The sequence below is a fragment of the Paraburkholderia phytofirmans genome (assembly GCF_046028095.1).
GTDB lineage: Bacteria > Pseudomonadota > Gammaproteobacteria > Burkholderiales > Burkholderiaceae > Paraburkholderia > Paraburkholderia phytofirmans_A.
The window spans coordinates 1-55,291 of record NZ_JAQQDJ010000016.1 but is presented as its reverse complement, the minus strand read 5'-3'; the positions used below and the strand labels follow the sequence as shown (position 1 = coordinate 55,291).

Here is a 55,291-nt window from a genome sequence, read left to right as displayed (position 1 = left end):
TCCGGCGGGCAACGCCCCCGATGACGCGGCTTCTCAGCGCGTCGCTCCCGCAACACCGATCCCACCTCACCATGACCAGCCCTGCAACCCTCACCTGGCCCGAAGCCGACGGCCCCCGCTCAGCGCGTTGGCGCTCCGAAGCAGCCGTGCCGCCGCCCAAGCGTGTCATCGTTGCGGACGACCGCACCACCGCCGATTCCGCCTACCGACTGGCGTGCGAAGGGACGGCGCTCCTGTGGAACGGCGACTTCCAGAACGCTCGCCAGCTGCTGCAAGCGGTGACGCGCCGACTGGAGCGCAAGCCGCGCAAGCAGGGCGAAACGCCGCTCGACGCATTCAATCTGCATCGGCAGGCGCAGTCGCAACGCGCGCGCACGCTCGGCATGATCCTGATTCCGCTCGACGCCGCCTACGCTATTCCGCTGCGCCGCGCGCCCGATGTCCAGCAAGCCTGCATTGAAACCTACGGACCGTCGACCGACGAACCGTCCGTCGTGTCGCTGCGAGAACTGCTCGGCATGATCGGCGCGCACGAGTGGCGCAAGAAGGGCGTCGAGATTCCCGCGCTAGGCGACCGGATTCATCCGCATTACGGCGTGTTCTCGCCGGTGCGCGGCGAATACGTGGATCTCGTCGCGCGCACGCCGCTGCCTTCGCTGAACAAGGCGTTCGATATCGGCACGGGTACGGGCGTGTTGGCGGCGCTGCTCGCGAAACGGGGCGTGAAGAAAATCGTCGCTACCGATCAGGATCCGCGTGCGCTCGCTTGCGCGCGCGAAAACCTCACGCGTCTGGGTTACGACCAGCAGGTCGACGTCGTGCAGGCCGATCTGTTTCCGGAGGGCCGCGCGCCGCTCGTGGTGTGCAATCCGCCGTGGGTGCCGGCAAGACCTGCGTCGCCGATCGAGTACGCGATCTACGATCCGGAAAGCCGCATGCTGCTAGGCTTCCTGAACGGGCTGGCGGAGCATCTGTCGCCGGGTGGCGAAGGCTGGCTGATCATGTCGGATTTCGCGGAGCATCTCGGTTTGCGCACGCGCGATTGGCTGCTGGCTGCTATCGACAAGGCGGGGCTGACGGTGGTGAGTCGCGAGGACATTCGTCCGCACCACCCCAAGTCGACCGATGAAACCGATGCGCTGCACACGGCGCGCATGGCCGAAGTGACGTCGCTGTGGCGTCTGAAGGCGCGGTAGGCGTGAGATAGGCGCGCGGGTCGGGTAGGGCCGCGTCGAGGAAGCCGGATCGCCGTTCCGCTGTGGGACGACCGATGGGGCTCCCTCTACCCGAAGAGGTGAGACGCATTGCGGCTCTTTCAACAATGAGAGCGGCAATGCGGCGCGTCAGGTCGATGCGCCGCCGACATACGCCGCCGCCCCGCGCCCTGCCGCGAGGCCGCTGGCAAAGCAGGCGGTGAGCAGGTAGCCGCCCGTCGGCGCTTCCCAGTCGAGCATTTCGCCCGCGCAGAAGATGCCGGGCAGGCGCTCGATCATCAGATGCTCGTCGAGCGCCTCGAAGGGAATGCCGCCGGCAGTGCTGATCGCTTCCGCGATCGGCCGGGTGCGCGTAAGCCGCACCGGCAGCGCCTTGATGGCGTGCGCGAGACCGTTGGCGTCGGCGAAGGCTTCTTTCGGCAAAATCTCGTGCAACAGAGCCAGCTTTACCCCGCCAATGCCGATTCGGCCGTGCAAGTGGCTGGACATCGAACGTGAGCCTCGCGGTCGCGTAACTTCGGCGACGACCCGCTCCAAAGCCAAGCCTGGCGCCAGATCGAGCGTGATCATTACGTCGCCGTCAACCAGAATCCGGTCTCGAATCGCCGCCGACAAGGCATAGATCAGACTGCCTTCGAGGCCCGTTTCGGTCAAAAGTATTTCACCTTGTCGATTGTGGACTTTATTGTCTACGTCGGTGAGCGAGATGGCCACCGGCTTGACCGGTTGACCCGCGAAACGCTCGCGCAGGTAGGGGCTCCAGTCCGCGTCGAAACCGCAGTTCGCTGGCAGTAGGGGCGTGATGGGCACAGCGCGCGAGGTCATCAGTGGGACCCATGCGGCGTCCGATCCGAGACGCGGCCAGCTTGCGCCGCCGAGCGCAAACACCACGGCGTCGAAGGTGAAGGCTTGCTCGCCGTCGGGCGTCGCGAAACGGAACGTATGCGCGGCGGCGTCGCCGGCTTCGGTGTCCCAGCCGCACCACTTGTGGCGCATGTGAAACCGCACGCCCGCTTCGCGCAGTCGATGCAGCCACGCGCGCAGCATCGGCGCGGCTTTCATATCCGTCGGGAAAACGCGCCCCGAACTGCCGACGAATGTCTCCACGCCCAACCCGTGCAACCACGCGCGCAAGGCGTCGGGATCGAAGGCCCGCACGAGCGGCGCGATCTGTTCGCGGCGCGCGCCGTAGCGGCCGAGAAACGGCTCGAGCGGCTCCGAGTGCGTGATGTTCATGCCGCCTTTGCCCGCCATCAAAAACTTGCGGCCGACTGACGGCATGGCGTCATAGACGTCGACCTGCCCGCCTTGCTGCGCGAGCGCCTCGGCGGCCATCAAGCCGGCGGGGCCGCCGCCGATCACGGCGACGCGGGCGGAGTGGAATGAGGATGACATGCGGGCCTGCGGAAGAGCGGAAGTGGCGGCGCGCCGATGGCTCAAATGATCTGGCGGCGCGGAGGGCGCTATTCTCACACCCTGGGCAGCGCAGGGCAAACGCGCGAGCGGGCCGGCGGGCGGAAAAAGGTTGGGTTCAGGCGGTCGCGCATTCGCCGGGGCTTGCATCCGCTACTGTGTTATCCGACGACGCGACCTATACTTTTCAGACACCTTCCATCGGACGCCGCGCGCGTCTTCCTCGCGTCAAACCAACTCGCCAACTTCCCGCCACCCGGCGCTATCCGCGCGATCGGAGCCGCCGTGTCACGGCCGGCGATGCGGTCCGCGCGTCTGCTGCCTGCGTGGATGTCTGAACGTCGTCTGAATCAAGGAGACTGCCATGTCCCGCAAATACATCGATTGCCGCGAGTTTCCGAGCGAAACGAACTGCACCGTCGCCCTGTCTGCTGACAGCGAGAGCGAATTGCTCGACGCCGCCGTGCAGCATGCGGTCACGGTGCATAAGCACACGGATTCGCCGGAATTGCGCTCGCAACTCAAGACGCTCTTCCACGACGGCACACCGCCGGTCGAGGCGCCGCGCGCGTGAGTTGCTGTCTTTTGGGGAGCTACAGAACGAGCGACCCGCGCGAACGGCGTCTTGCCGCCCGCGCGGGTCGCAGCATCGTCGAACGATGTCCTAGCCGGGGTACGCCTCGTCCACTTTCAACCCGGCGAGCTTGAAGATGACCCGCAGCGTTTGCGGCTTGATATCGCGCCGCGAAGCAAGCGTAGTCATGACGAAGTCGAGCACCTTGGCGTACTTGAGCATGGTCAGGCAAGTTTCCATGTCCACGCTGCCGTCGCGCATGACTTCGGCCAGACGGAGCATTTCCGTCGAGATATCGCGGGCCATTTCCAGTTCGAGTTGCTGCTTCTCGGACCAGGCCGGGGTGGCGATGAGTCTCGCCAGCATTTCCTGAAATTTCTGTTCGACGTTTCCGTTGGGTACCGTATCCATTGCCGCCTCTTCTATTTTCCGAGCGCGCGTCCGCCTGACGTCTCGGCGCGCTGCTGGTTACGTAACGTTCGGCCCGTGTTCCGGGACCGTCCTCCCCACATGCACTCGGTTCGCGTGGTGAAAGCCACGGCCGCAGCCCGTTGTTATAGGCGCGACCGCCAGCACCACTGGGCCTGGCGTCACGCAAGCTGCTTTTGCACCTTTCCGGAACCTTCCACGTCATGCTGTTCGAGCAGGAAGTGTTCCAGGTTTAAGTTCTTTCTGACTTGGTTTGCGCGGCTCTTTCAGTCGGCAAGCCGCACTTTGGGTAAACTGGCAGCAACTTTTCCCTTTTTCCGTCACCTGTCGCACGTTCGCGCTGCAATTATTGGCGGTTTCCCTCGATGTCCAGCAAAACGCACGAAATTCGCCCAAATCAATCCGTCGAGTTGTTGAAGGAGCTTCACATCCTTACGCGCGACGGCAAGATGAACCAGGACAGCCGCCGCAAGCTGAAACAGGTCTATCACCTGTTCCAGTTCATCGAGCCGCTGCTCAAAGACCTCAAGAACGAGCAGGGCGCCGTGACCCTCGTCGACCACGGCGCGGGCAAGTCCTATCTAGGTTTTATCCTGTATGACCTTTTCTTCAAGGAGTTTCAGGCAGATGCGGGCGGTGCGGCACATATATACGGCATTGAGACGCGTGAAGAGCTCGTCACGAAGTCGGAAGAGCTCGCTGGCCGGCTGGGATTTACGGGCATGTCGTTTCTGAATCTGTCGGTGGCCGAGTCGATCACGTCGGACCGCTTGCCGGCCCAGATCGACATCGTGACCGCGCTGCACGCCTGCAACACCGCGACCGACGACGCGCTGCGCTTCGCGCTCGAAAAGAAGGCGAAGTACATCGTGGTCGTGCCGTGCTGTCAGGCGGAGGTGGCGGGGGTGCTGCGGCAGAACAAGGGCAAATCTCTCGGCAACGCCCTCACGGAGATCTGGCGGCATCCGTTGCACACGCGGGAGTTCGGCAGCCAGATCACGAATGTACTGCGGTGTCTGCAGCTCGAAGCGCACGGATATCAGGTCAGCGTGACCGAGCTGGTGGGTTGGGAGCATTCCATGAAGAATGAACTCATCATCGCCCAGTACAAGGATCTGCCGAGGCGTCGGCCGGCCGAACGCTTGAACGAGGTGATGGAAACGCTCGGGATCGAAGAGCTGAAGGAGCGGTTTTTTGTTTCGGCCTGATCAGGCGAAGTCGCGCAGTAGCTCGTGGCGGGCGCGTGGCGCGAATTACCGCTTCATCAGCGCATTCCAGCCGGCTAGCCCGATTCGCCGCAGCGTTTCCTGATTCCGCTCGTAAATCTCTTCAGCGTCGGGAAAAGCCTGAACCGCGCGTTCGATGCTGTCCTCGCGCAGCAGATGCAAAATCGGATACGGCGCGCGATTCGTGTAGTTCTCGATATCGTCGGGTTCGCTGCCTTCGAACTGGTAAAAGGGATGGAAGCTCGCGATCTGAACGACGCCTTCGAGCCGAAGCTGCTTGAGCATACGCTCGGCGAAAAACAGGCAATCGTTGTAGTCGAGAAAATCGCCGAGCGCCTGCGGCACGATTAACAGCGTCGTATCCACGGCATCAGGGTCGGCGGCGACCAGCGTCTGAAGCTCGGTTTCCAGATCGGTCAGCACGCCTTCCATGTCCACGGCATCGCTGACGGCGTAGCGAATCTGCCCCTTCACGTGGACTGCCTTCGCGAACGGGCAGAGATTGAGGCCGATCACAGCCTCGGTCAGCCAGTGGCGAGTAGCGGCAACAACGGCATCGTGGGATTCGGCGGGCAACGACATGGCAGGCGGCGCGGGAGATAAAGCGCCATTTTAACGGGGCGGACCGGAGTCGATTCGCGCCTCGCTGAAACAGAACGTCAAAGCAAAAAATTCAATCAGCCGCGGCCGACCCCGCCGACGCCGACGCGCCGCACGCCGCGCCGATCAACAGCGCGGCGACTTTCGGAGCGGCCAGAACGGGCCCGCATCCGGGCCCATAAGTCTGGCTGGCCGCATACACGCCTTCGATCATCAGACCCAGCGCATTGGCGAGCGCCACCGGATCATCGGCGCCCGCCGCCGTTGCCAATTCCGTGAGCCGCGCCATCAGGCGCGCCTTGTTGCGAGACACGAACTGCCGCGCCGGATGCGCCGCCTCCGGAAACTCCACCGACACGTTCACGAAAGGGCAGCCGCGATAATCGTCGACAGACGCGCGCACCGCGAGGTCGTCGAAATATTGCTGAAGCTGCCTTGCCGGCTCGCCCGGATGCTTGGCGAAGCTGCGCTCCACATAGCTGAAGAACTGCTCGTCTTTGCGCTCCAGGTAAGCCATGACGAGCTCGTCTTTCGACGAAAACTGCCGGTACAAACTCATCTTGTTCACGCCGGCGCGCTCGACCACCGCGTCCACGCCGACGGCTCGCACGCCCTCGCGATAGAACAGCTCGTCCGCGGCACGCAGCAAGTGCTGCTGCGCCTGCGGGCCGGCGGTCTGCGCGCCGCGCGTGCGACGCGCAGCGGCCGGCTTTGGGATTTGACTGTCGGACATGGATGACCACCTGAACTCAATTAACGCCTTGACATGTTACCGAGCAGTAACTAATATCGCAACACCTATTGTGACTGATCTGTCACAAGTCCTTTACCGAACGCGTAACAATATTGGCGGCGTCGCCTGCGGAGCAGGCGTCGATTGGAGAACCGATGAACTGGGCAGCAAGACTGATTGGCGGACGTTTCCACTACGGCTGGTTGACGGTCGCGGTGGTGTTTCTGGTACTGCTGGCGGCGGCCGGCACACGCGCCACGCCGAGCGTGATGATGGTGCCGCTCGAGCATCAATTCGGCTGGAGCCGCGCAACGATTTCTCTCGCGATCTCCGTGAACATCGCGCTCTACGGTCTGATGGGACCGTTCGCGGCGGCGGCAATGCAACGTTTCGGTGTGCGCCCCACGCTGCTGGCCGCGCTGGGAACAATGGCGGCGGGCGTCGCGCTGTCGTCGCTGATGACGCACCCGTGGCAGATGGTGCTGATCTGGGGCGTGATGGTCGGCGGCTCGACGGGTGTCGCGGCGCTGTCGTTGTCGGCGACGGTGGTGACACGCTGGTTCACCACGCGGCGTGGCCTCGTCATGGGCATTCTCACGGCGAGTTCGGCGACCGGCCAACTCGTGTTCCTGCCGATGCTCGCGGCTATCGCCGAGCACCACGGCTGGCGGCAGGTGGTGTGGGTCGTCGCCATTGCGGCCGCAATCGTGATTCCGCTGGTTGCGTTTCTGCTGCCCGAGCGCCCGGCCGACATGCAGCTGCGCCCGTACGGCGAACCGCACGATTCGCCCATCAACAGCACCGTCACCAAACAGAATCCGCTGGCGATCGCCTTCGGCACACTCGCCATGGCGAGCAAGACGCGCGATTTCTGGCTGTTGTTCTTCAGCTTCTTTATCTGCGGCGCGAGTACCAACGGCTATGTCGGCACCCATCTGATCGCGATGTGCGGCGACTACGGCATGACAGAAGTGCAGGGCGCTTCGTTGCTCGCCGCGATGGGCATCTTCGATCTGTTCGGCACGACGCTCTCCGGTTGGTTGTCGGACCGCTTCAATAGCCGCGTGCTGCTGTTCTGGTACTACGGTCTGCGCGGTTTGTCGCTGATGTATCTGCCACACGCTTTCGGCATCGACTTCTTCGGGCTGCCGCTGTTCGCCGTGTTCTACGGCCTCGACTGGATCGCGACCGTACCGCCGACCGTGCGTCTGGCCACCGACGTCTACGGCAAGGAATCGGCGCCGGTGGTGTTCGGCTGGGTCGTTGCCGGCCATCAACTCGGCGCGGCGTTCGCGGCGCTCGGCGCGGGCATGCTGCGCGCGAGCCTCGGCACGTACACGGTGGCGTCGATGATTTCCGGCGGCTTGTGCCTCGTGGCGGCGGTGATCGTGTTGCGGATCAACCGGCCCGCCAAAGTGCCGGAACCGCAGGCGGCATAAAACCGTACGCAATCGACCGGCACGATGCCGGAAACTGCGCCGGTTTGAACCGCGCCCGGCGATTCGGGTATCGCGACAACGACGGCCCCGCAAGGGGCCGTTTTGCTATTGCAGCCGCCGTCAAACAAACTACTCGCATGTAGGCGCACGCGTGCCGAAGCCCGGTTATGCTATGTGACCCCCGGGCAGTTGCCCGTCGTTCATGAATTTCGACCGAGAGAAGCGCATGACCAACAAACCCGCCCCTACCGCAATTGCCATTCACGAGCTGATTGCAGGCCGCTGGAGCCCGCGCGCGTATTCGAGCGAGCCGGTGAGCCGCGAGCATCTGCATTCCGTGCTCGAAGCGGCACGCTGGGCGCCGTCTTCGTATAACGCGCAGCCTTGGCGTTTTCTCGTATTCGACCGCAGCGTCGATGAAGTCTCGTTCAAGCAGGCTTTCGCCACGCTGGTGCCGTTCAACCAGGGCTGGAATGCGCCGGCGCCGGTGCTGATCGCGGTGACCACGCACACGCTCACCAACAAGGGCGAGGTGAATCGCTGCGCACCGTACGATGCGGGCGCCGCAGCGATGGCGCTGGTGTTGCAGGCGCATGCGCTCGGACTTGCCGCGCATCAGATGAGCGGCTTCGATCCGAACGCGTTCCGCACCGCATTCAAGCTGCCGAACGACGTCGAAGTGATCGCGATGATTTCGCTCGGTCATTACGGCGACGTGGACAAACTGGATCCGGTGTTGCGTGAGCGCGAGAAGTCGGTGCGTCAGCGTTTGCCGCTGGCGGAAATCGCCTATGGCGGCGGCTGGAAGAAGGCGTTCTGAGCGGTTTTTCAGGTTATGTATTGAGTAAAACGAACGCGCGGTGCTGACCGCGCGTTTTTCATTCGACGCCGTCCGCGACGCTCGACAGCGGCGTCGCCACGCTCTCCAGCGACTTGCGCTCCGCGTCCACGCCCCAGATCCCCGCGATTACCGCTGCCGCCAGCATCAGACCCGAGCCGACCAGATAACCCGAAAAGACCTCGCTGCGCTGATGCGTGTCGATCAGCCGGCCGAAAAACGCCGGCCCGGCGATACCGCCGAGCGCCGTGCCGAACGCGTAGAAAACGGCGATGGCCAGTGCGCGAATTTCCAGCGGAAACGATTCGCTGACGGTCAGATAAGCCGAACTCGCGGCCGCCGATGCGAAGAAGAAAATCACCATCCATGCGATCGTCTGCGTCACGACGGTGAGCATCTCGTGCGCGAACAGGTAGCCGCTCAGCGTCAGCAGAATGCCGGAGATCGCGTATGTCGCCGCGATCATCTTGCGTCGCCCGATCACGTCGAAGAACCGGCCGAGCAGCAGCGGTCCGAGGAAATTGCCGAGCGCGAAGGGCAGCAGATACCAGCCGATGTTGTCGCCCGGGACGTGGTAGAAGTCGGTGAGCACCAGCGCGTAGGTGAAAAAGATCGCGTTGTAGAAAAACGCCTGTGCGGTCATCAGCGAGAGGCCGACCAGCGCGCGCCGTCGATGCACGTTAAAGAGCGTATGGAATACCTCGCGCAGTGGCGTATGTCCACGAGCGCGTAAGCGCAGGCGCGTGAGATCGTCGTCGGAGAGCGCGTGGCCTTCGTTGCGAAAGCGCGTTTCGATGCCTTCGACAATCGCCCGCGCGTCACGCTCGTCGCCGTGCGTGAGCAGCCACCGCGGGCTTTCGGGCACCCAGATGCGCATCGGCAGGATGCCCAGCGCGAGCACCGCGCCGATAAAGAAACAGGCGCGCCAGCCCCAGTCGGGCGGCAGCAGATGCGGATCGAGCAGCACCAGCGAGCCGGCCGCGCCGAGCCCCGCGCCGACCCAGAACGTGCCGTTGATGCCCAGATCGGTCCAGCCGCGCACGCGCGCCGGCGTGAATTCCTGGATCGTCGAATTGATTGCCGTGTATTCGCCGCCGATGCCGGCACCGGTCAGGAACCGAAATAGCAGAAAACTGGCCAGATTCCAAGACAGCGCGGTGGCCGCCGTCGCCGCCAGATACAGGGCGAGCGTGATGAAAAACAGCTTGCGGCGTCCGAGCCGGTCGGTCAGCCAGCCGAATCCCAACGCGCCGAGCACCGCCCCGGCGATGTAGGTGCTGCCGGCCAGACCGACGTCGGCGTTGGTAAAGTGCAACGATGGACTAGACTTCAACGCACTTGCCACCGCGCCCGCCAGCGTGACTTCCAGACCGTCGAGCAGCCACGTGACGCCAAGCGCCACCACGATCAGCGAGTGAAACCGGCCCCACGGCAGACGGTCCAGCCGCGAAGGCAGATCCGTTTCAACGACCGTGGCGTTTTTTTCGTGGACGGCGGCAGTAGGCGGCGCGCTCATTGCTTGAAGTCTCCTCAATTCCGAAAATTGGCGGCGTATCCTGTCAAAATGAGCAATATTCGTTCCGTCGAGCTGGGCTTTAGCATGATCGCGAGCGCACCCGAAACGTCAGTTGATGCTGATTGGGCTTTCGTGATACAAAGCCGCTCCCCCTTCTGTCCGCGCCAGCCGTGAGCGGCGATTCCTGCCATGAACTATTGCGCGATTGACTTCGGTACTTCCAATTCTGCTGTGGCCGTTCCCGTCGACGGTGCGCTCAAGCTCGCGCCGGTCGAGGGCGCCTACACGACGCTGCCCACCTCGGTCTTTTTCAATACCGACGAAAACACCCGCGAATTCGGGCGGGCGGCGCTCGCAGCTTATATCGACGGCTTCGACGGCCGTCTGATGCGTTCGATGAAGAGCATTCTCGGCTCGCCGCTCGCCGAGAACTCCACCGATCTCGGCGACGGCTCCGCGATCAAATACACGGACGTGATCGCGATTTTCGTCGATCACCTGAAGCGTTCGGCGGAAAAAAGCGCTGGCGGCCCGATTCAACGCGCGGTACTGGGCCGCCCGGTGTTTTTCGTCGACGACGACCCTCGTGCCGATCAGATGGCGCAGCAGCAGCTCGAAGCCGCCGCGCGCTCGGTCGGTCTGCGGGAAATCCACTTTCAGTATGAGCCGATCGCGGCCGCGTTCGACTACGAGTCGCATCTGACGGAAGAAGGCCTCGTGCTGGTGGCCGACATCGGCGGCGGTACCTCGGACTTTTCGCTGGTGCGCGTTGGGCCGGAGCGGATGAAGCGCGTCGAGCGCAAGGACGACGTGCTGGCGCATCACGGCGTGCACGTTGCCGGCACGGATTTCGACCGTCGCGTGGAACTGGCGACGATCCTGCGCGAAATGGGCTATCAGACGCTGGATCCGGAAGGCCGCGAGATTCCGAACCGGATCTATTTCGATCTGGCGACCTGGCATCTGATCAACACCGTCTACGCCCCGAAGCGCGTCAGCGAACTCGCGCTGATGCGGCACCTGTTCACCGAAGCCAAGCATCACGACCGCCTGATGCGAGTTGTGGAGCGCCGCTTGGGTCACGCGCTGGCAGCGCACGCGGAAGAAGCGAAGATCGGCGTGGCGGCGGGCGGCGAGACCGTGATCGATCTCGATGAAGTGGAAGACGACCTGCGTCTCGCGTTCGACGAGGCGCAATTGATCAAGGCCGGCCACGATGAAACGCTGCGCATCGTGCAGGCGGCGCGCGACACGGTGCAGGCGGCCGGCGTGGCGACACGCGACGTTAACGCGATTTACTTTACGGGCGGTTCAACCGGATTGGCGTTTCTATCGGGCGCATTGGCGGCGGCATTCCCGGATGCTAAAGCGGTATTCGGCGACCGTCTCGCGAGTGTCGCGACTGGACTCGGCATTCACGCGCGACGTCTATTCGGATAACCAAAATCATCAACCGCATACTGCGAAGATAATCACCATTCGCAATAGCGACGGATATAAAAAAACCCCGCCGAGGCGGGGTTTTTTTGCGTCCAGAAGGAAGCGTGTTGCTTACACCGGCTTGATGTTAGCAGCTTGCTTGCCCTTCGGGCCCGTCTTCACTTCAAACGTAACCTTTTGGTTTTCTTGCAGCGTCTTGAAGCCTTCCGTGCGGATTTCCGAGAAATGCGCGAACAGATCTTCGCCACCGCCGTCCGGCGTGATGAAGCCAAAGCCCTTTGCGTCATTGAACCACTTGACGGTACCGGTTTCCATATTACTTGTTCCTAAAGATGGTAAATAAGGCCGAAGCCCAGAGGGTGCATGAAAATCAAGGAAGGGGGTAATGGGACCAACCGGAGTACCGTTGATGGGCGAACTACGAAAGACCAATTCACTCGCCGCTTGAAATCCTGCCCGAACGTTATACGGCGATTTTGAGAGAAGGTCAACAGTCTCCCCACAACTTTACGAACTTTCGCCAACGTGGCGTAAAAGTTGCTTACAAAGCTTGCTATTCGTCCGATTTTTTTGCTAGGGAGAACCCTTGGTTTTGCTGCAGGGACTGGGTGCAACCGTTAAACTACGCGCCTCGCGTCGGTTGCACCTGTTTGGAATGGGCCGTCGCGTACGCATGCGCGTCACCCGTTTGCAGCGCCTCCAAGGCGATCTAACGCGGTGCCGACATGGTTCTGCTGCAAATTTGCATGGGCCGGAGTCAGTGCGAAAGCGCTCACTCCGGCCGACACAGGAGAAGACGTGAAAAGTTCTATACAACGGAACATCGGCCCGTTCGCGCTGATGCTGACGGGCTTAGGTTCCATCATCGGATCGGGCTGGCTGTTCGGCGCGTGGAAGGCTGCAAAAATTGCTGGTCCCGCTGCCGTTTGTGCATGGGTGATCGGCGCGGTCGTGATTCTCGCGATCGCATTGACCTACGCCGAACTCGGCGCGATGTTCCCGGAGTCCGGCGGCATGGTGCGTTATGCGCGCTATTCGCACGGCGCGCTCGTGGGTTTCATTAGCGCATGGGCCAACTGGATTGCCATCGTCTCGGTGATTCCGATCGAAGCTGAAGCGTCCATTCAATATATGAGTACGTGGCCCTATCCGTGGGCGCATGCGCTATTCGTGGATGGCTCATTAACCACGAACGGCTTATCACTGTCTGCGGCGCTCGTGATCATTTACTTCATGCTGAACTATTGGGGCGTGAAACTGTTTGCGCGTGCCAATTCGGCGATCACGATCTTCAAGTTCCTGATTCCCGGCGCGACGATCCTCGGTTTGATGTTCACGGGCTTCCATAAGGAAAACTTCGGTGAAGCGAGTACCTTTGCGCCGTACGGCTGGTCGGCGGTACTGACGGCGGTATCGACGAGCGGCATCGTGTTCGCGTTCAACGGTTTCCAGAGCCCAATCAATCTCGCGGGTGAAGCGCGCAATCCGGCCAAGAGCGTGCCGTTCGCGGTGATCGGCTCGATCCTGCTCGCGCTGGTGATCTACGTGCTGCTGCAGATTGCGTATATCGGCGCGGTGAATCCGAGCGACGTGATGAAGGGCTGGAGCCACTTCAACTTCGCTTCGCCGTTCGCCGAGCTCGCGATCGCGCTGAACCTGAACTGGCTGGCGATCCTGCTGTACGTCGACGCATTCGTCAGCCCGAGCGGCACCGGCACGACCTATATGGCGACCACCAGCCGCATGATCTACGCGATGGAGCGCAACAACACGATGCCGAAGATGTTCGGCAACGTTCACCCGTTCTACGGCGTGCCGCGTCAGGCGATGTGGTTCAACCTGCTGGTGTCGTTCATTTTCCTGTTCTTCTTCCGCGGCTGGAGTTCGCTCGCGGCGGTGATTTCGGTCGCAACCGTGATCTCGTACCTGACCGGCCCGATCAGCCTGATGGCCCTGCGCCGCGCGGCGACGGACCTCGAGCGTCCGCTGCATATTCCGGGCATGAAGATCATTGCGCCGTTTGCGTTCGTCTGCGCGTCGCTGATCCTGTACTGGGCGAAGTGGCCGCTGACCGGCGAAATCATTCTGCTGATGGTCGTCGCGCTGCCGGTGTACTTCTACTTCCAGGCGAAGTCGGGTTTTGCCGGCTGGGGCCGTGATCTGAAGGCGGCGTGGTGGCTGGTCGCTTATCTGCCGGTCATGGCGATTCTGTCGCTGATCGGCAGCAAGCAGTTCGGCGGTCACGACCTGATTCCTTATGGCTGGGACATGGTGGTGGTTATCGCGTTTTCGCTGGTGTTCTATTACTGGGGCGTGACGAGCGGTTATCGCTCGGAATATCTGGACGAGCGTAGCGAGCATGACGAAGTGCTCGAAGGCATGGGCGCTCATTAAGGTGCTGCGTTCGAGTCTGTAAAAAACCCTCGCCTGAGTTGCTCAGGCGAGGGTTTTTCTTTTCTGCGGTGCTTATGACACTGCGTCAGGCTGTGCCGAACACATAGTTCGTCATGGCGAGCGAGCGCTGGTAGGTTCCGAGCGACTGGATAGCCAGCGAATAGTCGTCATCTGCCGCGCCCAATGCGGCGAATACCGGCAGCAGATGCTCGTCGGTGGGATGCATCAGCACCGCGTGCGGCGCCTGGCGGCGATAGTCGAGCAGCGCGTCGATATCGTGCGCGGCGAGCTTTTCCTCGAACCAGTCGGTGAACTCGGCGACGCGTGGATCGGCGTCCTCAGGGCGCGCGGAGAAGTCAGCGGCGCGCAGGTTGTGCGTGATCTGGCCGGAGCCGATCACCATCACGCCGTCGTCTTGCAACGACCGCAGCGCCCGGCCGACGCGAAAGTGATGCGCCGCGTCCATGTGCGGCTGGATCGACAACTGAGCGACGGGCAAGTCGGCATCAGGAAACATGAGCAGCATCGGCACCCACGCCCCGTGGTCGAGTCCGTGCGGCTGGGCACCCGCGAGGATGCCGCTCTCGCCGAGCAACACGGCCGCGCGGCGCGCCACATCGGGCGCCCCCGGAGCCGGGTACTGAATCTCGTACAACTGACGCGGAAAGCCATAGAAATCGTGGATGGTTTCCGGCGCCGTGGACGTGCTCGCCACCGGCTGCGCCGTGCCCCAATGGGCCGACAGCATCAGTACGGCCTCCGGTCGTGGCAACTGGGCGCTCAGCACGCCGAATTCGGCGGACGGCAACGACGGGTCGATCGGCAGCGTGGGCGCGCCGTGGGACAGGAAAAGCGAGGGTAAGCGGTTCATGGCAGCAACGCGGCCGCGAGAGCGCGGCACAGAGATTGGGTTGCTACCAATATAGGGCTGCACCGCGATTTGATAAACGGGCTAAAACAGAATTGATTGTGTCGCGGATGTTGTGAATCCGTGCGTATGCACGGACATCGCCGCCCTAGCTGACGCGCTATTCCTGCGCGCCGCGCAGTCCAGGCCACGCCGGCGACAAAGCCGGTCCGAGCGCAAACAGATCCAGCACGCGCGCCACGGTGCGATCGACCATTTCGTCGATGGAAGCAGGTTGATTGTAGAAGGCGGGCAAGGGCGGGAAAATCACGCCGCCCATTTCAGTGACGGCCGTCATGTTGCGCAGATGCGCCAGATTGAACGGCGTCTCGCGCACGAGCAGCACGAGGCGGCGGCGCTCCTTGAGAGTGACGTCGGCGGCGCGCGTGATCAGATTGTCCGAGAAACCATGTGCGACGCTGGCGAGCGTCTTCATGGAGCAAGGCGCGACCACCATGCCGTCGGTGGCATACGAGCCGGAGGCGATGCTCGCACCGACGTCGCGCACCGAATGGACGACATCCGCGAGCGGATGCACGTCTTCTTTGCTCAACTGGAGTTCGTGCTGAATATTGAGCCAACCCGCGCTCGAAATCAGCAGATGGCTCTCGACGCCGCCCAACCGGCGCAGCGTTTCGAGTATCCGGATGCCGTAGATGGCACCCGTCGCGCCGGTGATCGCGACGATCAGCCGGCGTGGCGCCGCAGCGCGTGTTTCCATGGCTCGCGGCGCCTAAGGAGAGAAGCGTGTGAACCGAGGCCGCTCAGGCCGCGGCGAACAGCTGCTGCAGTTCGCCCGATTCGTACATTTCCATCATGATGTCCGAGCCGCCGACGAATTCGCCCTTCACGTACAGCTGCGGAATGGTCGGCCAGTTCGAGAACTGTTTGATGCCCTGGCGGACTTCGTCGTCTTCGAGCACGTTGACGGTCTTGATCTCACCGACGCCGCACGCCTTCAGAATCTGGATGGCGCGGCCCGAAAAGCCGCACATCGGGAACTGAGCGGTGCCCTTCATGAAGAGGACGACATTGTTCTCGTCGACGATTTGCTTGATGCGTTGTTGCGTATCCATGACTGACCTTGCGGTTCCGTTATGTGTAGGGAATAGGCTGAAATGATAGCGGATTTCGATACAGCCGGCCGGGCGCCGCTTTGTCCGTGCAGCGTTTGTGGATATTGGGCGATGCCCGTCAGCCGTCCAGACGCCCGCCGCTGATCCGTTCGATGCCCGCCAGATCCCGCTCCGAGCGCACTTGCGCGAATCCTTGTGCCGTCAATAACGCGCGCACGGCTTCGGCCTGATCGTAGCCGTGCTCGATCCACAATACGCCATCGGCGGCGAGCCGTGTTGGCGCACCGGCGATGATGGCGCGGATCGCGCTGAGCCCGTCGGCTTCGTCGGTGAGTGCGCTGCGCGGTTCGAAGCGCAGATCGCCTTCGTCCAGATGCGGGTCGCCGCTCGCGATATACGGCGGATTGCTGACGATCACGTCGAAGCGCAAGGTGGCGTCGAGCGAGTCGTACCAGTCGCTTTGTATCAACGCCATGGCGCCGCCGGGGCGTTTCGCGTCGAGCAGGCGTGTGGCGTTGCGCGTGGCGACCGCCAGTGCTTCGGCGGAACGGTCTAGCGCCCAGACTCGCGCATCCGGCCGCATCGACGCAATCGCGACGGCAATGGCGCCGGTGCCCGTGCCGAGATCCAGCACGCGAGGCCGCGAGAGGTTTTCCAGCGCTTTTAGCGCCGTATCGACGAGCAATTCGGTTTCAGGGCGCGGAATCAGCACGTGCGGCGTGACTTCGAAATCCAGCCCGAAAAATTCCCGGGCACCGACCAGTTGCGCCACCGGCTCGCCGGCTACGCGCCGTGCTTCCAGCGTCTGGTAACGCTCGACAAACTCGGCGTCGAGCGCTTCGTCGCTGCGCGTAATCAATTGCGTGGGCCGCCAGCCGAGCACATGCGTTAGCAGGATGCGCGCTTCCAGCGGCGGCAACGGCGAGGCGCGCAAAAGTGTGGTGGGCGTGGCGGGTGTGGCGGAGCTGGCCGAACTCATGCGCGCTTCAGTCCGCGTCGCCGAGCGAGGCCAGCAACTCGGCCTGATGCTCGCTGACGAGCGCCGCGATCAGCTCGTCGAGATCGCCGTCCATGATTGCGTCCAGACGGTAGAGCGTCAGGTTGATGCGGTGATCCGTCAGACGCCCTTGCGGGAAGTTGTACGTGCGAATCCGCTCCGAGCGGTCGCCCGAGCCGATCAGGCTCTTGCGCGTGGCGGCTTCCTTCGCCTGCTGCTCGTGCGATTGCTTGTCCTTGATGCGCGCGGCCAGCACCTTCAGCGCGCGGTCCTTGTTCTTGTGCTGCGACCGGTCGTCCTGACATTCGACGACGATCCCCGTCGGCAAGTGCGTGACGCGCACCGCGGAATCGGTCTTGTTGATGTGCTGCCCGCCCGCGCCCGACGCGCGGAACGTGTCGATCCGCAAGTCCGCCGGGTTGATCTCGACTTCGCCGATTTCGTCCGCTTCCGGCATGACCGCGACCGTGCAGGCCGACGTGTGGATGCGCCCTTGGGTTTCGGTCGCCGGCACGCGTTGCACGCGATGGCCGCCCGATTCGAACTTGAGCTTCGAATAAGCGGCTTCGCCCGCGATCCGCACGATCACTTCCTTGTAGCCGCCCAGATCCGACTCGCTCGCCGACATCATTTCCACTTGCCAGCGGTTGCGTTCGGCAAAGCGCAGGTACATGCGCAGCAGGTCGCCCGCGAACAGCGCGGACTCGTCGCCGCCCGTTCCGGCACGGATTTCGAGGAAGATGTTGCGGTCGTCGTTCGGATCTTTCGGCAGCAGCATTTTCTGCAACTCGGCGCCGAGCTTTTCCATGCGCTCGCGGGCGGCGCGAATTTCATCTTCGGCGAAGTCGCGCATCGACACATCCGCCAGCAACTCCTGCGCGGTGGTTGCGTCGTTCATGGCCTGGCGCCACAGCGCGTAGTGATCCACCACCGGCCCGAGCTCGGCGTGTTCCCGCGTGAGCTTGCGGTATTGGTCGAGATTCGAGGTGATGTCCTCGCGGCTCAACAGATCGTTCAGTTCGGCCAGCCGGGTAGTGAGCTGGTCGAGCTTGCGTTGCATGCTCGTTTTCATCGGACGGGTATCGGAGCGGGCTCCGGCAAGGACGGCGACTAGGGGAGTGGGCGGATGCCCTGGTCAGAAGCACGTCGCGGGCCACTTGCGGGTAGCCCGGACAGCGCGGCGGTGGCTGCGCCGCTAACGCTCCGTGGAACCGGAGTGTTTGTAGAAACCGCTCATGAGTTCGATGAGCGTGTCACGGTTCTCGCTGCTCGCGCGATTGAGCGCGTGCGTGGGACCGTGGATCAGTTTATTGGTGAGCGATTGCGACAGCGCTTCGAGCACGGCGGCCGGATCGTCACCGCGCGCGAGCATTTTCTGCGCGCGTTCGACTTCGGCACGGCGCAACACGTCGGCCTGCGTGTGCATATGGCGGATCACCGGCACGATGCTGCGCGCGTCCAGCCATTGCATGAAGTTCTGCACGCGCGTTTCGATGATCGCTTCGGCCTGCGCGACCGCTGCTTGCCGCGACGCATTGCCTTCGCGGACGATCGCGCCGAGGTCGTCGACGGTGTACAGGAACACGTCTTCGAGCTTGCCGACTTCGGGTTCGATATCGCGCGGCACGGCCAGATCGACCATGAAAATCGGCCGATGGCGGCGCGCTTTCACTGCCCGCTCGACCGCGCCCAAGCCGATGATCGGCAAGGTGGACGCCGTGCACGACACGATGATGTCGAACTCATGCATGCGCGAGGGCAGTTCCGACAACGGAATGGCCCGGCCGTTGAAGCGCTCGGCGAGACGCGTGCCGCGCTCGGCCGTGCGGTTCGCGACGACGAGTTCGCGCGGTTGCTGTGCCGCGAAGTGCGTGGCGCACAGCTCGATCATTTCGCCCGCGCCGATGAACAGCACGCGCTGGTTCGAGACCTTGTCGAAAATCCGCTGGGCGAGGCGCACGGCGGCGGCCGCCATGGAAACCGATTGCGCGCCGATTTCGGTCGTGCTGCGCACCTCCTTCGCCACCGCGAAGGTGCGCTGGAACAACTGGTTCAAATACGTGCCGAGCGCGCCGGCTTCGGATGCGGTACGCACTGCATCCTTCATTTGTCCGACGATTTGCGTCTCACCCAACACCATCGAATCCAGCCCGGACGCGACGCGGAACGCGTGGCGCACGGCTTCCGACTGCGGCAGCGCGTAGACGTGCGGCGCAAGTTGGTCGATGGGCAGGTTGTGGTACTTGGAAAGCCACTGGATCGCGGCTTCGCGCGCGGCCTGGTCGTCGGTCGCGCAGTAGAGTTCGGTGCGATTGCAGGTGGACAGGATCGCCGCTTCCGGCGCCGTGCGGGCCGAAGGGCCCAGCCAGACGCTCTTGAAGGTGTCCAATGCGGGCTTGATCTGTTCGAGCGGAAACGCCACGCGTTCGCGCAAGGCGACAGGCGCAGTGTGGTGATTGATTCCGATCGTTAGAAGCTGCATTTGGGGGAGCTATGGTTTAGCCCAATATTATAGCGTTTCCACGATTTTCACATTGTGCGCAGCTTATTCCGCGTTTACAACGGCTTCCGGCGGGATCGCGTCGAGTTGATAGCCGTAGCCGTAAAGCGGCGTCAGGCAATAGCCGTGCTCGGGATGAAGCTGCAATTTGCTGCGCACCCGTGACGCGTGCGTATCCACCGTGCGCGACCTTACGTCACGGCGGCGCGTCCAGACGTTTTCAAGAATATGCGCTCGCGACACCGGCCGTGAGAGATTACTGAACAGCAGCAAAGCAAGGCGGAATTCCTTGGGCGTGAGCGTGACCGTTTGCTTGCGGAATGTGACGGCAAACTGCGCCGCATCGAACGCATATTCGCCGATGATGTCGCGCCGCCGGTTGGGCGGCCGCCGCAAGCCGGCGCGGCGCAGCAGCGCATCCACGCGGGCCAGCATCTCGGGGCCGCGGACCGGTTTGGTCAGGCAGTCGTCGGCGCCGGCGTGTAGCGCGGCGACAATCTGGCTTTCGCGCGGCGCGGACATCAGCACGATCACCGGCAAGCCCGGCAGGATGGCGCGGGCGCGCGGGATGACGTCTTCGGCGGAATGGTCGCCGGCCCAGCTTTCGGTGATGAGAAGATCGAAGAATTCTTCATTGGCGCGCGTGAGAAACGGCACACTCGCGATGAAGTGCTGACACAGATGACCGCCGGCGAAGACCAGCCGGCCGATCAGTTCAGCATGCCGCAAGTCCGGCTCGATAAGGGCGATTCGCATGACGCGCTTTCAGCGTGGCAATGACCGGGGACCAGGCTTTTCCGTAAGACCGACAGCTTGCCTAACATCACCCCGACCCCTAAACTCAACCGCTATGCGGAAAGCGCCGTGCTGAACTTCTATAGTTAATGAGACAAAAATGCTAGCTGTGTTGGCCCCCTGCGCCCATGAGACGAATCCGAAACTGCGCGAGGCCAGCCGTTAATGGGGTGGCCCGGCCTTGTAGTGTTGGGGGCGGCGATTGGTCTCGCGGGCTGGTGGTTGCATCCGCTGCGGCGCGCGAGCCGCGCCCGGTGGTGGGTGGCGCTGCTGGCCGGCGTGCTGGGCGCGGCTGTCGCGCACATGGCCGGCAACGTGATTGGTCTCTTCCATGACGGTGATACGCTCGAATGGCCGGTGTGTACCGGCGTCGCGTTGATCGCCGTTGCCGTGACGGTCGGCTTGCTTTCCCGTCGATGAATATTTGCAGGTGACTCCGATGAATGCCCGACTCCCCGAAACTTCCTCCATTCCCGAACGGCTTGCCACCTTGCGCAGCGCAATGGCGCGCGAAGGCGTCGCCGCCTACCTGGTGCCGTCCGCCGACCCGCATCTATCCGAATACTTGCCCGGCCGCTGGCAAGGCCGGCAGTGGCTGTCCGGTTTCACCGGCTCGGCCGGCACGCTGGTCGTGACCGCGGACTTCGCCGGCGTGTGGACAGACAGCCGCTATTGGGAACAGGCCAACGCGCAACTGGCCGGCACCGGCGTTCAGCTGATGAAGATGACCGGCGGCCAGCAGACCGTGCCGCATTTCGAATGGCTCGCTCAGAACGTGCCGGCAGGCGCCACGGTCGGCGTGGATGGCGCCGTGCTCGGTGTGGCGGCGGCGCGGGCCTTGAGCCAGGCGCTCAACGCCCGCGGCGTGCAGTTGCGCACCGACGTCGATCTGTTCGACGCGATCTGGCCGCAGCGTCCGTCGCTGCCGGCGGCCGCCGTGTTCGAGCACGCCGCGCCGCATGCAAGCGTCGCCCGGTCGGACAAGCTGGCGCAGATTCGTCGCGCGATGGCGGACAAAGGCGCGCAATGGCACTTCATCTCCACGCTCGACGACCTCGCGTGGCTGCTGAATCTGCGCGGCGCCGACGTCAGCTATAACCCCGTGTTCGTAGCGCACGCGCTGATCGGCGTCGACCACGCGTCTCTGTTCGTCGCCGACGGCAAGGTGCCGCAGGCGCTGGCCGATGCGCTCGCGAAAGACCACATCAGCGTCGAGCCGTATGCCAAGGCCGCGGACGCGCTCGCCGCGCTGCCCGCTGGCAGCACGCTGCTGATCGACCCGCGCCGCATCACGTTCGGCTCGCTGCAATCGGTGCCGCCGACGGTCACGGTGGTCGAGGCCGTCAATCCGTCCACCTTCTTCAAATCGCGCAAGACCGAGGCGGAAGCCGAGCATGTGCGCGAGACGATGGAACAGGACGGCGCGGCGCTGGCGGAATTTTTCGCGTGGTTCGAAAGCGCGCTGGGCAACGAGACGATCACCGAACTCACCATCGACGAACGGCTGACGGCGGCTCGCGCGCGCCGTCCGGGTTTCGTGTCGCTGAGCTTTGCGACTATTGCCGGCTTCAACGCGAACGGCGCGATGCCGCACTACCGCGCCACCGCGGAATCGCATTCGGTGATCGAAGGCAACGGCCTGTTGCTGATCGATTCCGGCGCGCAGTATTTGAGCGGCACGACCGATATCACGCGCGTGGTGCCGATCGGCACGCCTAGCGATGAGCAGCGGCGCGACTTTACGATCGTGCTGAAAGGCACCATGGCGTTGTCGCGCGCGCAGTTCCCGCGCGGCATCCGTTCTCCGATGCTCGACGCGATCGCCCGCGCGCCGATCTGGGAAGCCGGCGCCGATTATGGCCACGGCACCGGTCACGGCGTGGGCTACTTCCTGAACGTGCACGAAGGTCCGCAGGTGATCTCGCACTACGCGCCGGCCGAGCCGTGGACGGCGATGGAAGAGGGCATGATCACCTCGGTCGAACCGGGCATTTACCGGCCGGGCAAATGGGGTGTGCGGATCGAGAACCTCGTGCTGAACGTGTCCGCCGGTCAGACCGAATTCGGCGATTTCCTCAAGTTCGAGACCTTGACGCTGTGCCCGATCGACACGCGTTGCCTCGACCTGTCGCTGCTGCGCGAGGACGAGCGCGCGTGGCTGAACGCGTATCACGAGACTGTGCGCACGCGTCTGTCGCCGCACGTGTCGGGCGACGCCAAGGCGTGGCTGGAGTTGCGCACGCAACCCATCTGATCGCGACCAGGAACGAGCTTACGGAGCGCGCATGGCCATCAAGGCAGTGGTGTTCGATTTCGGCGGCGTGCTGATCGACTGGAGTCCCGAGTATCTGTATCGGGAACTGATCCCTGACGAAACCGAGCGCCGCTGGTTTCTGACCCACGTCTGTTCGATGGACTGGGTGATCCGTCAGGATGGCGGCCAGCCGATTGTCGAGGCCACCGCCGAACTGGTAGCCAGGTTTCCCGATCATGAAACGTTGATCCGCGCGTTCTACGAGCGCTGGCACGAGATGGTGGCCGGCGTGCTGGAAGAGGGCGTGGCGATCATGGAGAAGCTCGAAGCGGCCGAGGTGCCGCTTTTCGGGCTGACCAACTGGTCGGCGGAAACTTTTCCCTATGCGTGGGAGCATTACCCGGTGCTGCGGCGCTTTCGCGACATTGTCGTGTCGGGGCGGGTGAAGATGGTGAAGCCCGATCCGGCGATTTTCGCGGCCATGCGCGAACGGATCGAGGCGCAATTGCCGGGCATCGAGCCCGCCGAACTCGTCTTCATCGACGACAACCTGAAGAATGCCGAGGCCGCGACGGCGCTCGGCTGGCACGGCGTGCATCACACCAGCGCCGCGCGAACCGAAGCGAAATTGCGCGAGCTGGGGCTGCCGGTTTAAGGCTGAGGCGTCTGCCCCGGCCTACTGTCCAAGCAGATTTTTCAACGCGTTACCCAAGCCTTTCACGGTTTGTCCCGCGCCCTTCGCCACGTCCTCGACGCTCACGCCGAGTGCCTTGGCAAAGCCGTTGCCGATGCGCTTCATCAGCCCTTCCTGCACCGAGAATTTCGGATCGCGCAAATTCCCGTCCAGTACGAAATGCAGCGTGATGTCGCCGTTGTGCGACTTGAGCGCGGCGACCGCGGCCTTGGTCGGAATCGACATGAAGGTGTCGAGCGGATTGCCGCTGTCGGCGAGTTGCAGATCGTGGATAGTTAGCGTGCCGGGTGCGTGCAACTGATAGTTGCTCACCGTCGAGTCGACAGTCAGATCGATCGTGCCGCCCGCCACTTGCGCCTTGGCGCCGGCTTTCTTGATCAGATACGGGTCGAGCATCACGATGTCGACGCCGCGCAGCTTGCTCGTGGTGTGCGAATCCTTGTTGGCGACCTTGATCCAGCCGCCGAACGACACTGTGCCCGTGTGCGCCGGGCCCTTGATCGAGCCGGTGACATTGACATTGGTCGGGTCGGTGAGTGCAGGCAGGCGCAGATTATCGACGGTCGCGTTGGCATTGCTGACCGTGACTTTGAACGCCGGCGGCCCGACCGTCATGTCGTAGAAATGGAAGTTGCCTTGCTCGAAGCTGATGTGGTCGATCTGCTTTTCGCGTGGAATGGATGCCGCCGTGCCGCTGGCTTCGGCGTCGGATTGATTCACCGTTTCCCGCAGATTCGGCATCAAGCGAATCGCGCCGTCCTTCGTGCGCAGCACCGCGATATCGAAGCCGCGCACCACCACGTTGCGAACATGCATGCGCCGCGCGATCAGATCGCGAATGTCGGGTGTGAGGGTGATTTCGTCCGCTCGAAGCGGATCGCCGGCCGGCCAGCCGGGCGGCGCTTTGAGACGAACGTTGGTGAGACGAACCGAAGTGAGGCCGACCTCGATGTTTTCGGCGCTGCCCAAGGGGCCGAGCGCCGCGATCACACGCTCCTTGACCTCGCGTTGCGCGAACTGGAACGCGCCGACTACGACGACGATCAGCACCAGCAGCACGCCGCCCACTGCGACGGCCCAGCGCTTGCCCTTCGACATCGCCATGCTTGCCTCCTCGTCACCGCGTCGGCGCGGTGTGGCAGTGATCGGCTTGCGCGCACGCCGGGTGGGCGCGCGCTCTTAGATGTGTTGTTTAAGGCGGGACACGAAACACACGCATCCCGCCGCGATGACGTTTATCACGCCGTGGCACGCAATGCGTGTGCCCTACCGCTCATACGGGCGAGGCCTAAGCCTGTTTGCGCCGCGAATTGACGCCGTGCGAGCGCCTGAAACACGGCCATCGAGGCGGCGCACGCGTCGATAAATCCCACGCGCAGGCCGCCCGATCCGAACTTATCGCGCGATCGGCTTGTAACGCAGACGCTTCGGACGCGCAGCTTCTTCACCCAGACGCGCGCGCTTGTCCGCTTCGTATTCCTGGTAATTGCCGTCGAAGAACGTGATTTGCGAATCGCCTTCGAACGCCAGGATGTGCGTGGCGATCCGGTCGAGGAACCAGCGATCGTGGGAAATCACCAGCACCGAGCCGGCGAACTCGAGCAACGCGTCTTCGAGCGCGCGCAGCGTTTCGACGTCAAGGTCGTTCGACGGTTCGTCCAGCAGCAGCACGTTGCCGCCCGCGATCAGCGTCTTGGCCAGATGCAGCCGGCCGCGCTCACCGCCCGACAGGTTGCCGACGATCTTCTGCTGATCGCCGCCCTTGAAGTTGAAGCGACCAATATAGGCACGCGACGGCGTCTCGTACTTGCCGACCGTCAGCACGTCGGCGCCGCCGGAGATTTCCTCGAACACGGTCTTCGAGCCGTCCAGCGCGTCGCGGCTTTGGTCCACGTACGCGAGCTTGACGGTCGGGCCTTGCACGATCTCGCCCGAATCCGGCTGTTCGCGGCCGGTCAGCATGCGGAACAGCGTCGACTTACCGGCGCCGTTCGGCCCGATGATGCCGACGATCGCGCCCGCCGGAATCTTGAAGCTGACGTCGTCGAGCAGCAGGCGGTCGCCATACGACTTGCTGACGTTCTTGAACTCGATCACTTCATTGCCCAGACGATCGCCGACCGGGATGAAGATTTCCGAGGTTTCGTTGCGCTTCTGGTAGTCCTGACTATTCAGTTCCTCGAAGCGGGCAATCCGCGCCTTTGACTTCGCCTGACGGCCCTTCGGGTTCTGGCGCACCCACTCCAGTTCCTTCTTGATCGCCTTCTGACGCGCCGACTCCGACGACTCTTCCTGCTTCAGGCGCTCTTCCTTCTGGTCGAGCCAGCTGCTGTAGTTGCCCTTCCACGGAATGCCGTGGCCGCGGTCGAGTTCGAGAATCCACTCGGCGGCGTTATCCAGGAAGTAGCGATCGTGGGTCACGGCGACGACGGTGCCCGGGAAGCGCGTGAGGAACTGCTCGAGCCAGTCGACCGATTCCGCGTCCAGGTGGTTGGTCGGCTCGTCGAGCAGCAGCATGTCCGGCTTTTCGAGCAACAGCTTGCACAGCGCGACGCGGCGCTTTTCGCCGCCCGACAGATGTTCGATCTTCGCGTCCCAAGCCGGCAGGCGCAGCGCGTCGGCGGCGATTTCGATCTGCTGCTCGGCGCTGCCGTCGGTGGTGGCGAGGATCGCTTCGTACTTCGCCTGTTCGGCGGCGAGCGCGTCGAAGTCGGCGTCAGGTTCGGCGTAGGCCGCGTAGATTTCGTCCAGTTTCTTTTGCGCGCCGAAGACATCGCCGAGACCTTCCTCGACCGCTTCACGCACCGTCTTGTTCGGATCGAGTTGCGGTTCCTGCGGCAGATAGCCGATGTTCAGGTTTGGCATCGGCGTGGCTTCGCCTTCGATGTCTTTGTCCACACCGGCCATGATGCGGATCAGTGTCGACTTGCCCGAGCCGTTCAGGCCGAGCAGGCCGATCTTCGCGCCGGGGAAAAACGACAGCGAGATGTCTTTCAGGATTTGACGCTTGGGCGGCACGATCTTGCCGACCCGGTTCATGGTGAAGACGTATTGGGCCATTTGCTTGCAATAGACGTTGACGACGCCGGCCGCGTGGGGGCGGGCGGTCGTGGGTGGATGGGTAATCGGTGTTATGGCCGGGCAGAGCACCCGGCGCCGGCCGGCGCGGCGTGAAGCGCGGCGTCGAACTTCGCGACGCCCCGCGCGCGGGCGGGTGGTTCAGGTGGCATTGTACTTCGGCGCAAGCGCTGGACGGCAGTGGCTGTCCGTTCGGCCAGGGCCCGTTCGGATGTTCAGAGCCAATCCGCCACGCCGCCATGTCGCGAACATGTGCCGGTGCGATGCCGGCTGAAACTGTAGGTGCCGTCGCGGCAGCGTGCGGTCGCGCCTTCGGGGGTCTTGCCGGATAACGAGCGGGCCGGCGCGTGCACGGCGTTGCCGTCGCGGTTGGTATAGCTATTGTGATTGCTGAGGTCTGCTTCGTCGGGCGTTGTGCCCGGCGCTACATAAGCGAACGCGGAGGATGCGCTGAACAGCAGCGCTGCGGCGACTGCCGCGCACGAACGCAGGGTCTTACGGATCGTGCCTGTCATTGTTTTTCTTGCGCTTGTTGTTCTGACTTCCAACGCGCTTTGCCGGGCTTCAATTCGCGCGCCGTCCGCTCGCCGGATCGAAGAAATGCAGTTGCCGCGCGGGCAGCGCCACTTGCAGCGCTTCACCCGCCGCGGGCCGATGCGCGTGCGGCAAGCGCACCGTCACGTCGTGCTTGCCCCAGCGGCCGTGCGCCAGGTTGTCCGCGCCGAGCAACTCGCAGGAATCGACGGTGAGCGTCGCGTGAGGCGCATCCGCCTGGCCGGGGCTCATGTGTTCCGGACGAATGCCGAGCGTCCATTCGCGTCCTTTGGCGACTTCGCGGCCGATTGCCAGCACGCCCGTCAGCGGCAACTTCGGCCCATTGCCCGCTACTTCGAAAAGCGCGCCGTCGTCGGACACGCGGCCTTCCAGCAGATTCATCCCCGGCGAACCGATGAAGCTCGCCACGAATACCGTGGCAGGCCGTTCATAGACTTCGGTCGGCGCACCGATCTGCTCGGCATGCCCCTTGTTCATCACGATCACACGCTGCGCCAATGTCATCGCTTCGATCTGATCGTGCGTCACGTACAGACTCGTCGTGGCCAGCCGCGCGTGCAGGCGCTGGATTTCGAGCCGCATCTGCACGCGCAGGCGCGCGTCGAGATTCGACAACGGTTCGTCGAACAGAAACACGGCCGGCTCGCGCACGATCGCGCGACCCATCGCGACGCGTTGTCGTTGGCCGCCGGACAGCTCGCGCGGCTTGCGTTGCAACAGCGCTTCGAGTTCGAGAATCTGCGCGGCGGCGTCCACGCGCTTCGCAATCTGCGCGCGGTCCACGCCCGCGATCTTCAGCGCATAGCCCATGTTCTCGGCGACGCTCATATGCGGATACAACGCGTAGTTCTGGAACACCATCGCGATGTTGCGATCTTTCGGTTCCAACTGGTTGACCACTTTGCCGGCGATCGAAATGCTGCCTTCCGAGATGCGTTCGAGTCCCGCCACCATCCGCAGCAAGGTCGATTTGCCGCAACCCGACGGGCCGACCATCACGACGAACTCGCCGTCGGCGACGTCCACGTCGATGCCGTGCAGCACGAACTGTTTGCCGTCGTAGGTTTTTTTAACGCCTTGCAGAGTCAGTGCAGCCATGCCGTTTTAGCCTTTCGTTGCTTGCCGCGGAGCGCGCGGTGTTGTCTATTTTTCGATGCCGGAAAAAGCTCGCTTACGTGGTGCGGCTCATTTCTCCGCGTCCACCAGTCCGCGCACGAACCAGCGCTGCATCGTCAGCACGACTGCGAGCGGCGGCAGCATCGCGAGCAGCGTCGCGGTCATCACCAGATGCCATTCGGTAGCGGTGTCGCCCGACGCGATCATGCTTTTGATGCCGACCACCGCCGTGGTCAGCGATTGCTGGCTCGTGATCAGAATCGGCCACAAGTATTGATTCCAGCCGTAAATGAATGTGATCACGAACAGAGCCGCCATGTTCGTCTTCGACAGCGGCAAGACGACGTCCCAGAAGAACCGCATCGCGCCGGCGCCGTCGATGCGCGCCGCTTCCATCAATTCGTCCGGCAGCGTCATGAAGAACTGGCGGAACAGGAACGTCGCGGTAGCCGACGCGATCAGCGGCAACGTCAAACCGCTATAGGTATTGCTCAGATGCATCGACGACACGACCTGCACGGTCGGAAAGATCCGCACTTCGACCGGCAGCATCAGCGTGATGAAGATCAGCCAGAACGCGAGGTTGCGAAACGGAAAACGGAAGAACACGATCGCGTAGGCGGAGATCATCGACACCGCGATTTTGCCGATCGAAATCACCAGCGCCATCACGAGGCTATTGAACAGCATGCGGCCGAACGGCGCCGCCGCGTTGCCGCTGCCTTGCGACCAGACGGTCGCGACGTTTTCAAGCAGATGCGTGCTCGGCACCAGTGACAGCGGCACGCTGAACACTTCGTGCTCGCTCATGGTCGCCGCGCAAAACGCGACGTACACCGGAAACACCACCAGCACGACGCCGAGAATCAGCACCGCGTGGCAGAAGAGGTCGAAACCGCGGCGGTTCTCGATCATGAGTATTGAACCCTGCGTTCGATGAAGCGGAATTGCACGACCGTCAACGCGACGACGATCACCATCAGGATCACCGACTGCGCGCCGGAACTGCCGATGTCGAGCCCCTGGAAACCTTCGGCGAAGATCTTGTAGATCAGCGTGCGGGTGGCTTGCGCGGGGCCGCCGCCGGTAGCCGCGTCGATCACCGGGAAGGTGTCGAAGAACGCGTAGGTGATGTTGATCACCAGCAGGAAGAAACTCGTCGGCGACAAAAGCGGAAGCGCGATGCCGAAAAAGCGCCGCACGGGACCCGCGCCGTCGATCGCCGCCGCTTCGATGAGCGAGCGCGGAATCGCCTGCAAGCCCGCGTAGAAGAACAGAAAGTTATAGCTGACCTGTTTCCAGACGGAGGCGAGCACCACGAGGAACATCGCCTGGCCCGCATTCAGCGCGTGATTCCACACAATGCCGTACTTGGCGAGCGTGTAGGTGACGAGGCCGATGCTCGGGTTGAACAGGAACGACCACAGCACCGCGGCGATCGCGGGCGCGACGGCGTACGGCCAGATCAGCAGCGTTTGATAGGTTTTGGCGCCGCGCGTCACGCGATCGGCGCAGACCGCGAGCAGCAACGAGATCACGAGTCCCGACACGGTGACCAGCGCGCAGAAGATCAGCGTCGTATAAAACGACGACAGATAGAGCGGATCGACGAAGAGCTGCTTGAAATTGGCGAGGCCGACAAACTCGCTCGACGTGCCGAACGCGTCCTGGCTTTGCGTGGATTGCCAGAGCGCCTCACCGGCCGGCCACAGGAAAAACAGCAGCGTGATCGCGAGTTGCGGCGCGACGAGCAGGTAGGGCAGCAGGCTGGTGCCGAAGCTGGAGCGCTTTTCCATCGATGATTTCCAAGGTTCTGCTGCAACTGCGGGTTCCGGCGCGGGCGCACCGGAACCCTGCTAGCTCATTCGCCCGCTTAGTTGCCGGCTTTCTCGAAGCGGCGCAGCAGTTCATCGCCACGGGAGACCGACGCGTCGAGCGCCTGTTGCGGTGTCTTCTTCTGTGCCCAGACCTGTTCGAGTTCTTCGTCGATGATCGTGCGGATCTGCGGCATGTTGCCCAGACGCAAGCCCTTGGTGTACGGCAGCGGCGGCTTGTTGAGCATCTGTTTGATGGCGGTGTCGCTGCCCGGATTCTTGTCGTAGAAGCCTTGCTGCTGCGTCAGTTGATAGGCGGCGGTGGTGACCGGCAGATAGCCGGTGTCCTGATGCCACTTGGCGGCAACCGGCGCCGACGACAGGTAGGAAAGGAACTTCGCCACGCCCTTATAGACGGCCGGATCCTTGCCCGACAGCACCCACAGGCTCGCGCCGCCGATGATCGCGTTCTGCGGCGCGCCCTTCACGTTGGCGTCGTACGGCATCATGCCGGTGCCGAAGTTGAACTTCGCGTACTTCTTGATCGTGGCGAGCGACCCCGACGAGTTGGTAATGATCCCGCAGTCGCCGCTATAGAACTTCGACACCGGTTCGTCCTTGCGGCCGACGTAGGTGAACGTGCCTTCCTTCTGCATGTTCTGCAGGAACTGGATATGCGCGACTTGCAGCGGCTTGTTGAATTCCAGTTGCGCGTCCGGGCCGTCGAAGCCGTTGTTCTTCGACGCGAACGGCGCGCCGTGCCACGCGCTGTAGTTCTCGAGTTGAATCCAGCTCTGCCAGCCCGACGAGTAGCCGCAGGCCATTCCCGATGCCTTCAGCTTCTGCGCGTCGGCCTGCAACTCGGCCCAGGTTTTCGGCGGCTGGTTCGGGTCGAGGCCGGCTTTCTTGAAGGCGTCTTTGTTGTAGTACAGCACCGGCGTCGAGCTGTTGAACGGCATCGAGATCAGCTCGCCCGTTTTGGCGTCGCTGTAATAGCTGGCGATGGTCGGCACGAAGGCCTTCTCATCGAGCGGCACGCCAGCTTGCTTGAACACTTCTGAAACGGGGATCACCGCCTTCTTCGCCTGCATCATCGTGGCGGTGCCGACTTCGTAGACCTGCAGGATGGCGGGCGCATTGCCGCTGCGATACGCGGCGATGCCGGCGGCAAGCGTCTGATCGTAGGTGCCTTTGAAGACCGGCACGATCTTGTAGTCGCTTTGCGATGCGTTGAACGCATTGGCGATGTCGTTCAGCCGTTCGCCCAGCGCGGCTTCCATGCCGTGCCAGAACTGGATCTCAGTGGCGGCGTGAGCCGCCTGGCTGAGGCCGACGCTCAACACGGCGGCAAGGGAAAGCGAACGGATTAGCGGCTTGAAACTCATCGATTTGTCTCCTTGGCGAAACGGGCGCAGATGCGAATCGCGCGATTCTATTTGTGTTCGATGACAGTCCGGCGACGGCGGCCGGGCGGCGTGCCCCATTTTCAACGGACGCCGAATGCCGCAATTTAACACTGGTGTCACAAAACGGAAACAACCGGCAGTGGAAGGCAGAAGATCTGCGTGAGGCTGGGGCGCGGCCTTCGTTGCTGCACGCGGCGGTTTGCGCGACGCGCATGACGCACGTGAGTTTGAGTCGCGCTGGTGGATTCGTGTACGTTACGTCACGGTGCGTTTGATCAGGATTGCAGATGCTGAGTTTTTCAATGCGGTTGGCAGCAGGTAGCTGGATGGCTGGCCTCGTTCTGGCCGGGTGTTCGCTCACGCCCGTAATGAATACCGATGCGGTTACGCAGGTGAATTCGTTGCCGGCGATCATCGCGCATCGCGGCGGCACGGGCGACGCACCGGAGAACACGCTCGAAGCGATCCGCCTGTCGGTCGAGCATCATGCCGACGCGATGTGGCTCACCGTGCAGTTGAGCAGGGACGGCGTGCCGGTCTTGTATCGCCCGGCCGATCTGTCGGCGTTGACCGACGCGAAAGGGCCGGTGTCCACTTATACCGCGGCTGAGCTCGCCCGCGTCAATGCCGGCTGGAATTTCCGCCGCGCAGAGGCGTATCCGTACCGCGATCATCCTGTGGGAATTCCGACGCTGCGCGAGGCGCTGCATGCCATGCCTGCGGCCATGCCGATCATCCTCGATATGAAAGCGCTGCCCGCCGGCCCGCAGACGCAAGCCGTCGTGCGCGTGCTCGATGAAGAAAACGCGTGGCAGCGTGTGTCGATCTATTCGACCGAAGCCGATTATCAACAGAGCTTTGCCGCATATCCACAAGCGCGGCTGTTCGAATCGCGCGATGCAACGCGTGGGCGTCTCGTGCGAGTCCTGCTGAATCAGGGCTGCGTGGACGCGCCGGCCGAACGCACCATGAGCGCGTTCGAGTTGCATCGCGCGCTGACGGTGGTGGAGAAGTTCACGCTGGGGGAGGGGCGCTCGGACGTGCAGGCTACGCTGTGGACGCCGGCAACGGTCGCTTGTTTCAAGCAGAAGCCGGAGGTGCGGATCGTCGCGATTGCGGTGAACGAGGCGGACGACTACCGTATGGCGGCGTGCCTCGGCATCGATGCGGTGCTCGCGGATTCACCGTCGAAAATGGCGGCCATCAGGGACGGTATCGCGTTGCCGTTGCGTTGCGCGCGTTCCAAGGCAAGTAGTGGCCAATAAAAAAGCCCGCTTCGAAAAGCGGGCTCTCTTGATGTCACTTGCTGCGGTTGGCGGCGCTCAGATCTGCACCCGTCGCCGCACGCTGAAGCCGGAGTTCAGACGTTGAACAGGAAGTTCATCACGTCGCCATCATGCACGACGTATTCCTTGCCTTCCGCGCGCATCTTGCCGGCTTCCTTCGCGCCTTGTTCACCCTTGTAGGTGATGTAGTCGTTGTACGCGATCGTCTGCGCGCGAATGAAGCCGCGTTCGAAGTCCGTGTGAATCGCGCCCGCGGCCTGCGGCGCCGTATCGCCGATATGGATCGTCCACGCGCGCACTTCCTTCACGCCGGCCGTGAAATAGGTTTGCAGACCCAGCAGCTTGAAGCCGGCGCGGATCACGCGGTTCAGGCCCGGCTCTTCCATGCCCATGTCGGCGAGGAACACTTCCATGTCGGCTTCGTCGAGATCGGCGATCTCCGCTTCGATCGCGGCGCACACGGCGACGACCGGCGCATTTTCCGCCGCCGCGTGCTTCGCGACTGCGTCCAGATGCGGGTTGTTCTCGAAGCCGTCTTCCTTCACGTTGGCCACGTACATGGTCGGCTTGGCGGTGATCAGGCAGAACGGCTTGAGCGTGGCCTTTTCTTCGTCCGTGAGGTCGAGCGCGCGGACCGGCTTGGCCTGGTCGAGCTGCGCGCGCACCTTTTCCAATACAGCCGCGTTCTTGATGGCTTCCTTGTCGTTACCCGACTTGGCCGCCTTCGAATAGCGCGCCAGCGCCTTTTCGACCGTTGCGAGGTCGGCCAGCGCCAGTTCGGTGTTGATCACTTCGATATCCGACAGCGGATCGATCTTGTTCGCGACGTGAATCACGTTCTCGTCTTCGAAGCAGCGCACCACGTGCGTGATCGCATCGGTTTCGCGGATGTTGGCGAGGAACTGGTTGCCCAGACCTTCGCCTTTGCTCGCACCGGCCACGAGACCGGCGATGTCGACGAATTCCACTACGGCCGGCAGGATGCGCTCCGGCTTGACGATTTCAGCGAGCGCCTTCAGACGGGCGTCCGGCACCTCGACGATGCCGACGTTCGGCTCGATCGTGCAGAACGGGTAATTTTCGGCGGCAATGCCCGCCTTGGTCAGCGCGTTGAACAGGGTGGACTTGCCGACGTTGGGCAGGCCGACGATGCCGCATTTGAGGCTCATGGAAATCCTTCAGTGAATCAGTAAGTTGCGTGATGCGCTCGACGCTGTGTGCAGGATTCGAGAAGCCTTCGCGAGTGGCGTGGCGGACCGGTGCAGCGGAGCGGGACAAGACACCGGATCGGGGCGTTGCTCGACGACCGGGTGCGAGTTTTCACGGAAAGCGCAATTGTAACCCGTTCGGATCGGCTCACCGAGGCGGCTGCGGGAAAGCGGTGCTCGCCGCTCGGTCCGCGATTGCAAGGTTCAGGTAAGGTTTTCTCGGAGGCACTGTAGAATCGCCAGTTCAGGGCCGCTAGAGCCCGAATCCGAGGAAAAAATGAGAACAATACGGTGGGTCTTCACGGGTGTGGTTGTCATCGCGGTGGGCAGCGCGATTGCGTCATGGGTGTCGCCGAACTTCGACGACGCTCAGGCGAGCTCCGACCGGCAGACGGTCAACTGCCTCTCAAGCCACTTAACGCTGGACGATAAAAAGCGGATCGCGCAATTCGCCGATGCCAACGACTTCGACTCACTCTGGCGCGTGTACGACCGCATCTTCCCCGACTGCGCCGTGCGCGGCGATCAGCGGGAGCGCAAGGGCGACCTCGAGGCGAGCGCGTGGCGGCTTCTGTCTTCCGACCGCGAATTCACGCGGCTGCGCGAAGCGAACGCGGCGCTGGCGGCGGCCGGCCACCTGTGACAGCGTTGCGGTGACACGGGCGCAAACACGGGCTCAAAAACGGGCGCAAGCGCCGCATACATCGATCCGTCCCCCGCAACCCCCGCGGCTATAATGCGCGGATGAACGCACACCACCAGACCTTTGATGCCGCCGTGATCGGCGGCGGGCTCGTCGGCAAGACCGCGGCGCTGGCGCTGACGCAAGGCGGACTGCGCGTCGCGCTGCTCGCGCAGCCTTGTGCGGCGCTGCCTGCCGGCGCCGCCTTCGATTCGCGGGTCTACGCGCTGTCGTCGAGCTCGCAGGCTTTGCTGGAGCGGTTGCGCGTGTGGCAGGCGCTCGATCTGGCGCGGCTCGGGCCGGTGTACGACATGCGCGTCTACGGCGACGCGCACGCCGAACTGCATTTCTCCGCGTTCCAGGCTTCCGTGCCGCAACTGGCGTGGATCGTCGAATCGTCGGTGATCGAGCGTGCGCTGGATGCGGCGCTGCGCTTCCAGCCGAATCTCACCTGGATCGATACGCGCGCTCAGGCGCTCGACTTCACCGCTGACAGCGCCAGCGTCGGCCTCGCCAACGGCAATGTGCTCGACGTCGATCTGGTGGTCGGCGCGGACGGCGCGCATTCGTGGGTGCGCGCGCAGATCGGCTCGAAAATGGTCCGGCGCGACTACAAGCAAACCGGCGTGGTCGCCAATTTCAAGGCGGAAAAGCCGCACAGCGAAACCGCGTACCAATGGTTCAAGGACGGCGAGATCATCGCGCTGCTGCCTATGCCGGACGGTCACGTCTCGCTGGTCTGGTCGGCGCGCACCGAGCACGCCGAGCAGTTGGTTGCGCTCGATCCGGCGCAGCTCGCCGCTGAAGTGGAACGCATGACCGGCGGCCAGTTCGGCGCGCTCGATTGCGTGACGCCCGCGCAAGGCTTCCCACTCGCGCTGCAAACGGTCGACCGGCTGGTGGCGCCGCGCGTCGCGCTGGTCGGCGACGCCGCGCACCTGATTCATCCGTTGGCCGGGCAGGGCATGAACCTCGGCTTGCGCGACGTCGCGGCGCTCGCCGACACCGTCGCCGGCAAGGAGTCGTTCCGCGATCTCGGCGACATGGTGCTGCTGCGCCGCTACGAACGCTCCCGCCGCGAGGACATCCGCGCGCTGATGATCGCCACCGACGGCCTGCAAAAACTCTTCTCCGTCCCCGGTCCGTTTGCCAAGGTGTTGCGCAATACCGGCATGGCGTTTGTCGGGGCACAACCGTTCATCAAGCGCTGGCTGGTGTCGGCCGCGCTGGGTTGAAGCATCCGGCCGGGCATGCCGCGGCCGGCGAGACAGGTATCATGAACGGAATGGACGCCGTTCCAGTCAGACCGGAAACGTCAGGAAACGAGCACTGCGCGCTCATTGCGCGATCGAACAGGAATTCAGCATGAAAAAAACTTTCCGCATGGCAGCCGCCGTGCTTGCCATCGCCGCGGTCACGATCGGCTGCTCCGCACAAGCCGACCAGACCACCGACAAGCTCAAAGCCACGCTGCAAACGCGTCTTTCCGACGTGTCGATCAAGAGCGTGACGAAGTCGCCGATTGCCGGCCTGTACGAAGTGAACCTCGGCACGCAGATCGTCTATAGCGACGCGAATGGCGACTACCTGTTGCTCGGCGACATGGTCGACGCCAAGACCCGCAAGAATTTGACCGAAGCGCGCCTGTCGGAAACCAACCGTATCGATTTCGCGAGCCTGCCGTTTGGCAACGCGGTGAAGGTCGTGAAGGGCAACGGCGCGCGCAAGATCGCCGTGTTCTCCGATCCGAACTGCCCGTACTGCAAGCAGCTCGAAACGTCGCTCAAGTCGATCGACAACGTGACGGTCTACACCTTCCTGTACCCGGTGCTGTCGCCGGATTCGACTGCGAAGTCGAAGTCGATCTGGTGCTCGACGGATCGCGCGAAGGCCTGGGAATCGTGGATGCAGGATCATCAGGCGCCCACCGCCGCCGGCACCTGCGACACCGCCGCGATCGACAAGAACCTGGCGCTCGGCCACGCCATGAACGTCGACGGCACGCCCACCGTGTTTCTCGCCGACGGCCGCCGCCTGCCGGGCGCCGTGCCGGCCGACCGGCTGGACAAGGAAATGTCCGCGGTGCACTGAGCACGCACAACAAAGCAAGCAAAGGAGGCGCGTCGTGCGCCTCCTTTCACATCAAGCCCGAACATCCCCGCCTGACCTCTTCTAATTGCCGCCGATGAAGCCGATCCGCTACACCATCGTTCCCAAGCAACCCGCCGCCCACCTGTTCGAAGTCACCGTGACCGTCGCCGATCCCGATCCGGCCGGCCAGCGTTTCATGCTGCCGGTGTGGATTCCGGGCAGCTACATGGTGCGCGAGTTCGCGCGCAACATCGTGACGCTGCGCGCTTTCAACGACGCGGGCCGCAAGGTGCGTGTCGAAAAGACCGACAAGCACACGTGGCAAGCCGCGCCGGTCAAGGGCGCGCTGACGCTGCGCTACGAGGTCTATGCGTGGGATCTGTCGGTGCGCGCGGCGCATCTCGACGACACGACGGGCTTTTTCAACGGCACGAGCGTGTTTCTCTCGCCGCTCGGTCACGAAGAGGCGCAGTGCGTGGTCGATATTCAGAAGCCCGAAGGTGCTGCGTATCGCAACTGGCGTGTCGCGACCGCGTTGCCGGAGGCGCGTGGCACGAAGCGTTATGGCTTCGGCGAGTATCGCGCGCAGAACTACGACGAGCTGATCGATCATCCCGTCACGCTGGGCGAATTCGCACTGGCGACCTTCAAGGCGCATGGCGTGCCGCACGACATCGTGATCGCCGGGCGCGTGGTCGGGCTCGACATGGCGCGTCTGTCCGCCGACCTGAAGCGCATTTGCGAAGCGCAGATCGCGTTGTTCGAGCCGAAGTCGAAGAAGGCGCCGGTGGATCGCTACGTGTTCATGACCCAGGCCGTCACCGATGGTTACGGCGGCCTCGAACACCGCGCTTCGACGGCGCTGATCTGCAATCGCGGCGATCTGCCGGTGGAAGGCCGCGAAGCGCTCACCGAAGGCTATCGAACCTACCTCGGCCTGTGCAGCCACGAATATTTCCACACCTGGAACGTCAAGCGCATCAAGCCGGCCGTGTTCGCGCCGTACGACCTGAGCGTGGAGAACTACACGTCGCTGCTGTGGCTGTTCGAGGGTTTCACCTCTTACTACGACGACCTGATCCTCGTGCGCAGCGGCCTGATCTCGCAGGACGACTATTTCGGCATGCTCGGCAAGGTGATCGGCGGCGTGCAGCGCGGCAGCGGGCGTCTCAAGCAAACCGTCGCCGAAAGCTCGTTCGACGCGTGGGTCAAGTACTACCGGCAGGACGAGAACGCGCCGAACGCGATCGTCAGCTATTACACCAAGGGCTCGCTCGTCGCACTCGCGTTCGATCTGACGATCCGCGCGCAAACCAATAACCGCAAATCGCTCGACGACGTGATGCGTTTGCTGTGGCAGCGCTTCGGCCGTGACTTCTATCGCGGCCAACCGGTCGGCGTCGACGAAAGCGAGATCGAGGCGCTTTTCGCGGAAGCAACCGGTGCGAAACTGGCCGAGCTGTTTGCCGAAGCTGTGCACGGCACGCGCGATCTGCCGCTCGACGCGCTGCTCGCGCCGTTCGGCGTCGACATCGCGCCCGAATTGGACAAAAACGGCAAGCCGTCGCTCGGCGCTCGCGTGCGCGGCGGCACGGATTGCACGCTGGCGGCGGTTCATGACGGCAGCGCCGCGCAAAAAGCCGGACTCTCGGCCGGCGACGTGCTGATCGCGCTCGACGGCCTGCGTGTGACCGGCTCGAATCTTGACGGGCTGCTCGCGCGCTACAAGCCGGGCGCGAAAGTCGAGGTTCACGCGTTCCGCCGCGACGAGCTGCGCACCACGCAAGTCAAGCTGGACGGCCCTGAGGTGGCACGCTACAAGCTCACCGCCAGCGATAAGCGACCCGCTGCGCGCAAGGCGCGTGAGCGCTGGCTGGCCAGCTGATCGTCGTCCGGGCCGTCTTCAATGGACGGCCTGGACGGGCGGATTGTTCTACCAGTGCAACAATCCGTCGCCGCCGGATGGCTTGTTCCGGGTGCGGCAAAAAACCACAATGGCTCCATTCGCGCAACACTGCGCGCCCCAACTGGAGTCAACCATGACCACGATCCTGCAAATCAATTCGGCAGCCCGTTCGCAAGGCGCAAACTCGACGCTGCTCGTCAACGAACTGACCGCTAAGCTGCAACAATCGAATCTGGGCGCGCAAGTCGTCGTCCGCAATCTGCAAGCTGAACCGCTGCCCCACCTGGACGACGCCGTCCTCGGCGCGTTCTTCACGCCGGCCGAGCAACGCACCGCCGAGCAAGCCGCGATCGCCGCGCGCAGCGAAGCGCTGATCGCCGAACTGCAAGCCGCCGACATCGTCGTGATCGGCGCGCCGATGTACAACTTCGGTATCTCGTCGCAACTGAAGACGTACTTCGACTTCATCGCCCGTGCCGGCATCACGTTCGCGTACACGGCGAACGGTCCGGAAGGTCTCGTGAAGGGCAAGAAGGTCTACGTCGTGTCGGCACGCGGCGGCAAGTATCTGGGTACGCCGAACGACAGCCAGACGCCGTACCTGAAGAGCTTCCTCGGCTTCCTCGGTATGACCGACGTGAACTTCATCTACGCCGAAGGCCTGAACATGGGCCCGGACGCTGCTGGTGCTGCGCTGGCTTCGGCGCGTGAAGCGATCGCTGCTGCGTAAGCTTGGCTGTGCCGCATTGAGGCGGTGAATAGACTGCCGGAATGAAAAACGCCACGGATCTTTGGGTCCGTGGCGTTTTTGTTTTGTGGCGTGGCTTTGTGAGTGCCGATTGCGGTTGCCGGTCGTTTCTACGCCAGCATTTGCGCTTCGTCGGGCAGGCGCCAATCGATCGGTTCACGGCCGTGCTGCGCGAGATACTCGTTGGCCTTCGCAAAATGCCCGCAGCCGAGAAAACCGCGATGCGCCGACAGCGGCGACGGATGCGGCGCTTCCAGCACGCAATGCGACTTGCCGCCGAGCAGCGCGCGCTTGGCTTGCGCATGCGCGCCCCATAGCATGAACACCAAGCCGTCATGGCGCATCGCCAGTTCATGGATCAACGTGTCGGTGCATTTTTCCCAGCCGCGTTTCGCGTGGCTGGCGGCTGAGTCACGCTCGACGGTCAGCACGGTGTTCAGCAGCAGCACGCCTTGCTTCGCCCATGTATCGAGACAGCCGTGACGCGGCGTCTCGTGGCCGAGGCTTGCGGCGATTTCCTTGAAGATATTGCGCAGCGACGGCGGCGTGCGCACGTTCGGCGCCACGGAGAACGCGAGTCCGTGCGCTTGCGGTGTGCCGCGGTCTTCGCCGTGATACGGGTCCTGGCCGAGGATGACGACTTTCACTTCGTCGGGACTGGTCAGACGCAGCGCGCGGAACACATCGGCGGGATAGACGGTTTTGCCGGCGGCGCGTTCACCGTCGACGAAACGGCAAAGCGGCGCGTAGGCGTCGCTTGCGATGAACGGCTTGAGATGCGCGCGCCATGCGGGCGGCAGGGCGTCGAATTGCGCTTCGAGAGTGGGCGGCGGGGCGGCTGCGATGTCAGTGGCCGGTGCGGATGCGGCGTCGCCGAACAGTGAAGCCTGCGACGAACTGGAACGGGTACGGGAAGCGGAGGTCATGGCGGGGAAGTGTCGCAGCAAACGCGGCGTTGCTCAAGGTGTGGGCGGGCGCTTGTCGCGTTTGCCGGGTCGCTTTACCGTGCCTCAGCCAGCCCGCAACTTATAACCGCGCTGCGCCTTGCTGATGTTGTCCGGCGCGAGGCCGGCTATCTGTTTGCCGAGTTCCGCTGCGAGCGTGTGAAGCGCGGCTTCGTCACCGGACTTCAGTTCGAGTTCGACTTCCGAAATCGGCGCGCGGCGCGTTTCGCCTTCGACTTTGGCGAACACGTCGCCCTGATCGATGGCCGCTTCGATGTCCGAGCCGTCTACTTCGACATGCCACAGTGTGCGGGTGAAATTCGTGCGGAATAGCTCTGTCAGCTCAGGCGCGGCTTGACGCAAAGCGTCTGCGGCGGAGTGCTCGTCGCATTCGCCCAGCAACGCGTCGATCTCCAGCTTTTCACCGGCCACGGGCATTTCCCATTCATGCCGGCTGTGCAAACCATCCTTGGCGTTGCCCACCGTCTTGAAGGTTTGCAGCCAGCCGTCCGGCGTCTGCCGCAAACGCAAGGCGCTTTTCGAGCCCGCCAGCGCCAACGCAGGCGTGTCGAAGTAAATATTCACCAGCTTGATCGGACGACCCTGCGCCCCGGTGCGCGCGACGAACCACTGCGTCGCGGCCTGCACCTGCGCGGGCGGCAGCGCCAGTTTGATTTCGCGTTCCATGCCCATGATCTGCTCCGCTACGTACGCCGCGTGCCGCGTCTCGACACGGTGCTCAGAAAAACATCCGGGCAAGCTCCACACCCGGCTCGTCCGCGCGCATGAACGCCTCGCCGACGAGGAACGTATGCACGTCCATCGCACGCAGGCGCTCCACGTCGGCGCGCGACAGAATGCCCGACTCCGTGACGACGATGCGGTCGTCCGGAATCGCTTCGAGCATGCCGATCGTCGTTTCGATCGACGTCTCGAAGGTGCGCAGATTGCGGTTGTTGATGCCGATCAGCGGCGTTTTCAGCGTGAGTGATTCCATCAACTCGTCGTGATCGTGCACTTCGACCAGCACGGCGAGACCGAGCGAATGCGCGAGCGCTTCGAGGTCCTGCATTTGCGCAGTTTCGAGCGCGGCGGCGATCAGCAGGATCGCGTCGGCGCCCATCGCGCGTGCTTCGACGATCTGGTACGGATCGACGATGAAGTCTTTCCGCAGCACCGGCAAATTGCAGGCCGCGCGCGCTTGCTGCAGGTACGCGACGCTGCCTTGAAAGAACTGCACGTCGGTGAGCACGGACAGGCAGGCCGCGCCGTGCTTTTCATACGAACGCGCGATCTCGGCCGGCACGAAGTGCTCGCGCAACACGCCTTTCGACGGGCTCGCTTTCTTGACTTCGGAGATGACCGCGGCGAGGCCCGCCGTGTGTTTCGCGCGCAATGCGCCGACGAAGTCGCGAATGTCGCGCGACGACGCTTCGAGGCGCAGCTCTTCGAGCGGCGCGCTCTGTTCGGCCGCGCGGACTTCTTCGCGTTTGACCGCGATGATGCGGTCGAGGATGTCGCTCATAAGTGTCTCGCTACGTGATTACTGCTTGAATTGCTGGGTGAAACGAACGAGTTCGTCGACCTTGGCTCGCGCCTTGCCGCTCGCGATTGCTTCGCGCGCCAACTGAATGCCGTCCGCAATCGACGAAGCCACGTTCGCCGAATACAAGGCGGCGCCCGCATTCAGCGTGACGATTTCGCGGGCCACGCCCGGCTTGTTGTCGAGCGCGTCGAGCAGCATCGCTTTGGATTCGGTGGCGTCGGCCACTTTCAGCGTGCGGTTCGACACCATCTGCATGCCGAAGTCTTCCGGATGAATCTCGTACTCGTGGATCTGACCGTCGCGCAACTCGCCGACTTGCGTCGCCGCGCCGAGCGAGACTTCGTCCATGCCGTCCATACCGTACACCACCAGCACGTGCTTCGCGCCGAGACGCTGCATTACGCGCACCTGAATGCCGACGAGGTCGCCGTGGAACACGCCCATCAATTGATTGGGTGCGCCGGCCGGGTTGGTCAGCGGCCCGAGAATGTTGAAGATGGTCCGCACGCCGAGTTCGCGGCGCACCGGCGCGATGTTCTTCATGGCCGGATGATGGTTCGGCGCGAACATGAAGCCCATGCCGGTTTCCGCGATCGACGCCGCCACCTGCTCCGGCTGCAAGTCGATATTCACGCCGAGCGCTTCGAGCACGTCCGCGCTGCCCGACTTACTAGATACGCCACGGCCGCCGTGTTTCGCGACCTTGGCGCCGGCCGCGGCCGAAACGAACATGGTTGCCGTGGAAATGTTGAAGGTATGCGAGCCGTCGCCGCCGGTGCCGACGATATCGACGAAGTTCGAGTTGTCCGGCACCTCGACGTGCCGGGCGAACTCGCGCATCACCGTGGCGGCGGCGGTGATTTCGCCGATGGTCTCTTTTTTGACGCGCAAGCCGGTGATGATCGCGGCGGCCATCACGGGCGAGAGTTCGCCGCGCATGATGAGCCGCATCAAATGCAGCATTTCGTCGTGGAAAATCTCGCGGTGCTCGATGGTCCGCTGCAGCGCTTCCTGGGGCGTAATCGTCATGATTTCGTCTCTCTTCATCAAGCGTTGCGATTGGACGTTTGCGTGGCGGCGAGCTTCGACTGCTTCACGAAGTTTTCGAGCAGTGCGTGGCCGTGTTCGGAGAGGATCGATTCAGGGTGGAACTGCACGCCTTCAACGGCCAGTTCCTTGTGACGCACGCCCATGATCTCGCCGTCTTCGGTCCATGCGGACACTTCGAGGCAGTCGGGCAGCGATTCGCGTTCGATCGCGAGCGAGTGATAGCGGGTCACCACGAAGTGTTTCGGCAGGTCGGCGAACACGCCTTTGCAGTCGGTTTCGATCGTGCTGACCTTGCCGTGCATGATGGTTTGCGCGCGCACCACGCGCCCGCCGAAGGCCTCGCCGATTGCCTGATGGCCGAGACACACGCCGAGAATCGGCGTCTTGCCGCTGAATTCGCGCAGCACGTCGAGCGTGATGCCGGCGTGTTGCGGATTGCTCGGACCGGGCGACAGGCAGATGCGCTCCGGGTTGAGCTTCGCGATTTCATCCAGTGTGATTTCGTCGTTCCGATAGGTGCGCACGTCTTCGCCGAGTTCGCCGAAGTACTGCACCAGGTTGTAGGTGAACGAGTCGTAGTTGTCGATCATGAGCAGCATGGTGTGTCTCCGGTCAGAAGTCGCTATCGAGGCCGTCTTGAACCTGTTCCGCGGCGCGCAGCACGGCGCGCGCCTTGTTCTCGGTCTCTTGCCATTCGGATTCCGGCACCGAATCCGCGACTACACCCGCTGCCGCCTGCACATACAGATTGCCGTTCGCGATCACGCCGGTGCGGATCGTGATGGCCAGATCCATTTCACCCGTGAACGACAGATAGCCGACCGCACCGCCATACAGGCCGCGCTTCACCGGTTCGAGTTCGTCGATCAGTTCCATGGCGCGGACCTTCGGCGCGCCCGACAGCGTGCCGGCCGGGAAGGTGGCGCGCAGCACGTCGAAATTGGTGGTGCCGGGCTTCAGCTTGCCTTCGACCGAGCTCACGATGTGCTGCACGTGCGAGTACTTTTCGATCACCATCTTGTCGGTGACGACCACCGAGCCGATCTGCGCGATGCGGCCCACGTCGTTACGCGCAAGGTCGATCAGCATGACGTGTTCGGCGATTTCCTTCGGATCGTTCAGCAGTTCGGTGGCGAGTTCCGCGTCGCGTTCCGGCGTGTTGCCGCGCGGCCGCGTGCCGGCGAGCGGCCGGATCGTGACGATACGATCCTCGCCGCGCTTTTCCTGACGCACCAGGATTTCCGGCGATGCACCCACCACGTGGAAGTCGCCGAAGTTGTAGTAATACATATACGGCGACGGATTCAGCGAGCGCAGCGCGCGGTACAGCGAAAGCGGATTGTCGCGGTACGGCTTGATCAGGCGCTGACCGACCTGCACCTGCATCAGCTCGCCCGCGGCGATGTATTCCTTCGCCTTGCGCACGGCCGTCACGTAATCGTCTTTGGCGAATTCGCGGTAGGTCTCGGTGCGCACGCTGGCCGACGTGACCGGCGGTTGCACGGTCGTGCGCAAGCGCTGGCGCAGTTCGCGCAAACGCTGCTTGGCTTTCGTGTAGGCCTCGGGCTGCGTAGGATCGGCGTAGACCACAAGGTAGAGCTTGCCCGCGAGGTTATCGATCACCGCGACTTCTTCAGTCAGCAGCAACTGGATGTCGGGCAGATTCAGATCGTCTTTCGGCGCCGTGTGCGCGAGCTTTTTCTCGATGTAGCGGACCGCGTCGTAGCCGAAATAACCGGCCAGACCGCCCGCGAAGCGCGGCAAGCCGGGGCGCTGCGCCACTTTGAAGCGGCCCTGGAATTGCTGGATGAATTCGAGCGGGTCGCCCTCGTGCGTCTCGACGACCTTGCCGTCGCGCACGACTTCCGACACGCCGTTGCGGGTGCGCAGCAGCGTGCGCGCCGGCAGGCCGATGAACGAATAGCGGCCGAACCGTTCGCCGCCCACCACCGATTCCAGCAGGAACGAGTTGGCGCCGTTGCGTTCGCTCTGCGCGAGTTTTAGATACAGCGAGAGCGGCGTTTCGAGGTCGGCGAGCGCTTCAGCGATCAGCGGAATGCGGTTGAAGCCCTCATTGGCGAGGGACTGGAATTCGAGTTCGGTCATGTTCCGATCCTGTACGGTGGTCCGGCGGCAGCGTGCGTCGGACAAAGCGGGTCATTGCGTGCCCGGTCAGGCGTTCGTTCGACGAGTCGACAGATGATACCGACCGGCGCGAGTTTCCCATCGACGCGTGCAAGCGGTTTCGGCGCACAACTGTACTTTGCGGGTACACGCAGGCCGAATCAACCGATGCAGCGAAACAAGATGATGGAAAAAACGCGTGAGCGCAGCGAAGTAAAAAACGGTTGCCGAAGACGAGCTTCAGCGTACCTCAGGCGAGGTTAGCGCGACCAGCGACGCCAGGGCCAGGCTCCCCGGTCGATGCTAATCAGACTCCGTTTTTTATTCAGAAACATGAGGATGAAGGACTTTTCAGGTCGTGGAATGGTGCGCTGCGATCGCCTTGGCGGCGTCGAGCAGCGAGCCAACTATACCATCGGATTTTATTGTTTGTATAGCTTGGCCGTGGTTATAGCCGTAGGGCACCGTGAGCGTCGCCATGCCTGCAGCGCGGCCTGCAAGCGCGTCGTTTTCCGAATCGCCGATGGCAACCGTGGCTTGCGGCTCGACGCCCAACCGCGCTGCCGCGGTGAGCATGGGCAGCGGATCCGGCTTCTTTTTCGCCAGACTGTCGCCGCCGAGCACGACGCTGAAATACTGGGCAAGCCCATACTGCTGCAGCAATTCCACCGCGAACCGATGCGGCTTGTTGGTCACGCAGGCGAGCTTGAGGCCGGCGTCGCGCATGGCGATCAGGCCGGCTTCGACATCCGGATAGAGCCGCGTGTGCGTGCCGTTGATCTTCGCGTACTCCTGCTGATAGATCGCGAGCGCTTCGTCGAAGCGGTCCTGCGCGTGCTCTGTTTCGAAGCGCGGCGCCAGCACGCTGCGGATCAGATGCTCCGAACCCTTGCCGACATAACCGACCACTTCCTCGCGCGAGGTTTCTTCCGCGTCGAGTTGCGCGAGCATGCCGTTCAGGCCGGCGGTGAAATCGTCGGCGGTATCGATCATCGTGCCGTCGAGGTCGATGATCGCGGCTCGCAGGCGTGGGCCCGTGAAAGTCGGGGCGGGGAACGGAATGGTCATCGCGTGCGTTGGTTTAGTGATGGATGTCCGCGAGTGCCGCGCGCATCTTGTCGATCACGACCTTGTGGTCGGGCTGGCCGAAAATCGCCGAGCCTGCCACGAACGTGTCCGCGCCGGCCGCCGCGATTTCCGCGATGTTGTCGACCTTCACCCCGCCGTCCACTTCCAGGAAAATCTGGCGGCCGGTGCGTTCCGTGTAAGCGTCGATCCGCTTGCGCGCTTCACGCAGTTTGTTGAGCGCTTCCGGAATGAACGACTGGCCGCCGAAGCCCGGATTCACCGACATGATCAGGACGATATCGACCTTGTCCATGACGTGATCCAGATAGTTCAGCGAGGTGGCCGGATTGAATACGAGGCCGGCCTTGCAGCCGTGCTCGCGAATCAGCGACAGCGTGCGGTCGATATGTTCCGAGGCTTCCGGATGAAAGCTGATGTGGTTCGCGCCGGCTTTCGCGAAGTCCGGCACGATGCGGTCGACCGGACGCACCATCAGATGCACGTCGATGGGCACGTCTACGTGCGGGCGGACCGCTTCGCACACGAGCGGGCCGATGGTCAGATTCGGCACATAGTGGTTGTCCATCACATCGAAGTGAATCCAGTCGGCGCCGGCGGCGACAACGTTGCGGACTTCTTCGCCGAGGCGGGCGAAGTCGGCTGACAGAATGCTTGGAGCGATGCGGAATTGCGTCATGGCGGGGGCGGAGGCAAGCGGGGAAAGCGCCATTTTACCGTTTTGTGCGCGCGCGTTCCGGTTCGTGGACGCTTTCGGGCGTGAACCTTCGTTCAAGCGGCGAATGTGACAAAACGTCTTACTGGCCCTTGGCCAAAGGGATTTGTCCGGTTGCGGGCGTGGCGCGCATCAAGCAGAATGCCAAAACCATCAGCGCCGCATCGCCAATGCGCCCGCAAACCATTGGCGTTCGGGCTTTCCCGCGATTTTTCACACCCCGTTTCAGCAGACCGGAATCAGGATGAGCCAGTACGAATTCAGCGTCTCGGCGCAGGTGCAATATCTGCCCGAAGAGTCGGACCCGGAGCGCCGCCAGTATGCATTCGCATACACGCTGACTATCCGTAACACCGGCCAGGTGCCCGCGCAATTGATCGCGCGTCATTGGGTGATCACCGACAGCGACAAGAGCGTGCAGGAAGTGAAGGGCCTGGGCGTGGTCGGACATCAGCCGTTGCTCAAGCCGGGCGAGCATTTCGAGTACACGAGTTGGGCGGTGATCGCCACGCCGGTCGGCACCATGCGCGGAGAGTATTTTTGCGTGGCCGAGGACGGCGAGCGTTTCGACGCGCCGGTGCCGGAGTTCATCCTGCGCATGCCGCGTACGTTGCATTGAACCGAGGGCGCGGCCCGCGGTCTTTAAGAAGCTCAACGCGCGGTTGAACGCGCAGCTTACTGCGATTTTTGCTGCTTCTGCTGTTCACTTGCGTTGGCGCGCGCCGCTTTCTTCTTGCCGGACGACGTCCATACAACGATAAAGACGAGCAGGAAGAGCGCGAGGAGCGATTCCAGCGCGAAGATGAGCATCGGGTATTCGTCGAACAGATCAGACATGGCGGTTTCCATCAAGAACGAACATTGTATGCGTTTTGTCCGCACGGCCGGAGCATGGCTCGGAGCGCTTTCGGTTGCGGTGATGCTGGCGTCCTGCGGTGGCGGCGGCGCGGTCCGGCCCTCGGTTTCGCCACCCACGGGTGCGGCGATCATACCCGGACAGATTGCCGCGACACGGCTGACCGCCGTTGCCTGGCAACAGGTGCCGGGTTGGCAGGACGACTCGTTGATCGGCGCGACGGCCGCGTTGCGGCAAAACTGCGCGAGGCTCGCGCGTCAACCGAACTGGGCGCGCGCCTGTGCCGCGGCCTCGCAAATCGACGACCTCGACGTCACCAGTGCGCGGGCTTTTTTTGAAGCCTATTTCACGCCTTTCCAACTGGCGAATACCGACGGCACGCTGGACGGATTAGTCACCGGTTACTACGAGCCGTTGCTGCGTGGTTCGCGCACGCGGCACGGCGTGTATCAGACCGCGTTGTATCGCTGGCCGGCGAGTTATCGCGCGGGTGCGCCGCTGCCGGCGCGTGCGCAACTCGAGCGCGCGGGTGTGCTCAACGGCAACGAACTCGTGTGGGTCGACGATCCTATCGAAGCGTTCTTCCTGCAGGTGCAGGGCTCCGGGCGCATCGTGATGGAAGACGGCAGCGTGATGCGTCTCGGCTTTGGCGGGACTAACAACCAGCCGTACAAGTCGATCGGACGCTGGCTGCTGGACCGCGGCGAACTCACGCCCGCGCAGGCGACCATGCAGGGCATCAAGGCGTGGGCGCGCGCGAACCCGACGCGCGTCGATGCGCTGCTCGACACGAATCCGCGCTTCGTGTTCTTCCGCGAAATGCCGTCCGGCGAGAGTGTGCCGAGCGGCGGCGCGGACGGCCCGATCGGCGCGTTGGGTGTGCCGTTGACGCCGGAGCGGTCGATCGCGGTCGATCCGACTTCGATTCCACTCGGTACACCGGTGTTTTTGCAGACCACGCGTCCGTTGACGAATTCACCGATGAATCGCCTCGTCTTCGCGCAGGACACCGGTTCCGCGATTAAAGGCGGCGTGCGCGCCGATTACTTCTGGGGCCTCGGCGACGACGCCGGCGATCTGGCTGGCAAGATGAAGCAGGGCGGCCGGATGTGGTTGTTGCTGCCGAATTCTTGAGGTTCGGTGGTCGACGTTACGTTTAACGCCGCCGCTATTTCCGGTTGATGCGATCCGTAAGCGGCGCGGCGAGCGAGGCCGAGCTGCTTACTTGATCTGCTACACATTGTCTTTGGCGTGGCCGGTCAATTCGGTCGCGCGGGCAAACGGGTGCGACGCATGCATCGTGCTGCATGCGTCGTACAGGGCGCTATTCGTTACAGCCCCGACTTACGCTTGTCCACCACGCGCCGCGCCTTGCCTACCGAACGCTCGATCCCATTCACAGCCAGCACGTTCACCACTGCGCTCACGCCGATCAGCGCCTTGATGTCATAGGCCAGCGCCTGCTTGGCCGTGCTCAACGCGGCCGTATCCGGCGCCGATTCCGGGCACGGCTCGACGTTCAGCGTCAACACGTCGAGCGGGCCTTCCTTGGTCAGCACGATCTGATAGTGCGGCGCCAGCGCACGCTGTTTGAGCAGCAGTTCTTCGATCTGCGTCGGGAACACGTTCACGCCGCGCACGATCATCATGTCGTCCGAGCGGCCGGTGATCTTTTCCATCCGCCGCATGGTGCGGGCGCTGCCCGGCAGCAGGCGCGTCAGGTCACGCGTGCGGTAACGGACGATCGGCAGCGCCTCTTTGGTCAGCGACGTGAACACCAGTTCGCCGAGTTCGCCGTCCGGCAACACCTCACCGGTCTCGGGGTCGATGATCTCGGGATAGAAGTGATCTTCCCAGATGGTCGGGCCGTCTTTCGTTTCCACGCACTCCGACGCCACACCCGGACCCATCACTTCGGACAGCCCGTAGATGTCGACGGCATCGATGCCCATGCGCTTTTCGATCGCCTGACGCATGTCGTTGGTCCACGGTTCCGCACCGAAGATGCCGATGCGCAGCGAACAATTGGCCGGGTCGACGCCTTGACGCTCGAGCTCGTCCGCGATCGAGAGCATGTAGCTCGGCGTTACCATGATGATGTCCGGACGGAAGTCCTGGATCAGCTGCACCTGCTTTTCAGTCTGGCCGCCGCCGAACGGGATCACGGTGAGCCCCGCGCGCTCGGCGCCGTAGTGCGCGCCAAGACCTCCCGTGAACAGACCGTAACCGTAACTGATATGAACCTTGTCGCCGCGCTTCGCGCCGGCGGCGCGGATCGAACGCGCGACGAGATTCGCCCAGGTGTCGATGTCGCGCGCGGTGTAGCCGACCACGGTCGGCTTACCTGTCGTACCGGACGACGCATGAATCCGCGAAATCCGTTCCTGCGGCACGGCGAACATCCCGAACGGGTAGCTATCGCGCAGATCCTTCTTGGTGGTGAAGGGGAAGCGCGCCAGGTCCGCGAGGGTTTTCACTTCGCTTGGGTGGACACCGGCTTCATCGAATTTGTGCCGATAAACCGGCGAGTTTTCATAAGCGTGGTTCAACGACCATTTAAGCCGTTCAAGTTGAAGCGCGGCAAGTTCGTCGCGGCTGGCGGTCTCGATCGGATCGAGCGGAAGGGCGGTGGTCATCGAATGTCTCCTTGCTGCCTCAATGCTTGGGTCTGATGTACGTGCGCGTGCGCGCAAAAAACCGGGGGCTGGCTGCTGTTTAACGGTGTGGCGGCGAAGAGCCGCCACCGAGCCGCGAATCTGTCATGGGTTTGCTGCGAGCTTGCGGTTATCAATCGCCCGTGGGAACCAGGTTGCCTTTGATTTGCGCCGATTTGCCGCGGAACATCGCGACGGTTTCTTCGGCACGGTTCGTCACGCGAATATCGTAGATGCCGGTTCGGCCACTCAACGTTTGCTCGACGGCTTCCGCCGTCAACACGTCGCCGCCTTTCACAGGCCGCAGAAACTCGATTGAGCAGCCGGCTGCAACCGTGTTGATGTTGTACGTGTTGCAGGCGAATGCGAACGTCGAATCCGCGAGCGTGAAAATCAGGCCGCCGTGGCAAATCTGATGGCCGTTCAGAAAGTCGTCGCGTACGGCCATGCGCAGGCGCGCGTATCCGGGGCGTACTTCGACGATTTCGAGGCCGAGCGCGCGGCTGCACGCGTCGTTCTCGTACATCGCGGCAGCAGTGGCGCGGGCGAGTTCGTCGGGCGTCATCTGATCGGGATGATTGGCTTGGGTGGACATGTTCAACGGCCCTCAAAGCGCGACGCGCGCTTTTCAACGAAGGCTTGCACGCCTTCCGCGTAATCGTAGGAAGCGCCCAGTTCGCGTTGCAGATCGCGTTCGAGATCGAGTTGCTGGTCGAGCGTTTGCGTCGCGCCCGCACGCATGGCCCGCTTGATGGCGGCGATGGCGTGCGTGGGTTGTTGCGCAAGTTGGGCCGCGAGTTTCGTCGCGGTGGCGGCGAGATCCGCGTCGTCGACTACTTGCCAGATCAAGCCCCAGCTTTCGGCTTTTTCCGCGCTGAGTTTGTCGCCGGTGATAGCGAGCCCCAACGCGCGAGCCATGCCGACACGCTGCGGCAGGAACCATGTGCCACCCGAGTCCGGCACGAGGCCGATCTTCACGAACGCCTGAATGAAGCTGGCGGAGCGAGCCGCGAGCACGAGGTCGCACGCGAGCGCGAGATTGGCGCCTGCGCCGGCGGCCGTGCCGTTCACCGCGGCGATGACGGGCAGCGGTAATGCTTGCAAGCGGCGAATCAGCGGATTGAAATGTTGCTCGATCAGTTCACCCAGATCGGTCATGGCGCCTGGCGTGAAGTCGAGATCGGCGAGGTCCTGGCCGGCGCAAAAGCCGCGGCCCGCTCCGGTAAGTACGAGCGCGCGTGCGCCGGATGTCTCGACCTCGTCGAGCGCGGCGCTCAGTTCCCGATGCATCGCGCGCGTGAAGCTGTTGAGCTTGTCCGGCCGGTTCAGCGTGATGGTTGCGACATGGCTCGATGCATCGATGTCCAGGCGAATCGCTTCATATGACATTGGGTGTCTCCTCAAAGTCTCTTTGACCGATGGGCGCTGCAGCTGATGTCAGAGCCGCTCGATGACCAGTGCAATGCCCTGGCCCACGCCTATGCACATCGTGCAAAGGGCAAAGCGGCCGTTGGTCCGTTCCAGTTGGTGCAGTGCGGTCGTGATCAGACGCGCGCCCGAAGCACCCAGCGGATGGCCGAGTGCAATGGCTCCTCCGTTCGGGTTGACGCGCGGGTCGTCGTCGCGCAGACCGAGCGTGCGCAGAACAGCGAGACCTTGCGATGCGAAGGCTTCGTTCAACTCGATCACATCCAGTTGTTCGAGCGTCATGCCGAGTTGCTTCAACAGCTTTTGCGTGGCCGGCGCCGGACCGATACCCATGATGCGCGGCTCGACGCCCGCCGTCGCCATCCCCACCACGCGTGCGCGGCGCCGTAGTCCGTATTGATCGGCCGCCTGCCGGTTAGCTAGCAACAGCGCGCACGCGCCGTCGTTCACGCCTGACGCATTGCCGGCCGTCACGCTGCCGTCCGGGCGAACCACGCCTTTGAGCTTGCCCAAACTTTCGAGCGACGTTTCGCGCGGGTGCTCGTCGAGCAGCACGCGCACGGGATCACCCTTCTTCTGCGCGATTTCGACGCCGACGATTTCCTGGGCCAGCGTGCCATCTTGCTGGGCGCGGGCGGCCTTTTGCTGGCTCGCCAGCGCGAACGCGTCCTGATCCGCACGGCTCACGCTGAATTCGACGGCGACGTTTTCCGCGGTCTCCGGCATCGAATCGACGCCGTACTGACGTTTCATCAGCGGATTGATGAAGCGCCAGCCGATGGTCGTGTCGTAAATGTCGGCTTGGCGCGCGAACGCGCTAGTCGCCTTGCCCATGACAAACGGCGCGCGTGTCATGCTTTCGACGCCGCCGGCGATCATCAGGCGCGCTTCGCCCGCCTTGATAGCGCGCGCCGCGGTGCCGACCGCGTCCATACCCGAGCCGCACAAGCGGTTGATGGTTGAGCCGGGCGCCTCAGTAGGCAGGCCGGCTAGCAACGCCGACATGCGGGCGACGTTGCGATTGTCTTCGCCGGCCTGATTCGCGCAGCCATAAATGACATCGTCTACAGCGCGCCAGTCGACGCCGGGATTGCGTTCGATCAACGCCTTGATCGGCACCGCGCCGAGGTCGTCGGCGCGGACATCCTTTAGTGCGCCGCCGTAGCGGCCAATTGGAGTGCGAATCGCATCGCAAATGAAGGCGTCGTTCATATGGATTCCTGCTGGGGCGGATCGGCGGGAGGTGCCGATCCGATGTCTCATGTTAGTTGGGGTGCGCAGCCCGGTCCATTCGGCCAAACGGCATAGGACGAAGCCGTGCTTTGTCTTATGCCATTCAGCCAGCTACCGCCGGCGCCGCTTTCGGTTCAACATGAACGCGGCTTTGAACTACGCGGAAGCGATTCGCGACGAAGGCTGCGTCAGCCAGCGCGGCATTGGCCGCCGGGTTTGCGCCCGTGCCGTGGAAGTCCGAGAACGCTGCCGACTGATTGACGAACACGCCGCCGGTCAGATTGATCGACAAGGCCACGCCGCCGCGGATCGATGCTTCGTGCGCATCTTCGAGCACCGCTTCGTCCGTGCTGTACACCGACAGCGTCAGCGCGCCGTGCTCGGCGGCGATTGCGCCGGCGAGATCGAGCGACTGCGCGGTCGAGTCCGTCGCGATCACGAACGAGATCGGGCCGAACCACTCTTTGGTGAACTGCGCATGGTCGGTGGCAGCATCCAGTTGGAGCACGAGCGGCGTGCGTACGCGGGCGCCGGCGAAAGCGGGATGTTCGAGCGTCAGGCTCTCGACGAGAACGCGGCCGAGCTTTGCGGCTTCGTCGATGCGTTGAGTCACGCCTTCGTTCTGAATCGCGCCGAGCAGCTCGACAGCGCGAGCCGGGTCGGCGACGAGTTTTTGCACAGCGCCGGCAATGGCTTGGCCAACTTCGTCAAAACCGAGCGTGCCTTCCGCAGTGCGGATGCCGCCGCGCGGCACGTAGATGTTTTGCGGCGCGGTGCACATCTGGCCCGAGTACAGCGCGAGCGAGAAGGCGATGTTGCGAGCGACGGCTTTGATGTCGTCGACCGAGTCGATCACGATCTGGTTCACACCGGCTTTTTCGGTATAGACCTGGGCCTGGTGGGCATGGCGCTCGAGCCACGTGCCGTTTTGCGTGCTGCCAGTGAAATCGATGAGTTTGATTTCCGGGCGCAGGGCTAGATCCTGGACAAGTGCGCCGTCGTTCGGCTCGGTAGCCAGCAAAGTGACGACATTCGGATCGAAACCCGCTTCGCGCAAAACGTCACGCGCGATTCGTACGGTCAGCGCCAGCGGCAGAATTGCGCCCGGATGCGGCTTGACGATGACCGTGTTGCCCGTGGCCAGATCGGCGAAGAGGCCCGGATAACCGTTCCACGTCGGGAAGGTGCAGCAGCCGAGCACGAGGCCGGTGCCGCGCGGCACGACGGTGTAACGCTTGTGCATGGCGAGCGGAGGATTCTTGCCTTGCGGTTTTTCCCAATGGGCGTCGCCGGGAATGCGGCGCAATTGGTCCCACGCATACACGACGGCTTCGAGCGCGCGGTCTTGTGCGTGTGGGCCGCCGGCCTGGAAGGCCATCATGAATGCCTGGCCGGTTGTGTGCATCACGCTGTAGCCAATTTCGAAGCTGGCGCGATTCACGCGGGCAAGGATTTCGAGGCACACGCCGATCCATGCCTGCGGGCCTGCCGCACGCCAGTCGCGCTGGGCAGCGGCGGCAGCCGCGATCAGGGCGGCGGGGTCGGCCTTCGGGTAGCGCACGCCGAGCGGGAATCCGAACGGTGAGACTTCGGCGCCGACGGTTTCGCCCGTCGAGGGTTGGTCCAGTTGGAAAGTCGCGTTGAGATGCGCTTTGAATGCGGCTTCGCCGTCCGCGTTAGCTGTTTCCCCGTACACTTTCGGACTGGGCATTTCGACGAACGGGCTCCAGTAGCCGCGCGTTTCAACCGCGGTGAGTGCCTTTTGCAGCGTGTCTTCGTGCTTGATGAATAGCGGATGTGTCATGGCAGAGGGGGCTTGGCTGTACGTTGGGAAAAGCCTGTCGAATAATTGACCGACCGGTTGGTTGGTGAATGGTAGCATTATTAAGATGGCCGCGCGAAGTGTTTTCACGCGCGATTTTTCTAACTTTAGGAGGCGGCATGGCTTACGAGAACATTCTGGTTGAGACGCGGGGACGGGTCGGCTTGGTCACGTTGAATCGTCCGAAGGCGTTGAACGCTCTGAACGACGCATTGATGGACGAACTGGGGGCGGCATTGCGCGAGTTCGATGCCGACGACGCGATCGGCGCGATTGTGGTCACGGGCAGCGAAAAGGCGTTCGCGGCCGGTGCCGACATCGGCATGATGTCCACCTATACCTATATGGATGTCTACAAGGGCGACTACATCACCCGCAACTGGGAGACGGTCCGCTCCATTCGTAAGCCGATTATTGCGGCGGTGGCCGGCTTCGCGCTCGGCGGTGGCTGCGAGTTGGCGATGATGTGCGACATCATTTTCGCCGCCGACACGGCAAAGTTCGGCCAGCCGGAAATCAAGCTCGGCATCATGCCGGGCGCCGGTGGTACGCAGCGCTTGCCGCGCGCCGTCTCCAAGGCGAAGGCGATGGACCTCTGCCTGACCGCGCGATTCATGGATGCCGCCGAAGCCGAGCGCGCCGGATTGGTATCGCGCGTGATTCCGGCTGGGTCCCTGGTTGATGAAGCGATAACTGCGGCGGCGACGATTGCTGAATTCCCGTTGCCGGCCGTGATGATGGTGAAGGAATCGGTCAACCGCGCCTATGAAACGACACTTGCGGAAGGCGTGCATTTCGAGCGCCGCCTGTTCCATTCCCTCTTCGCCACCGAAGATCAGAAGGAGGGTATGGCCGCGTTTGTTGAGAAGCGCAAACCGGTCTTTAAGAATCGTTAATACGCTTG

The 55,291-nt window shown here is 63.2% G+C and carries 54 protein-coding genes; 19 read left to right on the top strand and 35 right to left on the bottom strand.

The genetic code is table 11. The features are described from left to right. Positions 1–71 precede the first annotated feature (71 nt). Positions 72–1,196, top strand: coding sequence for a methyltransferase (locus tag PQR54_RS33110; protein WP_408253116.1), 1,125 nt, complete (start codon positions 72–74; stop codon positions 1,194–1,196). 147 nt (positions 1,197–1,343) lie between these two features. Here the strand turns inward: PQR54_RS33110 and PQR54_RS33105 are convergent, their stop codons facing one another. Continuing rightward, on the bottom strand, positions 1,344–2,609 hold the full coding sequence (locus PQR54_RS33105; RefSeq protein ID WP_408253114.1) for a TIGR03862 family flavoprotein: 1,266 nt from the start codon (positions 2,607–2,609) through the stop codon (positions 1,344–1,346). 382 nt (positions 2,610–2,991) lie between these two features. On the opposite strand from PQR54_RS33105, the gene PQR54_RS33100 reads away from it, so the two are divergent. Further along, positions 2,992–3,201 (top strand): DUF1059 domain-containing protein, encoded by a 210-nt coding sequence (locus PQR54_RS33100; RefSeq protein WP_106284210.1) that lies wholly within the window; start codon positions 2,992–2,994, stop codon positions 3,199–3,201. A gap of 90 nt (positions 3,202–3,291) precedes the next feature. Here the strand turns inward: PQR54_RS33100 and PQR54_RS33095 are convergent, their stop codons facing one another. Beyond that, positions 3,292–3,612, bottom strand: a complete 321-nt coding sequence (locus tag PQR54_RS33095) for a type II toxin-antitoxin system HicA family toxin (RefSeq protein ID WP_408253112.1) — start codon at positions 3,610–3,612, stop codon at positions 3,292–3,294. Positions 3,613–3,995: 383 nt separating this feature from the next. Between PQR54_RS33095 and PQR54_RS33090 the strand changes: the two genes are divergently transcribed. Continuing rightward, positions 3,996–4,838: a class I SAM-dependent methyltransferase gene (locus PQR54_RS33090; RefSeq protein ID WP_408253110.1), complete on the top strand. Its 843-nt coding sequence runs from the start codon at positions 3,996–3,998 to the stop codon at positions 4,836–4,838. Positions 4,839–4,883: 45 nt separating this feature from the next. Here PQR54_RS33090 and PQR54_RS33085 read toward each other — a convergent pair whose 3' ends face one another. Continuing rightward, complete coding sequence (locus PQR54_RS33085; RefSeq protein ID WP_408253108.1) at positions 4,884–5,438, bottom strand: DUF1415 domain-containing protein; 555 nt, start codon at positions 5,436–5,438, stop codon at positions 4,884–4,886. 91 nt (positions 5,439–5,529) lie between these two features. Then, on the bottom strand, positions 5,530–6,189 hold the full coding sequence (locus PQR54_RS33080; protein WP_408253106.1) for a TetR/AcrR family transcriptional regulator: 660 nt from the start codon (positions 6,187–6,189) through the stop codon (positions 5,530–5,532). A gap of 155 nt (positions 6,190–6,344) precedes the next feature. Here PQR54_RS33080 and PQR54_RS33075 point away from each other — a divergent pair, with 155 nt between their 5' ends. Beyond that, positions 6,345–7,628 carry an MFS transporter gene (locus PQR54_RS33075; RefSeq protein ID WP_408253104.1) on the top strand — a complete coding sequence of 428 codons (1,284 nt, stop codon included), beginning with the start codon at positions 6,345–6,347 and terminating at the stop codon, positions 7,626–7,628. Positions 7,629–7,854: 226 nt separating this feature from the next. After that, complete coding sequence (locus PQR54_RS33070) at positions 7,855–8,448, top strand: nitroreductase family protein (RefSeq protein ID WP_181916803.1); 594 nt, start codon at positions 7,855–7,857, stop codon at positions 8,446–8,448. Positions 8,449–8,506: 58 nt separating this feature from the next. Here the strand turns inward: PQR54_RS33070 and PQR54_RS33065 are convergent, their stop codons facing one another. Next, positions 8,507–9,982, bottom strand: coding sequence for an MFS transporter (locus tag PQR54_RS33065; RefSeq protein ID WP_408253102.1), 1,476 nt, complete (start codon positions 9,980–9,982; stop codon positions 8,507–8,509). A 189-nt stretch (positions 9,983–10,171) separates the two neighbouring features. Between PQR54_RS33065 and PQR54_RS33060 the strand changes: the two genes are divergently transcribed. Continuing rightward, on the top strand, positions 10,172–11,422 hold the full coding sequence (locus PQR54_RS33060) for an Hsp70 family protein (RefSeq protein WP_408253100.1): 1,251 nt from the start codon (positions 10,172–10,174) through the stop codon (positions 11,420–11,422). Positions 11,423–11,533: 111 nt separating this feature from the next. Here the strand turns inward: PQR54_RS33060 and PQR54_RS33055 are convergent, their stop codons facing one another. After that, positions 11,534–11,737 (bottom strand): cold-shock protein, encoded by a 204-nt coding sequence (locus PQR54_RS33055; protein ID WP_007180251.1) that lies wholly within the window; start codon positions 11,735–11,737, stop codon positions 11,534–11,536. A gap of 483 nt (positions 11,738–12,220) precedes the next feature. Here PQR54_RS33055 and PQR54_RS33050 point away from each other — a divergent pair, with 483 nt between their 5' ends. After that, positions 12,221–13,816, top strand: coding sequence for an APC family permease (locus tag PQR54_RS33050; RefSeq protein ID WP_408253098.1), 1,596 nt, complete (start codon positions 12,221–12,223; stop codon positions 13,814–13,816). An 85-nt stretch (positions 13,817–13,901) separates the two neighbouring features. On the opposite strand, the gene PQR54_RS33045 is transcribed toward PQR54_RS33050, so the two are convergent. From PQR54_RS33045 to PQR54_RS33015, 7 genes are all read right to left on the bottom strand, one after another. Continuing rightward, positions 13,902–14,687, bottom strand: coding sequence for a DODA-type extradiol aromatic ring-opening family dioxygenase (locus tag PQR54_RS33045; protein WP_408253096.1), 786 nt, complete (start codon positions 14,685–14,687; stop codon positions 13,902–13,904). Positions 14,688–14,844: 157 nt separating this feature from the next. Further along, complete coding sequence (locus PQR54_RS33040) at positions 14,845–15,444, bottom strand: UbiX family flavin prenyltransferase (protein ID WP_408253094.1); 600 nt, start codon at positions 15,442–15,444, stop codon at positions 14,845–14,847. A 43-nt stretch (positions 15,445–15,487) separates the two neighbouring features. Then, a complete protein-coding gene (gene grxD / locus PQR54_RS33035) occupies positions 15,488–15,799 on the bottom strand; it encodes a Grx4 family monothiol glutaredoxin (protein WP_012434475.1) in 312 nt (103 codons plus the stop codon). 118 nt (positions 15,800–15,917) lie between these two features. After that, positions 15,918–16,778 carry a peptide chain release factor N(5)-glutamine methyltransferase gene (gene prmC, locus PQR54_RS33030; protein ID WP_408253092.1) on the bottom strand — a complete coding sequence of 287 codons (861 nt, stop codon included), beginning with the start codon at positions 16,776–16,778 and terminating at the stop codon, positions 15,918–15,920. A 7-nt stretch (positions 16,779–16,785) separates the two neighbouring features. Next, the gene (gene prfA / locus PQR54_RS33025; RefSeq protein WP_408253090.1) at positions 16,786–17,868 is read right to left on the bottom strand and encodes a peptide chain release factor 1; all 1,083 of its coding nucleotides are present in this window, start codon (positions 17,866–17,868) and stop codon (positions 16,786–16,788) included. A gap of 123 nt (positions 17,869–17,991) precedes the next feature. Next, a complete protein-coding gene (hemA, locus tag PQR54_RS33020) occupies positions 17,992–19,278 on the bottom strand; it encodes a glutamyl-tRNA reductase (protein ID WP_408253085.1) in 1,287 nt (428 codons plus the stop codon). 63 nt (positions 19,279–19,341) lie between these two features. Beyond that, positions 19,342–20,052: a response regulator transcription factor gene (locus PQR54_RS33015; protein WP_408253083.1), complete on the bottom strand. Its 711-nt coding sequence runs from the start codon at positions 20,050–20,052 to the stop codon at positions 19,342–19,344. A gap of 204 nt (positions 20,053–20,256) precedes the next feature. On the opposite strand from PQR54_RS33015, the gene PQR54_RS33010 reads away from it, so the two are divergent. The 3 genes from PQR54_RS33010 to PQR54_RS33000 are packed head-to-tail and all read left to right on the top strand — an operon-like array spanning position 20,257 to position 23,000. Continuing rightward, positions 20,257–20,511, top strand: a complete 255-nt coding sequence (locus PQR54_RS33010) for a hypothetical protein (RefSeq protein WP_106284224.1) — start codon at positions 20,257–20,259, stop codon at positions 20,509–20,511. A gap of 19 nt (positions 20,512–20,530) precedes the next feature. Further along, complete coding sequence (locus tag PQR54_RS33005; protein ID WP_408253081.1) at positions 20,531–22,345, top strand: aminopeptidase P family protein; 1,815 nt, start codon at positions 20,531–20,533, stop codon at positions 22,343–22,345. 31 nt (positions 22,346–22,376) lie between these two features. Continuing rightward, positions 22,377–23,000, top strand: coding sequence for an HAD family hydrolase (locus PQR54_RS33000; RefSeq protein ID WP_408253079.1), 624 nt, complete (start codon positions 22,377–22,379; stop codon positions 22,998–23,000). A 21-nt stretch (positions 23,001–23,021) separates the two neighbouring features. Here the strand turns inward: PQR54_RS33000 and PQR54_RS32995 are convergent, their stop codons facing one another. The 7 genes from PQR54_RS32995 to ugpB all read right to left on the bottom strand — a co-directional run bounded on the left by PQR54_RS32995 (position 23,022) and on the right by ugpB (position 30,987). Continuing rightward, entirely contained in the window at positions 23,022–24,143 is a 1,122-nt protein-coding gene (locus PQR54_RS32995; protein ID WP_408253077.1) for a DUF748 domain-containing protein, read from the bottom strand. A gap of 291 nt (positions 24,144–24,434) precedes the next feature. Continuing rightward, entirely contained in the window at positions 24,435–26,099 is a 1,665-nt protein-coding gene (ettA, locus tag PQR54_RS32990; protein ID WP_012434465.1) for an energy-dependent translational throttle protein EttA, read from the bottom strand. 233 nt (positions 26,100–26,332) lie between these two features. Then, on the bottom strand, positions 26,333–26,632 hold the full coding sequence (locus tag PQR54_RS32985) for a DUF3761 domain-containing protein (RefSeq protein WP_408253075.1): 300 nt from the start codon (positions 26,630–26,632) through the stop codon (positions 26,333–26,335). 49 nt (positions 26,633–26,681) lie between these two features. Further along, on the bottom strand, positions 26,682–27,770 hold the full coding sequence (locus PQR54_RS32980; protein WP_408253073.1) for a sn-glycerol-3-phosphate import ATP-binding protein UgpC: 1,089 nt from the start codon (positions 27,768–27,770) through the stop codon (positions 26,682–26,684). An 87-nt stretch (positions 27,771–27,857) separates the two neighbouring features. After that, positions 27,858–28,703, bottom strand: coding sequence for a sn-glycerol-3-phosphate ABC transporter permease UgpE (gene ugpE, locus PQR54_RS32975; RefSeq protein WP_408253071.1), 846 nt, complete (start codon positions 28,701–28,703; stop codon positions 27,858–27,860). Beyond that, on the bottom strand, positions 28,700–29,584 hold the full coding sequence (gene ugpA / locus PQR54_RS32970) for a sn-glycerol-3-phosphate ABC transporter permease UgpA (RefSeq protein ID WP_408253070.1): 885 nt from the start codon (positions 29,582–29,584) through the stop codon (positions 28,700–28,702). Before ugpA ends, ugpE begins: the two co-directional genes overlap by 4 nt. 77 nt (positions 29,585–29,661) lie before the next feature. After that, positions 29,662–30,987, bottom strand: coding sequence for a sn-glycerol-3-phosphate ABC transporter substrate-binding protein UgpB (ugpB, locus tag PQR54_RS32965; protein WP_408253068.1), 1,326 nt, complete (start codon positions 30,985–30,987; stop codon positions 29,662–29,664). A 389-nt stretch (positions 30,988–31,376) separates the two neighbouring features. Between ugpB and PQR54_RS32960 the strand changes: the two genes are divergently transcribed. Continuing rightward, positions 31,377–32,273: a glycerophosphodiester phosphodiesterase family protein gene (locus PQR54_RS32960; protein WP_408253242.1), complete on the top strand. Its 897-nt coding sequence runs from the start codon at positions 31,377–31,379 to the stop codon at positions 32,271–32,273. A 95-nt stretch (positions 32,274–32,368) separates the two neighbouring features. Here the strand turns inward: PQR54_RS32960 and ychF are convergent, their stop codons facing one another. Beyond that, complete coding sequence (gene ychF / locus PQR54_RS32955; protein WP_408253066.1) at positions 32,369–33,463, bottom strand: redox-regulated ATPase YchF; 1,095 nt, start codon at positions 33,461–33,463, stop codon at positions 32,369–32,371. A 316-nt stretch (positions 33,464–33,779) separates the two neighbouring features. Between ychF and PQR54_RS32950 the strand changes: the two genes are divergently transcribed. From PQR54_RS32950 to PQR54_RS32930, 5 genes are all read left to right on the top strand, one after another. Next, complete coding sequence (locus tag PQR54_RS32950) at positions 33,780–34,145, top strand: hypothetical protein (RefSeq protein WP_408253064.1); 366 nt, start codon at positions 33,780–33,782, stop codon at positions 34,143–34,145. A gap of 101 nt (positions 34,146–34,246) precedes the next feature. After that, on the top strand, positions 34,247–35,419 hold the full coding sequence (locus PQR54_RS32945; protein WP_408253063.1) for a UbiH/UbiF family hydroxylase: 1,173 nt from the start codon (positions 34,247–34,249) through the stop codon (positions 35,417–35,419). A 130-nt stretch (positions 35,420–35,549) separates the two neighbouring features. Next, a complete protein-coding gene (locus PQR54_RS32940; protein WP_408253061.1) occupies positions 35,550–36,275 on the top strand; it encodes a DsbC family protein in 726 nt (241 codons plus the stop codon). A gap of 94 nt (positions 36,276–36,369) precedes the next feature. After that, entirely contained in the window at positions 36,370–38,160 is a 1,791-nt protein-coding gene (locus tag PQR54_RS32935; protein ID WP_408253059.1) for a M61 family metallopeptidase, read from the top strand. Positions 38,161–38,314: 154 nt separating this feature from the next. After that, positions 38,315–38,911 (top strand): FMN-dependent NADH-azoreductase, encoded by a 597-nt coding sequence (locus tag PQR54_RS32930; protein ID WP_408253057.1) that lies wholly within the window; start codon positions 38,315–38,317, stop codon positions 38,909–38,911. 128 nt (positions 38,912–39,039) lie between these two features. Here the strand turns inward: PQR54_RS32930 and PQR54_RS32925 are convergent, their stop codons facing one another. The 8 genes from PQR54_RS32925 to rpe form a co-directional block, all read right to left on the bottom strand. Beyond that, the gene (locus PQR54_RS32925) at positions 39,040–39,855 is read right to left on the bottom strand and encodes a uracil-DNA glycosylase (protein WP_408253055.1); all 816 of its coding nucleotides are present in this window, start codon (positions 39,853–39,855) and stop codon (positions 39,040–39,042) included. A gap of 84 nt (positions 39,856–39,939) precedes the next feature. Then, complete coding sequence (locus tag PQR54_RS32920; RefSeq protein ID WP_408253053.1) at positions 39,940–40,566, bottom strand: CYTH domain-containing protein; 627 nt, start codon at positions 40,564–40,566, stop codon at positions 39,940–39,942. Between the two features lie 46 nt (positions 40,567–40,612). Further along, positions 40,613–41,398, bottom strand: coding sequence for an indole-3-glycerol phosphate synthase TrpC (gene trpC, locus PQR54_RS32915; protein WP_408253051.1), 786 nt, complete (start codon positions 41,396–41,398; stop codon positions 40,613–40,615). 18 nt (positions 41,399–41,416) lie between these two features. Next, positions 41,417–42,448: an anthranilate phosphoribosyltransferase gene (gene trpD / locus PQR54_RS32910; RefSeq protein WP_408253049.1), complete on the bottom strand. Its 1,032-nt coding sequence runs from the start codon at positions 42,446–42,448 to the stop codon at positions 41,417–41,419. Between the two features lie 17 nt (positions 42,449–42,465). Further along, the gene (locus PQR54_RS32905; RefSeq protein WP_408253047.1) at positions 42,466–43,068 is read right to left on the bottom strand and encodes an aminodeoxychorismate/anthranilate synthase component II; all 603 of its coding nucleotides are present in this window, start codon (positions 43,066–43,068) and stop codon (positions 42,466–42,468) included. Positions 43,069–43,081: 13 nt separating this feature from the next. Next, the gene (gene trpE, locus PQR54_RS32900; protein ID WP_408253046.1) at positions 43,082–44,575 is read right to left on the bottom strand and encodes an anthranilate synthase component I; all 1,494 of its coding nucleotides are present in this window, start codon (positions 44,573–44,575) and stop codon (positions 43,082–43,084) included. A 369-nt stretch (positions 44,576–44,944) separates the two neighbouring features. Next, the gene (locus PQR54_RS32895; protein ID WP_408253044.1) at positions 44,945–45,661 is read right to left on the bottom strand and encodes a phosphoglycolate phosphatase; all 717 of its coding nucleotides are present in this window, start codon (positions 45,659–45,661) and stop codon (positions 44,945–44,947) included. A 13-nt stretch (positions 45,662–45,674) separates the two neighbouring features. Beyond that, complete coding sequence (gene rpe, locus PQR54_RS32890) at positions 45,675–46,358, bottom strand: ribulose-phosphate 3-epimerase (protein ID WP_408253239.1); 684 nt, start codon at positions 46,356–46,358, stop codon at positions 45,675–45,677. Between the two features lie 280 nt (positions 46,359–46,638). Here rpe and apaG point away from each other — a divergent pair, with 280 nt between their 5' ends. Next, positions 46,639–47,013, top strand: a complete 375-nt coding sequence (gene apaG, locus PQR54_RS32885; RefSeq protein ID WP_012434444.1) for a Co2+/Mg2+ efflux facilitator ApaG/CorD — start codon at positions 46,639–46,641, stop codon at positions 47,011–47,013. A gap of 56 nt (positions 47,014–47,069) precedes the next feature. Here apaG and PQR54_RS32880 read toward each other — a convergent pair whose 3' ends face one another. After that, a complete protein-coding gene (locus tag PQR54_RS32880; RefSeq protein WP_012434443.1) occupies positions 47,070–47,231 on the bottom strand; it encodes a hypothetical protein in 162 nt (53 codons plus the stop codon). 28 nt (positions 47,232–47,259) lie between these two features. Here PQR54_RS32880 and mltA point away from each other — a divergent pair, with 28 nt between their 5' ends. Next, positions 47,260–48,384 carry a murein transglycosylase A gene (mltA, locus tag PQR54_RS32875; RefSeq protein ID WP_408253041.1) on the top strand — a complete coding sequence of 375 codons (1,125 nt, stop codon included), beginning with the start codon at positions 47,260–47,262 and terminating at the stop codon, positions 48,382–48,384. A 197-nt stretch (positions 48,385–48,581) separates the two neighbouring features. Here mltA and paaK read toward each other — a convergent pair whose 3' ends face one another. From paaK to paaN, 5 genes are all read right to left on the bottom strand, one after another. After that, positions 48,582–49,886 carry a phenylacetate--CoA ligase PaaK gene (gene paaK / locus PQR54_RS32870; protein WP_408253039.1) on the bottom strand — a complete coding sequence of 435 codons (1,305 nt, stop codon included), beginning with the start codon at positions 49,884–49,886 and terminating at the stop codon, positions 48,582–48,584. 151 nt (positions 49,887–50,037) lie between these two features. Next, positions 50,038–50,499: a hydroxyphenylacetyl-CoA thioesterase PaaI gene (gene paaI, locus PQR54_RS32865; RefSeq protein ID WP_408253037.1), complete on the bottom strand. Its 462-nt coding sequence runs from the start codon at positions 50,497–50,499 to the stop codon at positions 50,038–50,040. Between the two features lie 2 nt (positions 50,500–50,501). Then, a complete protein-coding gene (paaG, locus tag PQR54_RS32860) occupies positions 50,502–51,293 on the bottom strand; it encodes a 2-(1,2-epoxy-1,2-dihydrophenyl)acetyl-CoA isomerase PaaG (RefSeq protein WP_408253035.1) in 792 nt (263 codons plus the stop codon). Positions 51,294–51,341: 48 nt separating this feature from the next. Next, on the bottom strand, positions 51,342–52,544 hold the full coding sequence (gene pcaF / locus PQR54_RS32855) for a 3-oxoadipyl-CoA thiolase (RefSeq protein WP_408253033.1): 1,203 nt from the start codon (positions 52,542–52,544) through the stop codon (positions 51,342–51,344). A 124-nt stretch (positions 52,545–52,668) separates the two neighbouring features. Further along, a complete protein-coding gene (paaN, locus tag PQR54_RS32850) occupies positions 52,669–54,369 on the bottom strand; it encodes a phenylacetic acid degradation protein PaaN (RefSeq protein WP_408253031.1) in 1,701 nt (566 codons plus the stop codon). A gap of 137 nt (positions 54,370–54,506) precedes the next feature. Between paaN and PQR54_RS32845 the strand changes: the two genes are divergently transcribed. After that, a complete protein-coding gene (locus PQR54_RS32845) occupies positions 54,507–55,283 on the top strand; it encodes an enoyl-CoA hydratase (RefSeq protein WP_408253029.1) in 777 nt (258 codons plus the stop codon). Positions 55,284–55,291 lie beyond the last annotated feature (8 nt).

Excerpts from the sequence above, each read along its gene's own strand:
- paaG (WP_408253035.1), bottom strand. The coding sequence starts at position 51,293 with ATGTCATATGAAGCGATTCGCCTGGACATCGATGCATCGAGCCATGTC.
- PQR54_RS32930 (WP_408253057.1), top strand. The coding sequence starts at position 38,315 with ATGACCACGATCCTGCAAATCAATTCGGCAGCCCGTTCGCAAGGCGCA.
- trpC (WP_408253051.1), bottom strand. The coding sequence starts at position 41,398 with ATGAGCGACATCCTCGACCGCATCATCGCGGTCAAACGCGAAGAAGTC.
- PQR54_RS33075 (WP_408253104.1), top strand. The coding sequence starts at position 6,345 with ATGAACTGGGCAGCAAGACTGATTGGCGGACGTTTCCACTACGGCTGG.
- PQR54_RS32905 (WP_408253047.1), bottom strand. The coding sequence starts at position 43,068 with ATGCTGCTCATGATCGACAACTACGACTCGTTCACCTACAACCTGGTG.
- PQR54_RS33040 (WP_408253094.1), bottom strand. The coding sequence starts at position 15,444 with ATGGAAACACGCGCTGCGGCGCCACGCCGGCTGATCGTCGCGATCACC.
- paaN (WP_408253031.1), bottom strand. The coding sequence starts at position 54,369 with ATGACACATCCGCTATTCATCAAGCACGAAGACACGCTGCAAAAGGCA.
- PQR54_RS33080 (WP_408253106.1), bottom strand. The coding sequence starts at position 6,189 with ATGTCCGACAGTCAAATCCCAAAGCCGGCCGCTGCGCGTCGCACGCGC.
- PQR54_RS33090 (WP_408253110.1), top strand. The coding sequence starts at position 3,996 with ATGTCCAGCAAAACGCACGAAATTCGCCCAAATCAATCCGTCGAGTTG.
- PQR54_RS32895 (WP_408253044.1), bottom strand. The coding sequence starts at position 45,661 with ATGACCATTCCGTTCCCCGCCCCGACTTTCACGGGCCCACGCCTGCGA.
- PQR54_RS33045 (WP_408253096.1), bottom strand. The coding sequence starts at position 14,687 with ATGAACCGCTTACCCTCGCTTTTCCTGTCCCACGGCGCGCCCACGCTG.
- pcaF (WP_408253033.1), bottom strand. The coding sequence starts at position 52,544 with ATGAACGACGCCTTCATTTGCGATGCGATTCGCACTCCAATTGGCCGC.
- PQR54_RS33095 (WP_408253112.1), bottom strand. The coding sequence starts at position 3,612 with ATGGATACGGTACCCAACGGAAACGTCGAACAGAAATTTCAGGAAATG.
- PQR54_RS33000 (WP_408253079.1), top strand. The coding sequence starts at position 22,377 with ATGGCCATCAAGGCAGTGGTGTTCGATTTCGGCGGCGTGCTGATCGAC.
- PQR54_RS33070 (WP_181916803.1), top strand. The coding sequence starts at position 7,855 with ATGACCAACAAACCCGCCCCTACCGCAATTGCCATTCACGAGCTGATT.
- prmC (WP_408253092.1), bottom strand. The coding sequence starts at position 16,778 with ATGAGTTCGGCCAGCTCCGCCACACCCGCCACGCCCACCACACTTTTG.
- PQR54_RS33100 (WP_106284210.1), top strand. The coding sequence starts at position 2,992 with ATGTCCCGCAAATACATCGATTGCCGCGAGTTTCCGAGCGAAACGAAC.
- PQR54_RS32845 (WP_408253029.1), top strand. The coding sequence starts at position 54,507 with ATGGCTTACGAGAACATTCTGGTTGAGACGCGGGGACGGGTCGGCTTG.
- PQR54_RS32980 (WP_408253073.1), bottom strand. The coding sequence starts at position 27,770 with ATGGCTGCACTGACTCTGCAAGGCGTTAAAAAAACCTACGACGGCAAA.
- PQR54_RS33085 (WP_408253108.1), bottom strand. The coding sequence starts at position 5,438 with ATGTCGTTGCCCGCCGAATCCCACGATGCCGTTGTTGCCGCTACTCGC.
- ychF (WP_408253066.1), bottom strand. The coding sequence starts at position 33,463 with ATGAGCCTCAAATGCGGCATCGTCGGCCTGCCCAACGTCGGCAAGTCC.
- ugpA (WP_408253070.1), bottom strand. The coding sequence starts at position 29,584 with ATGGAAAAGCGCTCCAGCTTCGGCACCAGCCTGCTGCCCTACCTGCTC.
- hemA (WP_408253085.1), bottom strand. The coding sequence starts at position 19,278 with ATGCAGCTTCTAACGATCGGAATCAATCACCACACTGCGCCTGTCGCC.
- ugpB (WP_408253068.1), bottom strand. The coding sequence starts at position 30,987 with ATGAGTTTCAAGCCGCTAATCCGTTCGCTTTCCCTTGCCGCCGTGTTG.
- PQR54_RS33110 (WP_408253116.1), top strand. The coding sequence starts at position 72 with ATGACCAGCCCTGCAACCCTCACCTGGCCCGAAGCCGACGGCCCCCGC.
- PQR54_RS33015 (WP_408253083.1), bottom strand. The coding sequence starts at position 20,052 with ATGCGAATCGCCCTTATCGAGCCGGACTTGCGGCATGCTGAACTGATC.
- PQR54_RS33060 (WP_408253100.1), top strand. The coding sequence starts at position 10,172 with ATGAACTATTGCGCGATTGACTTCGGTACTTCCAATTCTGCTGTGGCC.
- PQR54_RS32880 (WP_012434443.1), bottom strand. The coding sequence starts at position 47,231 with ATGTCTGATCTGTTCGACGAATACCCGATGCTCATCTTCGCGCTGGAA.
- PQR54_RS32940 (WP_408253061.1), top strand. The coding sequence starts at position 35,550 with ATGAAAAAAACTTTCCGCATGGCAGCCGCCGTGCTTGCCATCGCCGCG.
- ettA (WP_012434465.1), bottom strand. The coding sequence starts at position 26,099 with ATGGCCCAATACGTCTTCACCATGAACCGGGTCGGCAAGATCGTGCCG.
- paaI (WP_408253037.1), bottom strand. The coding sequence starts at position 50,499 with ATGTCCACCCAAGCCAATCATCCCGATCAGATGACGCCCGACGAACTC.
- apaG (WP_012434444.1), top strand. The coding sequence starts at position 46,639 with ATGAGCCAGTACGAATTCAGCGTCTCGGCGCAGGTGCAATATCTGCCC.
- paaK (WP_408253039.1), bottom strand. The coding sequence starts at position 49,886 with ATGACCACCGCCCTTCCGCTCGATCCGATCGAGACCGCCAGCCGCGAC.
- PQR54_RS32920 (WP_408253053.1), bottom strand. The coding sequence starts at position 40,566 with ATGGGCATGGAACGCGAAATCAAACTGGCGCTGCCGCCCGCGCAGGTG.
- trpE (WP_408253046.1), bottom strand. The coding sequence starts at position 44,575 with ATGACCGAACTCGAATTCCAGTCCCTCGCCAATGAGGGCTTCAACCGC.
- PQR54_RS32935 (WP_408253059.1), top strand. The coding sequence starts at position 36,370 with ATGAAGCCGATCCGCTACACCATCGTTCCCAAGCAACCCGCCGCCCAC.
- PQR54_RS32995 (WP_408253077.1), bottom strand. The coding sequence starts at position 24,143 with ATGGCGATGTCGAAGGGCAAGCGCTGGGCCGTCGCAGTGGGCGGCGTG.
- grxD (WP_012434475.1), bottom strand. The coding sequence starts at position 15,799 with ATGGATACGCAACAACGCATCAAGCAAATCGTCGACGAGAACAATGTC.
- PQR54_RS33065 (WP_408253102.1), bottom strand. The coding sequence starts at position 9,982 with ATGAGCGCGCCGCCTACTGCCGCCGTCCACGAAAAAAACGCCACGGTC.
- PQR54_RS33105 (WP_408253114.1), bottom strand. The coding sequence starts at position 2,609 with ATGTCATCCTCATTCCACTCCGCCCGCGTCGCCGTGATCGGCGGCGGC.
- PQR54_RS32950 (WP_408253064.1), top strand. The coding sequence starts at position 33,780 with ATGAGAACAATACGGTGGGTCTTCACGGGTGTGGTTGTCATCGCGGTG.
- PQR54_RS32925 (WP_408253055.1), bottom strand. The coding sequence starts at position 39,855 with ATGACCTCCGCTTCCCGTACCCGTTCCAGTTCGTCGCAGGCTTCACTG.
- trpD (WP_408253049.1), bottom strand. The coding sequence starts at position 42,448 with ATGACGATTACGCCCCAGGAAGCGCTGCAGCGGACCATCGAGCACCGC.
- rpe (WP_408253239.1), bottom strand. The coding sequence starts at position 46,358 with ATGACGCAATTCCGCATCGCTCCAAGCATTCTGTCAGCCGACTTCGCC.
- PQR54_RS33055 (WP_007180251.1), bottom strand. The coding sequence starts at position 11,737 with ATGGAAACCGGTACCGTCAAGTGGTTCAATGACGCAAAGGGCTTTGGC.
- PQR54_RS33010 (WP_106284224.1), top strand. The coding sequence starts at position 20,257 with ATGGGGTGGCCCGGCCTTGTAGTGTTGGGGGCGGCGATTGGTCTCGCG.
- mltA (WP_408253041.1), top strand. The coding sequence starts at position 47,260 with ATGCGTTTTGTCCGCACGGCCGGAGCATGGCTCGGAGCGCTTTCGGTT.
- PQR54_RS32985 (WP_408253075.1), bottom strand. The coding sequence starts at position 26,632 with ATGACAGGCACGATCCGTAAGACCCTGCGTTCGTGCGCGGCAGTCGCC.
- prfA (WP_408253090.1), bottom strand. The coding sequence starts at position 17,868 with ATGAAAACGAGCATGCAACGCAAGCTCGACCAGCTCACTACCCGGCTG.
- PQR54_RS32960 (WP_408253242.1), top strand. The coding sequence starts at position 31,377 with ATGAATACCGATGCGGTTACGCAGGTGAATTCGTTGCCGGCGATCATC.
- PQR54_RS33005 (WP_408253081.1), top strand. The coding sequence starts at position 20,531 with ATGAATGCCCGACTCCCCGAAACTTCCTCCATTCCCGAACGGCTTGCC.
- ugpE (WP_408253071.1), bottom strand. The coding sequence starts at position 28,703 with ATGATCGAGAACCGCCGCGGTTTCGACCTCTTCTGCCACGCGGTGCTG.
- PQR54_RS32945 (WP_408253063.1), top strand. The coding sequence starts at position 34,247 with ATGAACGCACACCACCAGACCTTTGATGCCGCCGTGATCGGCGGCGGG.